At 62.9% G+C, this 55,246-nt stretch carries 41 protein-coding genes and 1 pseudogene; 22 read left to right on the top strand and 20 right to left on the bottom strand.

The genetic code is table 11. The features are described 5' to 3' along the window. Window positions 1-14 precede the first annotated feature (14 nt). Complete coding sequence (locus tag BBD46_RS03335) at window positions 15-341, bottom strand: hypothetical protein (protein WP_071400348.1); 327 nt, start codon at window positions 339-341, stop codon at window positions 15-17. A gap of 203 nt (window positions 342-544) precedes the next feature. Here BBD46_RS03335 and BBD46_RS03340 point away from each other — a divergent pair, with 203 nt between their 5' ends. From BBD46_RS03340 to BBD46_RS03390, 11 genes are all read left to right on the top strand, one after another. Further along, window positions 545-1,363 (top strand): ABC transporter ATP-binding protein, encoded by an 819-nt coding sequence (locus BBD46_RS03340; protein WP_071400349.1) that lies wholly within the window; start codon window positions 545-547, stop codon window positions 1,361-1,363. Between the two features lie 101 nt (window positions 1,364-1,464). Beyond that, a complete protein-coding gene (locus BBD46_RS03345; RefSeq protein WP_071400350.1) occupies window positions 1,465-2,301 on the top strand; it encodes a hypothetical protein in 837 nt (278 codons plus the stop codon). Between the two features lie 87 nt (window positions 2,302-2,388). Next, window positions 2,389-4,911, top strand: coding sequence for a dihydropteroate synthase (gene folP / locus BBD46_RS03350; protein WP_071400351.1), 2,523 nt, complete (start codon window positions 2,389-2,391; stop codon window positions 4,909-4,911). A gap of 252 nt (window positions 4,912-5,163) precedes the next feature. Further along, entirely contained in the window at window positions 5,164-5,883 is a 720-nt protein-coding gene (locus tag BBD46_RS03355; RefSeq protein ID WP_071400352.1) for a hypothetical protein, read from the top strand. Between the two features lie 2 nt (window positions 5,884-5,885). Further along, window positions 5,886-6,965, top strand: a complete 1,080-nt coding sequence (locus BBD46_RS03360) for a hypothetical protein (protein WP_071400353.1) — start codon at window positions 5,886-5,888, stop codon at window positions 6,963-6,965. Between the two features lie 145 nt (window positions 6,966-7,110). Continuing rightward, complete coding sequence (locus BBD46_RS22525; RefSeq protein WP_171908146.1) at window positions 7,111-7,257, top strand: hypothetical protein; 147 nt, start codon at window positions 7,111-7,113, stop codon at window positions 7,255-7,257. An 8-nt stretch (window positions 7,258-7,265) separates the two neighbouring features. Then, on the top strand, window positions 7,266-8,249 hold the full coding sequence (locus BBD46_RS03370) for a YeiH family protein (RefSeq protein WP_071400355.1): 984 nt from the start codon (window positions 7,266-7,268) through the stop codon (window positions 8,247-8,249). A gap of 339 nt (window positions 8,250-8,588) precedes the next feature. Beyond that, window positions 8,589-9,563, top strand: a complete 975-nt coding sequence (locus BBD46_RS03375) for a PstS family phosphate ABC transporter substrate-binding protein (RefSeq protein ID WP_071400356.1) — start codon at window positions 8,589-8,591, stop codon at window positions 9,561-9,563. 8 nt (window positions 9,564-9,571) lie between these two features. Next, on the top strand, window positions 9,572-10,513 hold the full coding sequence (pstC, locus tag BBD46_RS03380) for a phosphate ABC transporter permease subunit PstC (protein ID WP_071400357.1): 942 nt from the start codon (window positions 9,572-9,574) through the stop codon (window positions 10,511-10,513). Continuing rightward, window positions 10,513-11,373, top strand: coding sequence for a PstA family ABC transporter permease (locus BBD46_RS03385; protein WP_071400358.1), 861 nt, complete (start codon window positions 10,513-10,515; stop codon window positions 11,371-11,373). The genes pstC and BBD46_RS03385 overlap by 1 nt, the downstream gene beginning before the upstream one ends. Further along, window positions 11,370-12,242 carry a phosphate ABC transporter ATP-binding protein gene (locus BBD46_RS03390; protein ID WP_071400359.1) on the top strand — a complete coding sequence of 291 codons (873 nt, stop codon included), beginning with the start codon at window positions 11,370-11,372 and terminating at the stop codon, window positions 12,240-12,242. The genes BBD46_RS03385 and BBD46_RS03390 overlap by 4 nt, the downstream gene beginning before the upstream one ends. A 63-nt stretch (window positions 12,243-12,305) precedes the next feature. Here BBD46_RS03390 and BBD46_RS03395 read toward each other — a convergent pair whose 3' ends face one another. Continuing rightward, a complete protein-coding gene (locus tag BBD46_RS03395; RefSeq protein ID WP_071400360.1) occupies window positions 12,306-13,730 on the bottom strand; it encodes a hypothetical protein in 1,425 nt (474 codons plus the stop codon). Between the two features lie 265 nt (window positions 13,731-13,995). Between BBD46_RS03395 and trpB the strand changes: the two genes are divergently transcribed. After that, window positions 13,996-15,165 carry a tryptophan synthase subunit beta gene (trpB, locus tag BBD46_RS03400; protein ID WP_071400361.1) on the top strand — a complete coding sequence of 390 codons (1,170 nt, stop codon included), beginning with the start codon at window positions 13,996-13,998 and terminating at the stop codon, window positions 15,163-15,165. A gap of 588 nt (window positions 15,166-15,753) precedes the next feature. Here the strand turns inward: trpB and BBD46_RS03405 are convergent. Beyond that, window positions 15,754-16,512, bottom strand: coding sequence for a GNAT family N-acetyltransferase (locus BBD46_RS03405; RefSeq protein WP_071400362.1), 759 nt, complete (start codon window positions 16,510-16,512; stop codon window positions 15,754-15,756). 174 nt (window positions 16,513-16,686) lie between these two features. Continuing rightward, window positions 16,687-17,187, bottom strand: a complete 501-nt coding sequence (locus tag BBD46_RS03410; protein ID WP_071400363.1) for an NUDIX domain-containing protein — start codon at window positions 17,185-17,187, stop codon at window positions 16,687-16,689. A gap of 283 nt (window positions 17,188-17,470) precedes the next feature. Between BBD46_RS03410 and BBD46_RS03415 the strand changes: the two genes are divergently transcribed. Next, complete coding sequence (locus tag BBD46_RS03415) at window positions 17,471-18,229, top strand: class I SAM-dependent methyltransferase (RefSeq protein WP_071400364.1); 759 nt, start codon at window positions 17,471-17,473, stop codon at window positions 18,227-18,229. A gap of 122 nt (window positions 18,230-18,351) precedes the next feature. Here the strand turns inward: BBD46_RS03415 and BBD46_RS03420 are convergent, their stop codons facing one another. From BBD46_RS03420 to BBD46_RS03435, 4 genes are all read right to left on the bottom strand, one after another. Beyond that, window positions 18,352-18,879: an HIT family protein gene (locus BBD46_RS03420; RefSeq protein WP_084777673.1), complete on the bottom strand. Its 528-nt coding sequence runs from the start codon at window positions 18,877-18,879 to the stop codon at window positions 18,352-18,354. Between the two features lie 104 nt (window positions 18,880-18,983). Then, the gene (locus tag BBD46_RS03425; protein ID WP_071400365.1) at window positions 18,984-20,045 is read right to left on the bottom strand and encodes a glycosyltransferase; all 1,062 of its coding nucleotides are present in this window, start codon (window positions 20,043-20,045) and stop codon (window positions 18,984-18,986) included. A 177-nt stretch (window positions 20,046-20,222) separates the two neighbouring features. Next, window positions 20,223-21,971: an AAA family ATPase gene (locus tag BBD46_RS03430; protein ID WP_071400366.1), complete on the bottom strand. Its 1,749-nt coding sequence runs from the start codon at window positions 21,969-21,971 to the stop codon at window positions 20,223-20,225. A gap of 376 nt (window positions 21,972-22,347) precedes the next feature. Beyond that, on the bottom strand, window positions 22,348-23,118 hold the full coding sequence (locus BBD46_RS03435; RefSeq protein WP_071400367.1) for a hypothetical protein: 771 nt from the start codon (window positions 23,116-23,118) through the stop codon (window positions 22,348-22,350). A 326-nt stretch (window positions 23,119-23,444) separates the two neighbouring features. Between BBD46_RS03435 and BBD46_RS03440 the strand changes: the two genes are divergently transcribed. Then, complete coding sequence (locus tag BBD46_RS03440; RefSeq protein ID WP_071400368.1) at window positions 23,445-25,280, top strand: alpha/beta hydrolase family protein; 1,836 nt, start codon at window positions 23,445-23,447, stop codon at window positions 25,278-25,280. A gap of 133 nt (window positions 25,281-25,413) precedes the next feature. Next, window positions 25,414-26,439 carry a lysylphosphatidylglycerol synthase transmembrane domain-containing protein gene (locus tag BBD46_RS03445; protein ID WP_071400369.1) on the top strand — a complete coding sequence of 342 codons (1,026 nt, stop codon included), beginning with the start codon at window positions 25,414-25,416 and terminating at the stop codon, window positions 26,437-26,439. Between the two features lie 30 nt (window positions 26,440-26,469). Here the strand turns inward: BBD46_RS03445 and BBD46_RS03450 are convergent, their stop codons facing one another. Next, window positions 26,470-27,531, bottom strand: coding sequence for an NAD(P)-dependent glycerol-1-phosphate dehydrogenase (locus BBD46_RS03450; protein ID WP_071400370.1), 1,062 nt, complete (start codon window positions 27,529-27,531; stop codon window positions 26,470-26,472). Between the two features lie 161 nt (window positions 27,532-27,692). After that, window positions 27,693-28,682 carry an NAD-dependent epimerase/dehydratase family protein gene (locus tag BBD46_RS03455; RefSeq protein ID WP_071400371.1) on the bottom strand — a complete coding sequence of 330 codons (990 nt, stop codon included), beginning with the start codon at window positions 28,680-28,682 and terminating at the stop codon, window positions 27,693-27,695. A gap of 271 nt (window positions 28,683-28,953) precedes the next feature. Between BBD46_RS03455 and BBD46_RS03460 the strand changes: the two genes are divergently transcribed. After that, a complete protein-coding gene (locus tag BBD46_RS03460) occupies window positions 28,954-30,741 on the top strand; it encodes a hypothetical protein (protein WP_071400372.1) in 1,788 nt (595 codons plus the stop codon). 185 nt (window positions 30,742-30,926) lie between these two features. Further along, the gene (locus BBD46_RS03465) at window positions 30,927-31,577 is read left to right on the top strand and encodes a peroxidase-related enzyme (protein WP_071400373.1); all 651 of its coding nucleotides are present in this window, start codon (window positions 30,927-30,929) and stop codon (window positions 31,575-31,577) included. Between the two features lie 570 nt (window positions 31,578-32,147). Here the strand turns inward: BBD46_RS03465 and gltB are convergent. Together gltB and proS are read right to left on the bottom strand one after the other, a co-directional pair. Beyond that, window positions 32,148-36,719 carry a glutamate synthase large subunit gene (gene gltB, locus BBD46_RS03470; RefSeq protein WP_071400374.1) on the bottom strand — a complete coding sequence of 1,524 codons (4,572 nt, stop codon included), beginning with the start codon at window positions 36,717-36,719 and terminating at the stop codon, window positions 32,148-32,150. Window positions 36,720-37,240: 521 nt separating this feature from the next. Further along, window positions 37,241-38,722, bottom strand: coding sequence for a proline--tRNA ligase (gene proS, locus BBD46_RS03475; RefSeq protein WP_071400375.1), 1,482 nt, complete (start codon window positions 38,720-38,722; stop codon window positions 37,241-37,243). 234 nt (window positions 38,723-38,956) lie between these two features. Between proS and BBD46_RS03480 the strand changes: the two genes are divergently transcribed. Next, window positions 38,957-40,648: an alpha-amylase domain-containing protein gene (locus tag BBD46_RS03480; RefSeq protein ID WP_253184497.1), complete on the top strand. Its 1,692-nt coding sequence runs from the start codon at window positions 38,957-38,959 to the stop codon at window positions 40,646-40,648. A gap of 114 nt (window positions 40,649-40,762) precedes the next feature. Then, a complete protein-coding gene (locus BBD46_RS03485; protein ID WP_071400377.1) occupies window positions 40,763-41,734 on the top strand; it encodes a quinone oxidoreductase family protein in 972 nt (323 codons plus the stop codon). A gap of 197 nt (window positions 41,735-41,931) precedes the next feature. Here the strand turns inward: BBD46_RS03485 and BBD46_RS03490 are convergent, their stop codons facing one another. Beyond that, the gene (locus BBD46_RS03490; protein ID WP_253184498.1) at window positions 41,932-43,020 is read right to left on the bottom strand and encodes a hypothetical protein; all 1,089 of its coding nucleotides are present in this window, start codon (window positions 43,018-43,020) and stop codon (window positions 41,932-41,934) included. 199 nt (window positions 43,021-43,219) lie between these two features. On the opposite strand from BBD46_RS03490, the gene BBD46_RS03495 reads away from it, so the two are divergent. Then, window positions 43,220-43,660: a hypothetical protein gene (locus BBD46_RS03495; RefSeq protein ID WP_253184500.1), complete on the top strand. Its 441-nt coding sequence runs from the start codon at window positions 43,220-43,222 to the stop codon at window positions 43,658-43,660. A gap of 185 nt (window positions 43,661-43,845) precedes the next feature. On the opposite strand, the gene BBD46_RS03500 is transcribed toward BBD46_RS03495, so the two are convergent. The 3 genes from BBD46_RS03500 to BBD46_RS03510 form a co-directional block, all read right to left on the bottom strand. Beyond that, window positions 43,846-44,388: an 8-oxo-dGTP diphosphatase gene (locus BBD46_RS03500; protein ID WP_071400379.1), complete on the bottom strand. Its 543-nt coding sequence runs from the start codon at window positions 44,386-44,388 to the stop codon at window positions 43,846-43,848. 74 nt (window positions 44,389-44,462) lie between these two features. Next, window positions 44,463-45,794 carry an aspartate aminotransferase family protein gene (locus BBD46_RS03505; RefSeq protein WP_071400380.1) on the bottom strand — a complete coding sequence of 444 codons (1,332 nt, stop codon included), beginning with the start codon at window positions 45,792-45,794 and terminating at the stop codon, window positions 44,463-44,465. A gap of 408 nt (window positions 45,795-46,202) precedes the next feature. Beyond that, window positions 46,203-46,634 carry a CBS domain-containing protein gene (locus tag BBD46_RS03510; RefSeq protein ID WP_071400381.1) on the bottom strand — a complete coding sequence of 144 codons (432 nt, stop codon included), beginning with the start codon at window positions 46,632-46,634 and terminating at the stop codon, window positions 46,203-46,205. A gap of 165 nt (window positions 46,635-46,799) precedes the next feature. On the opposite strand from BBD46_RS03510, the gene BBD46_RS03515 reads away from it, so the two are divergent. Both BBD46_RS03515 and BBD46_RS03520 read left to right on the top strand, forming a co-directional pair. After that, on the top strand, window positions 46,800-48,443 hold the full coding sequence (locus BBD46_RS03515; protein WP_071400382.1) for a thiamine pyrophosphate-binding protein: 1,644 nt from the start codon (window positions 46,800-46,802) through the stop codon (window positions 48,441-48,443). Between the two features lie 85 nt (window positions 48,444-48,528). Beyond that, a complete protein-coding gene (locus tag BBD46_RS03520) occupies window positions 48,529-49,872 on the top strand; it encodes an MFS transporter (protein WP_071400383.1) in 1,344 nt (447 codons plus the stop codon). A 227-nt stretch (window positions 49,873-50,099) separates the two neighbouring features. Here the strand turns inward: BBD46_RS03520 and BBD46_RS03525 are convergent, their stop codons facing one another. The 4 genes and pseudogenes from BBD46_RS03525 to BBD46_RS03540 all read right to left on the bottom strand — a co-directional run. Then, window positions 50,100-51,596, bottom strand: a complete 1,497-nt coding sequence (locus BBD46_RS03525; RefSeq protein ID WP_071400384.1) for an APC family permease — start codon at window positions 51,594-51,596, stop codon at window positions 50,100-50,102. Window positions 51,597-51,663: 67 nt separating this feature from the next. Continuing rightward, entirely contained in the window at window positions 51,664-52,839 is a 1,176-nt protein-coding gene (locus tag BBD46_RS03530) for a hypothetical protein (RefSeq protein WP_071400385.1), read from the bottom strand. Between the two features lie 93 nt (window positions 52,840-52,932). Next, on the bottom strand, window positions 52,933-54,861 hold the full coding sequence (locus tag BBD46_RS03535) for a CocE/NonD family hydrolase (RefSeq protein ID WP_071400386.1): 1,929 nt from the start codon (window positions 54,859-54,861) through the stop codon (window positions 52,933-52,935). 87 nt (window positions 54,862-54,948) lie between these two features. Then, window positions 54,949-55,246: pseudogene (locus BBD46_RS03540) on the bottom strand (hypothetical protein); the annotation flags it as partial.

Genomic DNA, 55,246 nt, shown 5'->3' on the forward strand with positions numbered 1-55,246 from the left:
CCAGAGAATATCAATCAGTTGGTGGTTTGTAGCTGCGAGCATGCCGAATCTCTGAGGTTCGCGGCGGCGGTAAACGTTCGAATCCCCGCCATCAGGATGAGAAAGAGCCAGACGAGTGCGGTGACACCCGAGACGATCTCGAGTGCGATCGGCGCGTCGACTGCACCAGTCGCGACCTCCTCGCCAAAGGTGGGGAGGATCAACAACCCGACTGCGGTGACGGGACCGAGCGCAAGGAGGGCGATACCGGCCATCATGAGCAGTTTCATACGATCGCCGACGACCGTCCGAATCGTCCGTCGGACCTGCGTTCGCGCGATGACGGTTGCGGGCGAACTCATCGGGGATCACCGGGATGCGGTCTGTAATCCGCCGGTGAACCGACGGAAGCGAGGAGTGGAAGGGCCATACTGACCGTTGAACGATAACCGGTATAAACACTTTGGAGCGTTGTCATTCCTTGGCTGCACGAATCATCAGCCGAGACTGCGCGATCCTGATAAGTATGTCACAAATTTAACTCCCTGCACGCGAAACGGCCAGTATGGCCCCCAACGCGTCCCCCGAGTCGGCGACGACGTCCGAAACAGCGCCCGCTATCGCCACGGACGACCTCACGAAGCAGTACGGCGACACCACTGCCGTCTCCGGACTGACGATCGAAGTCGAACGCGGCACCGTCTACGGTTTTCTCGGCCCCAACGGTGCCGGCAAAACGACGACGATGCGGATGCTGACGACGCTGACACAACCCACGTCGGGCACCGCCCACGTCGCCGGCCACCCGATCACCGACCGCGAGTCCGTCACGCCACACATTGGCTACCTCCCCGAGGAGCCGCCCATCTACGACGAACTCTCGGGCCGCGAGCAACTCGAGTACGCCGCCGGTCTGCGAGATCTGCCGGACGAGCAAGCGAGCGAGCGAATCGAGAGCCTCCTCGAACGGTTTGACCTCACCGACGACGCGGACAAGCGCATTGCAGATTACTCGAAGGGAATGCGCCAGAAGGTCGGCGTCATTCAGGCGGTGCTCCACGAGCCTGCAGTCGCCTTCCTCGACGAGCCGACGAGTGGGCTGGATCCGCGTGCGGCCCGGACGATGCGCGAGACGATCGCGGATCTGGCCGACCAGGAGATGACCATCTTCCTCTCGACGCACATCCTCTCGGTCGTCGACGACCTGGCCGACCGGATCGGGGTGCTCCACGACGGCGAACTCGTTGCGCAGGACGACCCCGAGACGCTGAAATCCCGGGCTGAGACCGCAGAGACGCGCAGTCTGGAGGATGCGTTCCTCGAAATCACGAAGGACTCGGCCGACGACTCGGCAGGGCTGGCTGCAGAGACTGGACTCGAGTAGCCTCGGTTCGGCTTCGGTTCGATTTCGGCACGGTCCCCATCGGCCCCGTTCCAGACGGCTCCGGCTTCGACGCACATGCGTGAACCCACGAGAGATTGAGTATGACAGCAGCCGACTCACCACGCCGACCATCACTGCGCTCGCTCGCCGTCGGTGCCATCGGTGGTCTGCTGAACGTCACCTGCGTACTGGCGTTGTTCGTCCGCGGGAGCTATCCGATACTTGACTCTCCCACGCAGCTCGCAGTGCTCGCATTGGCAGGATTCGCACTGGGGTTCGTTGCACTGTTCATCACGTCCTATACACGATTGCTGACTCCTGCCGTCGGCTTTCTTGCCGTTCTTGTGGGGACAGTGTACCTCGAACTTACGACACCGCTGCCCGAGTGGGAAGAACTGGGTGACTACGTAATCGTCGACGGACCGACGCACGTCTCGAGTTACGCGCACACGTGGTACGTCTGGCTCTCGCTGGTCGTCGTCGCCGGGCTCGTCGAGTTCGGACTTCGACGGGGGTACGGCGTCGGCGACGGACGACTTCGAAACCTGCCATCGCTTCCGTTCTCGCGACGTGGTCTCGGTCGGACTGTCGGCACCGCTGCCGGACTCGTCGGTCTCGCGACAGCGCTACTCGTGCTCCGGGCGGGGATTCAGCCGTCGGCGTCGGTAGTTGTCGTCTTCGTCGTCGCGACTGCTGTCACCGCGATTCCGCTGGCGGCGTTGCTTTCGCGCGGGTTGGTCGTCCCGATTGCGCTGTTCGCACTGGTCCCGTACGCGCTCGCGGTCGAGGTGTTCGTCACCACAGACAGCCCCGTCCACATCCTTCTGTTCGGGCCGTACGCACTCGTGTTGCTCGTCGCCGCGGCGGTCGAGTACTGGTTGCGCGCGAAGCTCGGTGGCTGGGACGGTGGTCGGTTCGCAAATCGCCAGTCGGCATGAGGGAAACGAGTGGAGAGACCGGCATCCAGTCGGTCGAATCGGGGCCGAGTCCGACACCCTAAAGCGGACTGGCTCTGTGGTTCGGATATGGAGTATCACGAGGCGGCGGACGTTCTCTTCGGCTTGCGGCGCTTTCGACCGAAGCCGGGGACGGCGTCGACGGCGCAGCTACTTGCAACCCTCGACGATCCACACGAGGACGTCGCGTTCGTGCAGGTCGCCGGCTCGAACGGGAAGGGCAGTACGGCGCGGATGGTCGAACAGACGCTTCGCGAGGCGGGACTCTCGGTCGGACTCTACACCTCTCCCCACCTGGAGGACCTCCGCGAGCGCGTCCGGGTCGACGGCCGGAAGATTCCCCGCTCGGCAGTCTGTGCGTACGTCGAATCGGTCCACGACTACCTGACGGAGCAGGCCGCCGACGGAAACTCGCCGACGTTCTTCGAGGCGATGACCGCGATGGCGATCTGGCAGTTCGGCCGCGAGAACGTCGACGTGGCCGTCCTCGAGGTCGGCATCGGCGGCCGGTACGACGCAACCAGCGTCGTCGATCCCGTCGCGAGCGCGGTCACGAGCGTGACGCTTGAACACACCGGCATTCTGGGCGAGACGGAAGCCGAAATCGCCCGCGACAAGGCTCACGTCGCGCCCGCGGACGCACCGCTCGTTACGGGCGTCACCGGGCCGGTACTCGAGTCCATTCGCGAAGTTGCAGGCGAGGTCGTTACAGTTGGAACGAGGGGTGGGGGGCAGGGAGCGGGCGGTGACGACGAGGCGACGACACCGGATGTGCGCGTCGAGTACGGCGGGCGTGCGAACCACACTGAAGCCGCCGTCTCCATTGACGCCGACGACTGGTCCGTCTCGACGCAGATCCCGCTGCCAGGTACCCATCAGGCCGAAAACGCCGGCATCGCCGCCGCGCTCGCACGCCAGGTCGCCGACGTGTCGACCGACGAACTCGCACGCGGGCTGCGAAACGCTCACTGGCCGGGTCGCTTCGAGGTGATGGGGACCGAACCGCTCGTCGTCCTCGACGGCGCGCACAATCCCGGTGCCTGCGAGCAACTCGCCGCCACGCTCGGAACGTACGAGTTCGACGAGCTCCACCTCGTCTTCGGTGCGATGCACGACAAGGACCACCGCGAGATGGCCGCGGCGCTACCGACACCCGACGCCGTACGTACGGCGGAGCCGGGACTCGACCGTGCCGAGGACCGCGACGTGCTCGCGACTGTCTTCGACGACGCCGGCACAGCCCGCGTGAAGACGACGCGGAGCGTTCAGGACGCGCTCTCGCAGGCGCTCGCCGACGCCGGCCCCGACGACTGCATTCTCGTCACGGGCTCGCTGTTCGCCGTCGCCGAGGCCCGCTCGCGGTGGACGACGACCGGGATCACCAAGCGAATCCGCGACCGGTCGGACGCACGGGATGCACTCGAGTCCGCACAGGTTTCCGACGCCGAGGTCGACCGGTTCGACGGTGAGGCGCTCCACCGCGTAGTCAAGACGAATCTGCAGTCCTCGCAGGCGAGCCGACTACAGACCGAACTGGTGCGTCTCGGCGGCGAGTGTGTCGTCTCTGGGGCGGACGACGATCACGGTGAGCGCGTCGATGTCGTGTTGATGGGAACACTCGCGCAGTTCGAGCAACTGGTGTCGACCGTCGATCGCGAGGACGGGCTCGAGACGGTTGCGCGTGAGATTAGTGAGACCGTGGGTATCGAATCGACCTCCAATGCGGCTCCAGCGTCGGAGACCGCTACTCCCACAGCCACCAGCACTGAGACACCACCCTGGGCCGACCGCACCGCCGTTATGGGCATCCTCAATGTCACCCCCGACAGCTTCCACGATGGCGGCGAGTTCGACGCACTCGCGGACGCCGTCGAGCGCGCGGAGGCGATGGTCGCGGCCGACGTGGACGTGATCGACATCGGCGGGGAGTCTACCCGCCCCGGCGCAGAGCCGGTGCCAGTCGAGGAGGAAATCGAACGCGTCGTTCCCGTTATCGAGCGTATCGCGGACCTCGATGTTGCTATCTCGATCGATACGCGAAAGGCGGTCGTCGCCGAGGCCGCACTCGAGGCCGGCGCAGACATCATCAACGACGTGTCGGGACTCGAGGATCCAGAAATGCGCTTCGTCGCGGCCGAGCACGACGCGGGGCTGATCGTGATGCACAGCATCGATTCGATCGTCGACCCGGACCGTGAGGTGACCTACGACGATGTCGTCGAGGACGTGATCGATCAGCTGTCAGAGCGGCTGTTGCTCGCCGAGAAGGCGGGCGTCGACCCGGAGAAAATCGTCGTCGATCCGGGAATCGGCTTCGGAAAGTCGGCGGCGGAGTCGTTCGAGATTCTGGACCGACTCGAGGAGTTCCGCGCGCTCGGCTATCCGGTGCTCGTCGGCCACTCGCACAAGTCGATGTTCGCGCACGTTGGCCAGGGGCCGGACGAGCGGCGTGACGCAACGGTTGCGGCGAGCGCGCTTGCGGCGGATCGGGGTGCGGATCTCATCCGGGTCCACGATGTGCTGGAGAACGTCGCTGCGGTCCGGACGGCGCTTGCAGCGCGGGATCCGGAGCGGTTCGACTGGGAGTCATAGCGGGTCGCGGGAGCAGCTTTGGCGGTCTGGTGGTGCTTGAGTCGTCCATCCGGTGTCACTTCGCTGTTGTCGTGCTGCCGTCCTGTCACTATTTTATCCTGTGACTCTTTCGTCCTGTCACTATGTTGTCTTGAAATCCTGTTGTTCCGGCATCGAATCGAGTCACGATCCGCTGGATTCGTTGCCGACGGTCGCGAGTGTAGTCATCTGCCGGTCCAACCTTCAACCGTCCGGGACGGGTACATCGTATCGATGACAGCACACACTCCCTCCGATCACGGTCGAGATCAGAATCGGGACGACGACTCGAGCGGGTACGGACACGGAACCGCCGGAGCGATGACGCCCGACGCGAGTTCCAAACCGGGAACACTCCCGCTGGTCGGTGGCGGGGTTCTGGTTCTTTCCGCCGTTCGCGCGCTCCTTCGCGGCCAACTTCGATCGATTCCGATCGGTGCCGCCGGCGTCGGCCTGCTCAAGTACGGCCTCTCGAAGCGCCAGGAGGGCGCTTCGGAACAGACGGATCTCGAATCGTTCGCCGACGAGAGCGATCCAGGAGACAGTTCCGCTGCATCCTCTCCGATCGAGTTCGTCACCGACGACTCGGAACCGCGATCGAAACCGAGCCTCGACGGTGAAGACGGCGATCCACGGCGTTCCGAAACGGAGAACGAGGGAGTCGAAATCGACGTCTCCGAATCGGCGACGATGAGCGAAGCCTCAGAGGCAACGGGCCCGGATCCGACGCAGGCAGAGCCCGCCCAGACCGAAGGGACAGAGCCGGAGACAACGCCGAGTGAGGATCTGTCGGACGACCAGGTGGGTAACACTGACGAGGGTGACGAAGGCGGAATCGGTGCCGACTCCGGGGCGGACGACGACGAGAGCGACACTGCAAGCGAAAGCGAGGGTGAAGACGGGGGCGAGAGTGAGGCTGACGACGAAGACGAGAGCAACCACTCGAGTGCCTGAACATGGGAACACTCTCGGCGACGCGATACTACAGCCGCGAGCTCCGGCGTCGTCTCGCACACTACGCCCGCGTTCGCCGACACGGCTACGCCGACCACGGCTCACTCGAGCAGGCCGCCGAAACGATCCTCGCAGAACGGGCCACAGGTGGCGTCGAATCCGGCGGCCACTTTCACGGCATCTGGCCGCGAGACCTCTGTTTTGCCGCTCGCGGGCTGGTCGCCGCCGGCTACCGCGACACCGCCGCCAAAACCGGTGACTGGCTCGTCTCTCAGCTCTCGGACGTCTTCTACACCGACTTTCACACTGGCACCGACTCCCACGCCGCGACGCCCGCCGAAGGCGTCGACACGTTCCCCGCACTCGTGCTCTTGCTCGCCACAGCAGACCGACTCGAGTACCATGCTGAATCGATCGCCACACTGGCCGCCCTCCACGACCGGAAATTCGTCGATTCGGAGCTCGGTCTCGTCACCGGTGCTGGCAGTTCGTGGTGGGATTCGGCCGCCGCGCCGCGGGAAGCCTACAACACCGCGATGTTGCTCGCAGCGACAGCGGTACTGGAGTCCCGCGGGATCGAGACGGTGTTCACCGGGCATTCGGCGGCGTTCCGCGAGGGGCTCGGACGGCTGTGGAACGGCTCGTACTTCGACGAACGCCGGGGGTCGTCGGTGCTCGCTTGTGACGCGAACGTGCCCGCGCTCTACTTCGGGCTCGTCGAGCCGTCGGTGGCGGAGACGATTGCGGATTCGCTGGGGGTACTCGAGACGCCGAACGGGCTCCGGTTGCGCGAGGCGTCGTTTTCACCGCGGGAGGTACATCCGTTTTTTCTGCTGCATCGGGACTACCACACCCAGATCTGGCCCTGGAACAGCTTCGCCTACGCGGTTGGCCTGCGTCGGTACGGTTTCGAGGACCGCGCAGTGCAAGAGGTCGAGCGGGTCGAGCGCTGTCTCGCGCCGGTCGGGACGTTTCTCGAACTCTACAGGGAGACGGGAGAGCCGTACGTCAAGCGCGGGTACGCAGCAGTCAGTGACTTTACGGTTGCAGCGGCGCTCTGGCGCGAGTTTCAGTCGGTGTGAGCCAGAGTGGCGGGAGTCACGAAATTCGATGCGTGCATGCAGGTCCGCATCCCGCAACCGGTCTCGTCACAGATTGTGGCAACTATCTCCGATATCAATGACGGAATCGGCAAGCGTTAAGTGTGCCAGCGAACCGAACCGAAGTATGAACGAAGAGTCTCGGCTGGCATCGCTCGCCGGGGTGCGCTCGCGCTGGAGTGCACTCGAGCGGGACTGGCAGAGCGTCGTGGTCGGCGCGACGGTTGTCGCGCTCGTGTCGCTGCTCGACGTGCACATTCCCTGGAGCTGGTAGCGGACGGGATGGCTGGCGCTTCACGACTGTTTGGGATCGCTGCACTCTGCCTCGGCGCGGTACTTGCCCGGCTGTTCGCCGATACGATCGGCGGCAATCATCTGCTGCTCGCGATCGCGCTCGGATTTCTGCTCGCAAATACGGTCGGCGTTCCGTCGCGCCTCGAGCCCGGAATCGCGACCCACAAGCTGTGGCTCGGTGCCGGAATCGTCCTCATGGGCGCGTCAATCTCGCTCGAAACCGTCCTCGAGGTCGGCGGCTACGTCCTTCTACTCGTGGTCGGCGTGGCCGCGACGACGCTGCTCGCCGTCGAACTCCTCGCGCGCAACGTGTTCGGGCTGACCGATCGAATGGGATCGCTGCTCGCGGCCGGAGCCAGTATCTGTGGCGTCTCGGCGGTCGTCGCGGTCGCTGGTTCGATTCGGGCCCGCGAGGAACAGATCGCCTACGCGGCCGCGACGGTGTTGCTGTTCGACGCGGTCACCATCGTCGTCTATCCGATCGTCGGCGACCTGCTGAACCTTTCCGGGATGGTGTTTGGCACGTGGGCCGGCGTCAGTATGTTCTCAACTGGCCCTGTTGTCGCTGTTGGATTCGCCCACTCCGAGGTCGCCGGCCAGTGGGCGACGATGGCGAAGCTCTCGCGAAACGCTCTGATCGGCGCCGTCGTCCTCGCGTACGCGAGCTACTACGCCCGGGGATCCGGAGGCGAACGACCCGCTCTCCGCACGCTCTGGGACGAGTTCCCGAAGTTCGTGCTCGGCTTCCTCGCGCTCGCCCTCGTCGCGAGTACGGGCACCCTTTCCGCAGCCCAGCTCACTTCGATCGAGAACGCCTACAGCTGGCTGTTCGTCCTGGCGTTCGTCGGCCTCGGAGCCGAGATCCGGCTCAGCGACCTCCGTACCGCCGGCTTGACACCCGCCATCGTCGTTCTGGTCGCGTTCACCGTCAGCAGCGTCCTCTCGCTCGCGACGCTGCTCCTGTTGTTCTGAGCGGAGCGAACGGAGCACGACCCCTCAGTTGGAGTCGCGTTCGAGAATCCGGCAAGATACATGTCGGCAGATCGCCTCCGTGAGGGGCAGCACTGGCCCCCGAAACGAGCGTTCGGGACCGGCGGTCGGCAGCGCTCACGAACCGGGGATGGAGCGCACGTGCCATCGTTGTCTCCTGTCGCCATCGACTACCCCTGGTCACCGGACGAAATGTGGCCCCGATCGGAGGGAGAGAGTGACAATCATGCTGTCGCAAGTATTGCACCCATCGGGTTCTATGGCGGAGAATTGCTGGGTGGAGAGCTCCTACAAGGGACGGGCTCATACAAAGGGCAACGAATGGAACGAGACTATTCGCGACGCTCTGTACTGGGGCTTTTCGGAAGTGGATCGGTTGCTGCGGTGGCTGGCTGTCTCTCCGGTTCTAGCACTGATGTCAATATTTCGGGCGGCGTCGGACCGCGAATGGCGGTCGAAAACTGGGCGGATATCTACGGCGACGAACACGACGTGACGTTCGACGTCAGCGGCGGCGGAACCGGCGTCGGCGTCTCCGAGCTCCTCGAGGATCAGGTCGACATCGCGATGATGGGCCGCGATCCCTTCGAGGAGGAGATCGATCGCGGACTGTTCGCCGTCCCGATGCTCATCGACACGGTCGTCGGCACCATCAACGAGGACAACCCCATCTTCGACGAAATCCAGGAACGCGGGCTCACCCGCGAGGACATGGCGGCGATCTTCACGAAGGAGGTCGAGAACTGGGGCGACGTCTACGACGATGTCGACGTCGACGAGGAGATCACCGTCTACGGTCGGTCCGACGCCTCGGCGGCATACAAGCAGTGGGGCGACTTCCTCGGCGGCGAGGACGACGCCTACTCCGAGAACGAACTCGAGAACCTCTCGGACGGCAACCACGACGGCGACTCGGCGGTCGCGGATGCGATCGCCAGCGGCGAGAACGCGATCTCGCTGAACAACATCAACTACGTCTACGACCTCGACAGCGGCCAACTTGAGGGACCCGTCCGGCCCATCCCCCTCGACCAGGACGGCGACGGGCTCTCCGACGAGGAGGACTTCTACGACAACCGCGACGAGATGCTCACGGCCGTCGAGGAGGGGAACTACCCGATGCCGCCGGCTCGGGAGATGTGGCTCGCCTCGAACGGCCAGTTCGAGGACGAGGCCTACGACTTCGTCGAGTGGGTCCTGACCGACGGACAGGAGTACGTTAGCGAGAGCGGCTACGTCCCGCTCGAAGACGACCGCCTCGAGGAGGCCCAGCAGAACCTCGAAGAGGGGCCCTGAGCTGAACGATGGCGGAATCGACGGAATCGACCGAGTCCAGTCGGACGCGAGGTCGCCTCTCTACGCGGCTGCGACGCGAACGGATCAGCAGCGTCTGGTTTACGGTCGCCGGTTGCTTCGCGATCGGAATCTTCGTGCTGATCGTTGTGACGATGGTCTACCAGTCCCTGCCGCTGTTGCAGGAGTTCTCGGTCGCGCAGATGGTAACGTCGTCGAACTGGAACCCCGGAGAGAACCAGTTCGGGTTCCTCCCTGCAATCGTCGGGACGGTGTACGTGAGTATTCTCACCATGGCGATGGGGACGCCGATCGCGATCCTCACGGCGATCTACCTCGCCGAGTACGCCGAGGGACGGATGAAGACGCTCGTCGGGACGTTCATCGACGTGCTCGCGGCCATTCCCAGCGTTATCTTCGGGCTGGTCGCCCTGCTCGTCGTGGTCCCGTTCGTCGGTAACTACCTGGCACCGGCCTTCGGCTCGAGCGCCACCGGCCAGGGTATCTTCACCGTGAGCCTGGTGATGTCGATCATCGTCACGCCGTTTATGATCTCGCTGTCCGTCGAGTCGCTCGAGGCACTGCCAGACGAACTGCGCGAAACTTCCCTCGGCGTCGGCGCGACCAAGTGGGAAACGATCCGGACGGTGTTGCTCCGGGCTGCGGGACCGGGCATCTTCTCGGCCGTGCTGCTCGGTTTCGGCCGCGTCTTCGGTGCCACGATCGTGCCCGCGATGCTCATCGGGAGCCAGACGCAGATCCCGGACTCGCCGTTCGCGACGGGCCAGACCCTGCCGACGCTGATCGTCAACGACTTCGGTGAGCTGATGAGCCTGCCGTTGACCCAGTCGGCGCTGATCTTCGTCGGCGTAATGTTGCTCGTCGTCGTCTGGCTGTTCAACTTCAGCGCCATGTTGATCCGCCGCCGCCTCAAACGGAGGTGGCAGTACTGATGGACCGCTACGCCAAACAGCGCCTTGTCGGCTACCTCGCACGGGGTGCGACCGCGCTCGTGGTGAGCGTCATGCTGTTCGTCGTCGGCGTGACGATCTTCAGGGGGGCGCGCATTCTGCTCACCAACCCGTCGATCGTCGTTACACCGCCCGGAACCCAGTACATGCTCCGGGCTGAAGGTGGGTTCCTCCACGCGATCGTCGGGAGCATCTTCATCGTGATCCCGGCGACGATCGTCTCCATGACGCTCGCCGTTTCGACGGCGGTCTACCTCCAGAGCGACTACTCGAGCGAACGGTTCTCCGACCTGACGAACATGTTCCTCAACGTGCTCTGGGGGACGCCGCCGATCGTCTACGGCGTCTTCGTACTGACCATCATCTTCGCCACGGGTGCCCGACAGAGCCTGCTGTTCGGGATCATCGCGATCGCGATCTTCCAGTATCCGATCATGACCCGCTACACCGACGAGGCGTTGCGGTCCGCGCCGGATACGGTAAAGGAAGCCTCTTACGGCCTCGGATCGACCAGATTCGAAACCGCACAGATGACCGTGCGCTCGGCGCTTCCGGGCGTCATCGCCGGCGTCATCATGGGCTTCGCCCGCGGGATCGGCGACGCGGCGACCGTGCTGTTCACCGCCGGACGGAGCACGAACATGCCGGCCGGCCCGATGGACGGCGCCACGACGCTGCCGATTCTCATCTACGAGAACGCGACGTCGCCGAACGACGAACTGGTAGCGCAGGCGTACGCGGCGTCGTTCCTGCTCATCGTCGCCGTGCTCGCGCTGATCGGCATCTCGAAGGTACTTGCGGGACGGTTCGCCCGATACGCACCGGGAGGGAGACACTCATGACATCGAACGTAGCACTCACCACGGACGAACTCAGCGTAACGTACACCGGGAACGAGGACGTCAAGGCGTTGAACAGCGTCTCCCTCGAGTTCCCGTCGAACCAGTTGACGGCCATCATCGGCCCCTCGGGCTGTGGGAAGTCGACGCTCTTGAAGTCGCTCAACCGGCTCCACGAGATCCAGCCAAACGTCGAAATCGAGGGCGACGTCTCCCTCGGCGACCAGCCGATCTACAACACCGACGAGCCGGCCCCGGAGATCCGCCGGCGGATCGGCTACGTGCCACAGACGCCGACCGCGCTCCCGCTGTCGATCTATGAGAACGTCGCCTACGGCGTGAAGATCCACGGCGACTACGAGGACAGTGCTGAACTCGACGAGATCGTCGAGAGCTACCTGCGGAAGGTGAACCTCTGGGACGAGGTGAAAGACCGGTTGGATACGCCCGGCGCAGAGCTGTCGACGGGCCAGATCCAGCGGCTCTGTCTCGCCCGTTCGCTGGCCGTCGAACCGGAGGTGTTGCTCTGTGACGAGGTCACCTCCGCGCTCGACCCCATCTCGGCCGAACAGGTCGAGGAGACGCTCAAGTCCCTCAAGGAGGAGTACACGATCATCATGGTCACCCACAGTATGGATCAGGCGCGGCGACTCGCCGACGACGTGGTCTTTCTCTACCTCGGCGAACTCGTCGAGGCCAACGACGCACGGACGTTCTTCGAGAACCCGCAGGCCGAACGAACGAAGGAGTTTATCTCGGGCCACGGTGCGTCGACGTATCTCGAGGAGTCGTCCGACGAGTCTGATTCCGAGGTCCAACCCGATGAGCAGGCCGACGGATCGAGGGACAGACCGGCTGCGGTTGAACAGTAACCGGGCCGCTGTTTTTGTGTCGGAATCGCTGCCGCTACGTCTTCCTCGAGGCTCTGAAAGCGTTCACCGCTTGGTCCACTCGAGTCCAGCCGCAGACGCAGCGTCGTCGGCAATCGAATCGAACCGGTCGAACGTCATCGGCGCGGGGTGGGCGTAGCGGGCGCGAATCGTCTCCGGAAGGTCCTCATGGTACCGGACGTGCGTTTCGATGTCGTACGGGAACTCGGTCTCGTCGACGCCGACGAAGCCGTACTGGTCGCGTGCCCGGCTGAGGACGGAGCGCCAGCGATCGATCGAGCCCAGGCCAGCGGAGTCGACGCCGTGGGCGAACAGCGTCGCCCAGATTTCGTCGTACGGCTCGACGCCGTCCAGATACGAGTCTAACTGGGCGGCGTCGGGTGCGGTGTTGAACGGCGTCCAGTAGGGGATCGAGCCGGTTCGAAGGGTCCACCACGGCTCGACCAGCGCGAACGACTGGACGAACAGCCGGTCGACCGGTCGGTCGAGTTCGGCGTAGCGCTCGCGGTACCGGTCGGCGACGAAGGGGCTCAGCTCGTGTGGTTCATCGAACTGTAACCGTCGAACGTCGTATCCGTTTTCGCCCGCAAAGCGGTCGATATCCTCGCCCAGTGCTGGGTCGAAGCCCCACTCCGCCTCCGGAACGCGCTCGTCCGGTTCCGGCGTATACCACCGGTCGCGGTTCGCTCCCTGCTGTTCGAGGAACTCCGCAATCGCCTCGTCGCCCTCGTAGTACGTCTCGGGGTCGAGCCCGCCGAGACCGCCGACCTGGTACGTGTGGCGGTCGTCGATCCGGACCGCCGGCCAATCGTACTCGCACTCGAGTGTGATGATCGTCCCGTCGGACGCTAGCACCGTCTCGATAAACTCCTCGTAGGCGTCGCCGAGGCGGCGGGATTTCGTCCGGAAGTAGGCCAGTTTGCTGACCATCAGGCGGTCCTGGTTCGGATCGTGCATCTGGTGGAGGGAGACGTCCGGGTTGGCCGCGAGGAACGGCTCGGCGTGCTCGGCACCCCACTCGAGATCCGCGTGGATTGCGTCGGGTGGGAGCGAGCGCGAGACGGGGACGAGGAATGTCTGTGGAAGCCAGGGAACGCCAAGCAGCGCGGCGAGGTGGACGGCTGCGCCGTTGCTCGAGCCGACGATGACGGCGGGATAGCCGCGGTCTGGGTACTGGTCGACAACCCACTGGCGGAACCGCTCGACGTCGACGTTGCCCAGTTCGACCGGCGAGACGCCCTCGTTCGCGCCCCCGGTGGTGTAGATCCCGGTTCGAGCCCGCCGCGGCAGTGAATTGAGCCGGGCTGCAACGGGGAGCAGCCACGAGGGAAACATCCCCAGTGCGGGAAACTCCTCACCGCGAAGCGCACTTGCCGCCGCGCGGACGAACACCGTTGTCGAGTCGAAGTTCGGCAGGCCCGGCGGCGTCGAGCCTTCGCCCGCCAGCAGCCGGGAGAGTCTCAGGGACACGGTCGGCTCACCCCGGGCTGGACGACGATATCGGGACGAGTGGCAACCTGTCTGCGTGGTTCGAGTCGGTGCGTTGTCGAGCGCCGGGCGGCAGTGGCAGCCGTCATCGGAGACGGCTATCGTACCACAGCGGCCCGGATAATACACCGGCCGGCAGGCGACACGCAACACGCGACACGCGACGCCGGCGGCGGTGGCGACGCTCTCGACCCCACCACTGCAGCCGCGGAACTTACTTGCCACTGAAGGGCGTCTCACCGGATATATGACCGACCGAGAGTCTCCAGGCGAGTTCGAGGGTTACGGCGGGCGCTACGTCCCCGAGCCGCTGCAGGAACCGCTCGACCAGCTCGCAGCCGCCTACGACGAGGTCGCATCGACCGACGAGTTTCAGGCCGACTTTCGCGACCATCTCGAGTCGTTCGCCGGACGGCCGACGCCGCTGTATCACGCGAAGAACCTGAGCGAACGCTACGGCGCTGCGATCTACCTCAAGCGCGAGGACCTGCTCCACGGCGGCGCACACAAGATCAACAACTGTCTCGGGCAGGCGCTGCTCGCGAAACGCGCCGGTCGCGACCGACTCATCGCCGAGACCGGCGCGGGCCAGCACGGCGTCGCAACCGCGATGGTCGGCGCGCTGCTCGGCCTCGAGACGGAGATCTACATGGGCAAGAAGGACGCCAAGCGTCAGGCGATGAACGTCTTCCGGATGCGCCTGATGGGTGCCGAGGTCAACGAGGTCACCCGTGGTGGAGAGGGGCTCGCCGACGCCGTCGACGCCGCACTCGAGGACTTCGCCGCGAACGTCGACGACACACACTATCTCGTCGGCAGCGTCGTCGGTCCGGACCCGTTCCCGCGAATGGTTCGGGACTTCCAGTCCGTCATCGGCGAGGAAGCCCGCGAGCAGTTCCAGGAGCTGGCACGAACCGGCGACTTCCCGGACGCCGCAGTCGCCTGCGTCGGTGGCGGCTCGAACGCCATCGGGCTCTTTCACGCCTTCCGCGACGATTCTGTCGACTTCTACGGCGCAGAGGGTGGCGGCGAGGGGGCGGACTCGAGTCGCCACGCCGCGCCGCTGGCGAAGGGGCAAGACGACACCATCCACGGCATGAAAACGCGCGTACTCGACGACGATGTCGAGGTCCACTCGGTTTCTGCCGGCCTCGACTACCCCGGCGTCGGCCCCGAACACGCCATGCTCAACGCCGTCGGCCGCTGTGAGTACACCGGAATCACGGACGAGGAGGCGCTCGCAGCCTTCCGCGAACTGAGCGAGACCGAGGGAATCATCCCGGCACTCGAGTCCAGCCACGCCGTCGCCCGCGCGATTCAACTCGCGGAGGACGGCGAGCACGAGACGATTCTGGTGAACCTCTCGGGTCGCGGGGATAAGGACATGGAGACGGCTGCGGAGAAGTTCGAGCTCTGAGCTGGTTCTGCGTGGATTCTGGGCTTGGGTGAAGCTGCTGGCTCTGTTGAAATGCTCGGCGGCTAATACAAACGGTTTGCTGAATACAGAGCATTAATACAGCACGGCGACTCCGCTTGTTTCACACTGAAAGCGTTGAACCATCCACTCACTACACGTAAGCGATCAGTGGCGGATGGGGGTCGCTGAAGTTGCAGTGTACAGGGAACAGATCGGTCACAATGTAGTTGTCTGTGGGTTGGGTAGTTGAGTGACGCAATTCACGCCCGCCGTTCACGGCGGGATTCTCTCGCTGTTTAAAGATAGAGGAGCACTTCCTAAGGAGTTAAAGGACGCCTGTAACACCTCTCCGGGGGATCTCTTGTACCGTACCAATGTATCATCGAGATCGAACAGAATTGTTTCGATCCGTCCCATATAGTTGTCTAATTGAATAGTACTAGCTAAGACCATATAGCCATACTCCTCTGATGGACAGTCGGCCGTTCAATGATAATGGTACGCAGGTGACGGTCAGTTGCTGAATGTCTCGTCTATACCCAACGACGGAGCCAGCAGAATTCCGTGACCGATCCACACTCTGTACGATTAGCCGGTTAGTTCGAACTGGTGGTAGGTAACGACAGTCTCGAACCCCATCCGCTTGTAGATTGGATAGCCCATCTCGGACGATTGTAACACTCCGACCTGGCAGCCAGCCTCGCGTCCAGCACGGAGCACCTTCCGAGTCATTGCTTCCCCGATCCCCCGTCGGCGGAACTCCTCGACCACGCTTATCGAGTAGACGCCGGCCACGTCCCCACTCCGTATCAAGAGCCCACTAGCAGCGGGGTGTCCGTCCACTCTACCGAGAAACAAGCGCATATCGTCGGCCGCCAGCGCAGCCCGATCGATCCGCTCTGCGGCGTCCAGCGGCCACTCGAAGGCCGACGCCGTAACTCTGCTGAACTCGTCACGTTCGTCCGGGTCGGTCACCTCAACGATATCGGCGACCGAGCTGGGAGGTGGTATCTCGTCAAGCGATTCCATCGCCATCCCAGGTTGCTCGATGGCTTTTACGAGATCGAGGTCGGCACGATAGGGTCTGACTTCCTCAACCGCGGGTTCGACTACAGTGACCCAGAACGGTACGTCCAGTTCGGACATCCATGCGACTGCCGCCGAAAGATCACCATTTGACGGGGAGTCGAAGACGAACACTCGATTGAAAAGTGGTGCTGAAACCACGGCACAGGCCGCTGTAAGTGGCCCGAACTGTCGAATTTTTCCGAATTGGACTTCGTCTGCCAGTGTGCCAAAAGCACACCGCAGGTTTTCGTTCGCATCAGTGACGAGGTCACGCGTCACGAGTACAGTTTCTTCGCATATTGCAATAAAAAGATAGTGTCATACTTTTCAAGAATTGACGTTCGAGATACACGCTATGTAGTCAGCAATCCGTCGCTGTTCGTTTCGCACCTGTGGTTGTATAACAGCCGTTCGGTGGGCAGTAAAAGTACGGCCTTGTCGATCAAACCACCGCTACAACCGTTGTAGTACTCGTTCTACGAGCGGTTCCTCAAAGACATCTGCGGGGAGGTCATCGAACCAGTCTGCCTCTTCGATGGGCTCTCCGGGTTCCCCTAACTCGTCCCCAACTTCGGTGGATTCCGCCCATGCCGAGAACATCACGAACCGAAATGAGAGTGATTTTCCATTGTGTCGTACGATATTCTCCACGATGGCATGGGGGCGGTCGGGTGTGATTGAAACCTCTGTTTCTTCATGAACTTCTCGAATAACGGCTTCACGGAGTGACTCGCTGGGCTGCACACTCCCGCCGGGAGCGAGCCACGCACTGTCACCACCGTGGTAGGTCAGAAGAACTCGTCCCGTCTCGTCTAATACGACCGCCGAGACCACCCACCCAGCACTGAACGCTTCGTTTTCTTCGAGCGCTGCGAAGGCCTCCGCATCGACCTCTTTCTCTACACGTCTTTCGATAAGGTCTTCGTAGCAGTCACGAGGGTCAATAACGTCCATAACGACAGTTTTCTATCTTTACGGCTTAATCTTTAGTTCCTACTTGAAGTGATGACGCTGAAGCGTTCTTGTGACCGATACACGTCCTGAGTTCAACACATACTAAACGAACTGCCTAATTCTTGTCATAAACAACGCGACCGACTCGGAGGAGACTACATCTATATCGTGTACGCATTCTATCCAGTTGTGAAGAGAGTCTGAAAACGTATCAGGAACCGGTCGGAGATATGTTGACCCGGTGAAAGTATATCAACTGATATGTCGTTAAGGTACGTGAAGAATGAGTGATGATAAACCGAAGGCGAATCCAACTGTTGAAGGCTATAACCTATTAGCAGAAAATAAAGACAGGGTTGGAACGAGTCCTTGGGGAGAGAGCGACTACCAGCGACACTACGTTTGGCCAGGGGTTCGGCCGTTGTTGCCGGATGTCGCAAGAAAGCGGGTTTTCGATGCCGGTTGTGGAATCGGCGATTACACCGAATGGTTCCTCGAACACGGTGCCGAAGTTGTCGGTGTTGATGCGAGTTCTCGAGCGATCGCAATCGCCAAAAGTAGATTAGGCCATCGAGCAGATTTTCACTGTACAGACCTCACCAACCCGTTAGAGTTCACAGCCCAATCTGAATTCGACCTCGTGTTTTCTAACCTTGTCTTGGGTCATATCGAACACTGGAGACCGGTGTTTGAAGAGTTCCGGAGAATTCTCACTACCGACGGCACCTTCGTATTCACGGCTATTCACCCGGTACGCCGGTACCGACGGCACCGAGATGAGTTGGCGAGTTACTACGACATCGATTCGTACACGCTCGAATGGGGTGATACAGGCGCCACCGTCGAACAGTATCACAGACCGATAAGTGAGATTGTCAACTCCCTCTCGGAGAGCGGATTTCGGCTCGATGAGTTTCGAGAGATAACTCCGCAGGAAGACTACCGAGAGTGTAACCCAGACCGGTACGAGAGAGCGCTGAAGGAACCAGATACACTCTGTGTCCGAGCACGACCATTTGATGCGGAACAAGAGCGATTGTAAAGTGAGTTCCACTCTTCGCCCATTGGCCACTGAACTGTGATACATTCGTGCTGTGTATTCAGCACGGCTACTGAAACATGCCAGCGTCAAAAGGTTTCAATAGAGCCAAACTGCACAACCGATTACAGTTTTTCTCGAACCGCCGCGACGATCGCTTCTGCGTCCGCCGACTCGAGTTCCCGGCGAGCTAGCGAGAGGCCCACGCTGTCGTCCTCGAACCGCGGCACCAGATGAACGTGCGCGTGATCGACCGTTCCGACCAGCGGGCCGCTCGTGTGGAAGACGCTGAAGCCGTCCGGCTCCAGGGTGGACTCGAGTGCCGTCGCGACGGTGTGGACCGTGTCGAAGACGGCGGCGGTTTCCGTCTCGTCCATGAGCAGCAGTTCTTCGTCGTGCGTGCGCGGTGCGATTACTGTGTGTCCGCGGACTGCGGGTCGCCGGTCGAGAAATGCGATTGTTCGGTCGTCTTCGTAGAGGATTGCCGCGGGTTCAGCACCGTCGCTTATCTGGCAGAAGTCACAGTTCGGCTGTGAGTTGGTGGTCGTGTCGGTGTCGGTGTTGCTGTCGGTATCGGTCGTCTCACTGTCAGTGGTAGAATCAGTATCCGCCTGGCCGCCCTCACTGCCATCTGCGCTCCCAGCATCGTCCATACCGAGGGCACTCAGTAGACGATTAAATACCTGTTTGCCTGGGCGTCTGTTCAGTCGCTGGCTACTTCGTCCCGGGCTGCCCTCCAAAGAGTGCGCTCAGACCGCTACAACAGTCCCGACGCATCCTGCAGCGCCCGATACGTCGTCAGATACCGGTCCCGAATCTCCGCCCGATCGTACTCGTCGAACTCGTCATCGAGATCGCGGTACTCGAGTCCCCCCGCCTCGATAATCGTGTCGCTGAGTTCATCTTCGCTCGTCGTCCGGAAGCCCCGATCCCAGCCCTCGACGAGTTCGTGGGCACTCGAGTCGGCGTGGTACTCGACGACGCCGACGCAGCCGGCGGCGAGCGCCCAGAGCATCTCGGTCGGGAAAACGCAGTATTCGGCAGTCTGTGCGAAGACGTGTGCGCCGCGGTAGGCGGCGATTCGCTCCTCGAGTGAGCGGTCGCCGGCGAACGTGACACGGTCTTCGATACGGAGGTCGCTCGCGAGTCGTTCGTACGCCTCGCGCTCGGGGCCGTCGCCGATGACGGTTGCCTGCCAGTCGCGGTCACGATGTTCGGCGAGCGCGAGCAACAGGCTCTCGAGGTTCGCCCCCTCGTCGAGGCGGCGGGCGTAGATAACATCGGCCCGTTCGCCAGGCTGGACTTCACGTATCTGTTCGACATTGATCGGATTCGCGATCGGATCGACCGCCTGCTCGCTGACGCCGAGTTCGCGAACCCAGGTCGCGACGAGTTCGGAGGGGACGAGGTTTCGGTCGACGGATCGGGCGGCGAGTTTGCGCCATCGATCAGTTGGGACGCCGTCCATGCCGTACCACTCGGCGACCACGGGCGCTCTGGCCAGCGTCGCACCGAGACTGGCCGCGATGACCTGTCCCGGTCGCTGTGCGCTGACGTGGACGATATCGGGACGCGCACGGGCGAGGACGTACGGCAACCGGACGAGAAACGAGGCGGTGGCCTCGAGTTCGACGGAAACGCCGTGGTACGTGATTCCCTCGCGTTCGAACGTTGCGTGTTCGCCGTCCCAGAACTGCGTACAGTAGACGTGGACGTCGTGGCCGGCGTCGTCGAGTAGTTCGAGAACGCTCTGCAATCGTCGGTTCGTCTCGGTATCGCGGTGGAAACCCGTTTCAGCGGAGACGAACGCGACTCGCATATGGCATCGCCACGCAGGGATGGGATAAAAAGTCACTTCTTTCGTGCGGTGAGTTCCGAGTAAGTCGCCCGCAGTAGAGCCTGTCTCCTGTTGGCTCCATCGAGAAGAACCGCATAATGACCGGCGAGTTGGCGCTCACCGGTTGCGGACGGTTGCCGTCAGTTGGCCATCACTGCGTCAGTCGAACAGTTCGTTCGCGAGTTCGATCTCGTCTGAGAACTGGTCAACCATCGACGACGGACCGCTGGCCTGGTGTCCCGCGTCAGCCTTCTTTTTGTCGTCGGTTTCGAACGCTGCGGCGTCATCCGTTGGTTCGTCTCGGTCTTTCTTGTCCTTCCTGTCGTCGTGCTTCTTGTCCTTCTCGTCGTCTTCTTCAACGTCGAGGGCGTCACCCTCGTCCTTGTCGTCTTTCTCGTACTTTTTGTCCTTCGTGTCTTTCTTGTCCTTCTCCTCGTCTTCTTTGACATCGAGTACGTCAGCTTCCTCTTCGTCCTCTTTCTTGTCTTTCTTGTCCTCCTCGTCTTTCTTATCTTTCTTCTCGTGGTGCTTGTCGTCCTTTCTGTCGTCTTTCTTGTCCTTCTCGTCTTTCTCGTCCGGTTCCTCTAGCTCCGCTGCCTCAGGCTCGTCCTTGTCGGCTTTCCTCTCGTCTTTCTTGTCGTCGTGTTTCTTGTCATCCGCTTTCTCTGCCTTTTCGTCCTTCTCGTCTTCGTCTTCAACGTCGAGAGGTTCGGTGTCCTTCTTGTCTGCTTTCTCGTCCTTCTTGTCGTCCTTGTCGTCCCTGTCGTCCTTCTCTGCCTTGTCCGCCTTCTCTGCCTCTTTGTCCTGCTCGTCAACACGGTCCTCATCTGTTGGCTTCTCGTCCGTCTCTTCAACCGGTTCAGCCGCCTTCACCTTCTTCGGTTCATCCACCGGCTCTTCTTTCTCAGGTTTGTCGACCTTGTCGACCTGCTTCTCGTCGTCTGTTACGGGCTTCTCATCGTCTATGACTGGCTTCTCGTCTTTCTCATCTTTCTTGTCCTCGTCAGGCTTCTCAACCGGTGCATCGTCATCCTTCTCGTCAACTGGCACCTCATCCTTCACCGGTTCATCATCTTTCGCCGGTGCGTCGTCATCCTTCTCGTCCTTTTCAGGCTCTTCAACCGGTGCGTCGTCATCTTTCACCGGTTCCTCATCCACTGGCTCCTCATCCTTTTCCGGTGCATCTACCGGCTCATCGTCTTTCTCCGGTGCATCGTCATCCTTCTCGTCCTTTTCAGGCTCCTCAACCGGTTCATCATCGTCTTTCTCCGGCTCATCGATCGGGTCGTCATCGACCGGCGTCTCGTCAACATCGTCCATCACGAACGACACCAGCACGACGTTCGGTCCGTACCGGTCCACGAGCTCATCGAGTGACAGCTCTGCCGTGTCCACGTCACTGTCGCACTCGAGTTCGACTTCGTCTTCATCGAGGGCGACATCCTCGCCATCCGCGGTGGCGACGAACTCGTAGGTGTCGTCGGCGAGGCCGACGAACGTGACGTTGTCGGTCGCTGGCACCGTCACGGTCAGTGAGTGGGTGGTCTCCTGACCGTCGTCGGTAGCGGTACTTTCAGTCTGGAGGTTCGTCAGGAGCTGTCCCTGTGTCTGGACCTGGAACTGATCGTACTCGGCAGTCCAGGTCATCGTCAACTCAGTATCGCTCTCCGTCGGATTCTCGACGGTGATGTGTGGTTCGTCCTCACAGTCTTCTGTGACGAGGAGTTCGTCACCGGGAGCAGTGTCTACCGGTTCGTCGTCTTGTGCCCCGACTGCTGCTGCCCCACCGACGCTTGCGACGGTGAGGCCGACAACCACGACGATCGTGAGCAATCCCGCCAAGAGGCGTTTCCGCGTGTCTGTTCGCCCTATGCGTCCATCTGCTTTCTGAGTGTCTGTGTCTCTCATCAACGCGGCCCTCGACGGTAGCACTTGACAGAGGTGTTCTTTGTTATGCTCACCAGACACGATCGTAATGGCCGTCAGGAAAACAGGGCTGTCTGCACACTATATTCCCAGATTCCATTCAGAAATAAAGATCTGGGAAAATCGTGATTTCGTTCGGTGTAACCGTTTCTCCGTGGGTGTTGAACCGTTTCAGCGCCACTAGCGGGAACGAAACACTAGACTGGAAGCCGGCCGCGCGGACGCAACTCCAGTTTCACAGTGGAGACACTCGTTCTCCCGGGCGCTATCCATCATTACTCCAGGCTCAATCGATACTACCTGGTGTCGGGAGCGACGGTCGAACAGCGGGTTCGTTGGTCAGTCGATCGTTACTCCGCTACTCGTCTGTTCCGTTCGTTTCGATCGGTTCACCGTCGCCATCATCGCCATCATCGTCATCACCACCAATACCGCCAAACCGTTCCTCGAAGAACGAGTCGAGACCGTCGAAGATGCTGCCGTCGTCATCGTCGATCTCGTTGTCCTCGCTCTGTTCGTCCGCTGGACCGCTCTCTGGTTCGGTGTCCGTGTCCGGTGCAGTCTCAGTTTGATTCGCGCCGCTGTCGCTCTCGCTTTCGTTGCCGCTAGCACCAGCGGCGTCCTCATCTCCTTCCTCTCCGTCGGCACCGTCAGTCGCCGTCTCGTTCTCACTCGTCTGTGCGCCAGTGTCTGTTTCCGAACCCGGGTCCGAATCAGCCTCAGACGCTGGCTCCGACGGTGTGTCTGACTCGGACTCTGATTCCGACTCTGTCTCCGATTCCGATTCGTTGACCACCGCGCTCCCGTCATCGGCACTGTCGGTGGACTCGAGGAGGTCGCCGCCAGTGTCTGCGGTGGCGTCAGTGTCAGTGTCAGTGTCGGTGTCGCCGCCCACCAGTTCGGGGCCGACGATAGCGACGGTGGTGCCGAAGGCGGCGAGGACGATAATGATTGTGACGAAGACGATGGCGGTGCCGCCGTTGCGAGCGTCCGGTGGGTTCGAGGCTGCGGTGGCAGTAGAGGGAGCGGGAGAGTCCGAAGGTGCAGCGGGTGTTTCGGAGGATGTGTCGCTCTCAGCGCGATCCGCGCGGTCCGCGCGGTCCGAGCCATCCGTACCGTCGGCTGTCATCGGGAGGACGAACGGGCCGAGTGGCCTTTGTTAAGCGCAGCAATTGCCGCTACGGTGGCCAGAATCAAGCCGAGTTTTGCCCCTGAGAAAGATCGTTGTCGGTTTCCCATGATCGCCGCTCCGACGGAGCGATCGCTGGTAACGAACTCCAACGCCGTCTGAGTGGAATCAAGCCGAATTTCGTCACAATCGTGGACCGACAGCCAGCGCGACCAGCAAACGAGACGGCCGACAGGACGGTACCCGAACAAGTAGTCCCGGACTACTGGCTGGCGGCCTCGCCGCAACCCAAACGACTACCGGGCCACCACGCCACAGCGTCTGGTATGGCAGCGTACGAAATCGAACGCTATCTCAACGTTCGCAGCGCCTACGGGGCCTCGTTCGGCCCGGACGGCGACGAACTCTCGTTCCTGATGGACACGACTGGGACACCGCAGGTCTGGACGCTTACCGGACCCCGCGAGTGGCCCGAGCAACGGACGTTCGCCGACGAACGGGTGACGTTCGCCTCCTGGTCGCCCGAGCGTCGGGAACTGATGTTCGGCATGGACGAGGGCGGCAACGAGCGCGCCCAGCTATTCCGACTCGACGCAGAGACCGGGACAATCGAGAACGTGACGGCGATGCCCGACGCCAAACACCGCTGGGGCGGCTGGAGCCACGACGGTGAGCGGTTCGCGTTCACCTCGAACCGCCGCGACGAGGCCGTCTTCGACGTCTACGTACAGGACCGGGATGAGACGGGCGACGAGGCGGAACTCGTCTACGAGGGCGACGGCTGGCTCTCGCTGTCCGGGTGGAGCCCCGACGACTCCCGCCTGCTCGTCTCCCAGGCCTACTCCAACTTCGATCAGGATCTGTACGTACTCGACCTCGAATCCGAGGAGCCAACACTCGAGCACCTCACCCCTCACGAGGGCGATGTCCGCTACCAGAGCGCCAGCTGGGCACCCGACGGCGAGGGCATCTACCTCGTCACCGATCAGGGCGACACCGACACCCTCGATCTGGCCTACCTCGATCTGGAGACGGGGGGACTCGAGTCCGTCGTCGCTGACGAGTGGAACGTCGACGGCATTGCGCTGGACGACGAGACGGGGCGGTTCGTCTACTCGCAGAACGTGGAGGGCTACACCGAGTTGACTGTCGGCGAGTTCGATTCGGATGAGCCCACAGAATTCGAGGAGTTCCCCGAACCAGATCTGCCGGGAGGGGTTTCCGGCGGCGTAAGCTTCGACGACGATGCGGAGCGCTTTGCGCTGTCAACCACCGGCGACACAGTCAACACGAACGTCTTTGTGGTCGATATCGAGGCCGGCGAGGCCGAGCGCTGGACCAGCGCGCCGACGGCTGGGATTCCTCGGGAGACGTTCGACGAGTCCGAGCTGGTCCACATCGAGAGCTTCGACGGGCTGGAGATTCCCGGGTTCCTCACGCTACCGGACGGGAAGAGGGAAGCCGAGGCTGGCAGCGACGACGGCGCGCCGGTCATCGTCGACATCCACGGCGGCCCCGAGAGCCAGCGCCGCCCCTCTTTCTCCAGCGTTAAGCAGTACTTCCTCGACCGGGGCTACGGCTACTTCGAACCGAACGTCCGCGGCTCGGCAGGCTACGGCGCAGACTACGCCGCACTCGACGACGTCGAAAAGCGGATGGACTCCGTCGCGGATATCGAAGCCTGCGTGGAGTGGCTCCAGGACCACCCGGCCGTCGACCCCGACCGCATCGTCGCGAAGGGCGGCTCCTACGGCGGCTTCATGGTGCTCGCCTCGCTGACCGAGTACCCAGAGCTCTGGGCGGCCGGCATCGATATCGTCGGCATCGCCAACTTCGTCACCTTCCTCGAGAACACCGGCGACTGGCGACGCGAACTGCGCGAGGCAGAGTACGGCTCGCTCGCGGAGGACCGGGAGTTCCTGGAGGAAATCTCACCGATCAATAACGTCGAGCAGATCGAGGCGCCGCTGTTCGTCCTCCACGGCGAGAACGACCCGCGCGTGCCGGTCGGTGAGGCAGAACAGATCGCCGACGAGGCTGGCGAACAGGGCGTACCGGTCCGCAAGCTTATCTTCGACGACGAGGGCCACGGCTTCTCGAAGCTCGAGAACCGTATCGAGGCCTACTCGGAAATTGCGGACTTCCTCGACGAGCACGTTTGAGCGCCAGCCCGTTCGCAGTCGAGGACGTATCTGAGGCGCCAGCCCGTACAGCTGAGAACACGTCTGCACACTAACAAACGGCCAGCGTTTCCGATTCACTGGCGTTAACCCGCTGCAGGCGCGTACCGATGGTATGCACTGGCGGCGGGCGGTCGGCGGGCTTACAGTGGCCGTTGTAGTCATCGGGCTCTTCGTCTACGGCGTCGGCTGGGACGCCGTCCTCGACAACGTCCGAGCGGCCCACCCCGCCGCGCTCACCGCTGCCCTTCTCACCGGCCTCGGCATGCTCGCACTCCGAGGACTGCTCGTCAAACGACTCCTCGCACCCGTCGAGGGCGCGGCCCGCGGCACTGCCTTCGCAACTGCCTACCTCTCGGGCTACTTCGCTCGCAGCGCGCTCCCCTGGGGCCGCTCGACCGGCACCCCCGTCACCGCCTACCTGCTCGCGAACAACTCCGACTCCGAGTTCGAGGACAACCTGGCCGCCGTCGCCGCCGCGGAAGGGTTCAACGTCATCGGCAGCCTCGTCATCGCTGGCCTCGGCGCAGCCATCTTCGTCCTCACCGGCGACGGCTCGCTCGACTCCATCGGTGCCAGCCTCGCCGTCCTCGGTGGCGGTGGACTCCTCACGGCAGGCGTCGTCGTCATCGTCTTCCACCGCGGGGTCGCGAGACAGGTGGCACTCGAGTTGGCCGCCCACGCGGAAACCCTCGTCGGGAAGCTCCCGTTCTCGCGGCTGACGCAGTTGGAGGGGGCGCTGACGAGCCGGATTGACGGCTTTTTCGGGACGCTAGAAGCGATTCAGGCGTCACCGCGGACGCTCGTCGCGGCGTTCGGAATCGCGGTCGTGAGCTGGGTGTTCAACGCGGTGCCGCTGTATTTCGGGCTGGTCGCGCTGGGCGTCGACGTGCCGCTGGCGCTGGTGTTCGTCTGTGCGCCGCTGGCGTCGTTCGGCGGCGTCGTGCCGTTGCCCGGCGGGAGTGGCGGCATCGAGGTCGTGCTGGCGAGTTTGCTCGTCGCCACGGCTGGCGTTCCGGCTGACGTCGCGACGGCAGGAGCGATCCTCTACCGGCTGACGACGTACTGGGCGCATCTGGCGATCGGTGGCATCGTCGCGCTCGCGATGTCGCTGCTCGGGACGCAGCGGTTTCAGCGCTAGTGCGGGCTAAAACCTCGAGAAGGGAACCAATCAGTTGATGACGCCCGTCTTCGTCGCAACCTCGCGAGCCGCCTGCTCGTCCATTCCGTCACCCAGAATCGTATAGCGGTCGCGAATCTCGTGGCAGGTCGTCAACGCCTCGATCACCGTCTCGTCGTCGATATCGAGTTCCGCTGCGGTCGTCGGTGCGTCGATGCTCGCGAGCGCGTCGCGGATGTCCCGCCAGATCCCGCGCTCGCCGCCGTGCAGGTAGGCCGTCATGATCGAGCCGACGCCGACCTGGTGACCGTGCAGCGCCTCGCCGGGCGCGATCCGGTCGAGCTGGTGGGAAAAGAGGTGCTCCGCGCCGCTTGCCGGTCGCGAGGAGTCGGCGATACTCATCGCGACGCCCGAGGACATGAGCGCCTTCGTGACGACCCAGGCGGACTCCTCGAGTCCCGGCCGGATGAGGTCGGCGTTGTCCACGAGAATTTCGGCCGTCATTTCCGAGAGCGCGGCGGCGTACTCGGAGTACTCGACGTTCTTGAGCCGGTTTGCGAGCCGCCAGTCCATCACGGCGGTGTAGTTCGAAATGATGTCCGCACAGCCGGCGGTCGTCAGCTCCCAGGGAGCCTCGGCCAGGATTTCGGTGTCGGCGACGACCGCGAGCGGCGGCTCGGCTGCCACGCTGTGGCGGGTGTCACCGTCAGGGACGGAGCCGCGATTGCTGATGACGCCGTCGTGGCTCGCCGCCGTCGGCACCGAGAGAAAGCCCATCTCGAGGTGGTCGCTCGCCATCTTCGCGATGTCGATGGCCTTGCCGCCGCCGACGCCGATGAGGTAGGAGACCTCCTCCGCCTCGGCGGTTTCGATGACGGTTTCGACCGAGTCGAACGTCGCGGATTCGATCGTGACGATCGCGGGGTCGATGCCGGCCGCCTCGAAATCGGCGGCGACCGGTTCCGCGGCGACCTGTCGCGGCGTCGGACTCGTCACCAGCAACGGCCGTCCCTGAAGGTGCAGGTCGTCGACGACCTCGACGACCGACGACCGGACGCCGTGACCGACGACGACGTTTCGGGGGAGCCGAATCCACGTCGACTTCTCGAACATAGGTGGACTGAGTCACCCCCGGGATATACGTGTTTTTCCTCGACACTGTCTCGCTGTCAGGGGAACGGGGCGGTACTCACAACTGTGGCTGCTCACCCGCGAACGCTTGCGCTGGCTTTTTCATCGAAAATCCGTCAAAACCAGCCGAATAGAACTGGAGATCAGAGCGTCTCGAGTATCCCCAGCACGCGCTCCTCCGCCTCCCGATCCGGCCCCTGCTCCCGTCCGTCACGGTCACTCTCGAGATGGTCTTCGACCGACTGTTCCATGGCCGACTCGAGTGGTGTCGACTCCCAGCCGAGGGCAGCGAGTTTCGCCGTCGACAGTACGTGGGGATACTCGCGGTAGAGCGGGTAGTCGGTGGGGCCGATCTCACCGGCGGCGAGTTCGCGCGGGCCGGCGTGGACGACGTCCACGGTGGTCCCCAGTGCATCGGCGATCAAATCGACCATTTCGTCGAGCGTCACGAGCTGCCGGTCGCCGACGTTGTACGCCTCGCCGGCCTCGCCGCGCTCGGCGACGATACGGAGCGCGCTCGCGACGTCCTCGACGTAGGCGCGGTGCCAGACGTTGGTGCCGTCGCCCGGTACCACGACGCGGTCGTGCTGGTTCACCCGGTCGATCCAGAAATCGAGCCGTTCGGTGTAGTCGTCGGGCCCGTAGACGATACACGGGCGGACAGACATGGCGTTCACGCCGCGGTTCGCGGCTGCCTCGATGGCGCGGTCGCCCGCCGCCTTGCGCTTGCCGTAAGTCGCGTCCGAGTCGTCGGTCGCCTCTTCAGGCGAGCAGGACTCGAGTGGTGTCTCGTTCTCGCGCTTGGGAATCTCCTCGCGGCCGTAGGCTGCGCCGCTGGAAATGTAGACGTAGGCTTCGCAGTCGGCGAAGATGCGGGTGGCTGCCTGCACGTCCTTCGGATAGTAGGCGACGCAGTCGAAGACAGCATCGGGGTCGGTGGTTGCGGCGGCGGCCTCGAGTGCGGAGTCGTTGGTGCGGTCGCCCTCGATGTGGTCGACGCGGTCGTCGTCCGCGAACGGGTTCTCGCGGGTGCCGCGGTTGAGAAGGGTGACGTTGTAGTCGTGCTCCAGCAGGTCCGAGACAAGGTGACGGCCGATGAATCGCGTGCCGCCGATGACGAGTGCGGTGTCCATACGGGCACATCGCAGACGTGTGGGAAAACGGTAGCGGATGTGTCGAACCAGCGGTGGACGCGTAAACGGCGGCTTCAGCGGCTGGTGACGGCGCTCAACGACGGTGCACGCTTACGCACGCTCAGGATTTATCCGCATAATCTGCATAGCACGCCCGTCGGACGCACGCACTGCAGTCGGCGACTAGCTCGTCGCGTCGCGAGCGCTCCTCGCGGCGCGCACACCAACACTCGGTTCAGACGGAGAACGACAGCTGTCTGAAATCAGAACCATGAACGACCGATACGACCGACACGACCGTCGACGACCGGACGACCGACAGGTACCGAACGAATCGGAAAGACGGAACGCGGGCGAGCGAGATCAGGGCTACCGCGACGACCGACGATCACAACCGCGCGGCGAACGCGAGCAGTGGCCACAGGACGAGGGCCGGCGCGAACCGCAGGGCCGACGAGCGCGCGACGACACCCGACGAGGCAGACGTGATAGCGGGCAGCAACACGGACGTGGCCGCGAAGGCGGCCGACAGCGTGGTCGAGACGACCAGCAACAGCAACAGCGACAGCGGCAACGACAGGGATTCGAGACCGACCTGGGCGAGGCCGACTCACTCGAGTACGGTGGGCAGGCACGCCACGACCGTGGTGGTTCCCGATACGACGAGCGCGGGCACGAAGCAGTCGATGTCGACGAGCAACAGCGCCGGCGCGGCCGGCAGGGGCAGTCACAGGACCGTGGGCAACAGCCGCGACAGGAGCGTGGGCAGCAACCGCGACAAGACCGGAGACAGCAGCCACGACAAGACCGTGGTCAACAGGCCCGGCAGGAGCGAAGTGGACAGCCACGGCAGGACTACGGCTACGACGAACAGCGACGCGGTGACTCGCGAGGACAGAGCCGACAGCAACCGCAGGACCGCGACACGCACCGCCACCAGCACGAACCTGGCCAATCGTCTTTCGACTCCGGTGCCCACTCTCGATCGGCACAGTCGGGTCGGACTGAACGGCGTCCCCGAGACACCGAGGGTCGCCACGCACAGGACGACCGGCGACAGCGACAGGGGTTCGAAACCGACGTGCAGAACGCGGATGCACTCGAGTACGGCGGCCAGGCGCGGCGACCGGAACGTACCGGCGAGATGCCGCGACCCGAGGGCCAACAGGACCGTCACGAGCGACGCGGTGCGGATCGACAGGGTGAGTCGACTGATCGTCGGTCTGACCGACCACCTGAGATGGCGGCTTCCGGCCGGTCGGGCGACAGGGGCAGGGGTGGAGCGCAACGAACACAGGACGACCGGCGGCGAGAGCAGGGGCCGCGGCAGGGGCAGTCGACGGCGGGTCGCCATCAGCGCAGCCAGGGCTTCTCGGGCCAGCAGCCACCACAGAGCGATGAATCGATGGGTGGCCGTGGCGGCGGATACGACGACGGACGACAGCAGCGAGAGCCCGAGCGTCGATCCCGACAGGAGCGCGGCCAGTCTCAGTCCCAGCCCCGACGGATGCCGGAGGGGCGGCCGGACCGGCGACGAGATACCGGGTCGGGCGATGAGCGGCAAACCGAGACGCGTGAGCCGCCGACGGAGCAGCGCTCGCAGCGGTCGTCTTCGTCTGCATCGTCCACAGATCGATCCTCGTCTCGACCGACGGATGCACAACCGGGTCCGCACAGCCAGGGTGGCGGGTCGGACTACCGGAGCAGGCAGCGAGATGCCCGATCCCACGGGTCCGAGGGCCGGTCGAGGGAGGCGCAGGACGAAGACCGGCGCACAGCGCGGGAGCCAGAGCGGCGAGACGACCGCGGTCGCGGTGACCGGACGGGCGGCGGACTCCAGTATCGCCAGACCGGTCGCCGGTCCGAGCAGGGAAGTTGGACGGAAGACCGGGCGGACGCCCAACAGTCGAACGAAGCGTACGATGACGACGACCGGCGGATGGACGAGGAGCCGAATAATCGTCGTACAGACGACGATATGGACAACCGGCGTCACGTCCACGAGCGCGACCCGGTCGGCGATCGGGACAGAGACCGTGACGATCCGCGGTCCGAATAGCCCTGAACCAGCAGTTGGCTGCCGAGCAGACGGCTCACTACGCAGTCGACCTCCCGTGATGGGGTAATTCCGCACCAACCGTACTTTTTGACGCGCTCGCCGGCGCTACTTGCGCAGACGCTCAGTCATCCAGTATCCGCGAGCGAGGACCGTGAGTTATTACGCTGACGTGTGAACCAGCGTGCATGAGCGATCAGGACGACACAGCCGGCACGGACTCAGACACAGCCGACGATACAACTGCAGAATCGAGCACCACACCGTCCCTTGCAGACGATGCCATGGCGAATTTCCCAGTCCCGGACTTTGAGAACCTCCCCGAGGACCTCCAGGAACGCATCACCGAAGAAACCGAGCGCGCTGGCTTCACGCCGAACGTCTTCTCCGCGTTCGCGTACAAGCCCTCGCACTTCCGAGCGTTCTTCCAGTACCACGACGCGCTCGTCGAGGACACCGCACTCGAACGTGAGGAGATCGAGATGATCGTCGTCGCGGTCTCCGGTGTTAACCACTGTTACTACTGTAACGTCGCACACGGGGCACTCGTGCGGATCTACGCCCAGGACCCGAAGTTGGCAGACCAGTTGGTCGCGAACTACCGAACCGCGGATATCAACGAGACCCATCGTACGATGCTCGACGTTGCGGTGACACTCACCGAGCGACCGATGGAGGTCGAGCAATCGGATCTTGACCGGCTCCGCGAAGCCGGGTTCAGTGAAGAAGCACTCTGGGACATCGCCGCCGTAACGGCGTTTTACAACCTGAGTAACCGGATGGCGATGTTCGCCGAGATGCGGCCGAACGACGAATTCCACACGCTCGGCCGAAACTGACGATCGTTGTCATCAATGATTAGACAGTGCTAAAGATTAAGTTAGTCGAGGTGAATGATCTGGCTGTAATGGAGGTGAAAACCTGAACTCAGTGAGCCAACAGCCGACCGACTCTTGCCGCGACTACCATGACTGGATCAGATCGTGCCAGGATCAGCCGACACCCGCCAGGTAGGCCGCGGTACTCGACACTGCGGTGACGCGACGCCAGTATCACGTGGTCAGTCTCGGCGATCGCGTCAGATCGACGACTGAGCTCCTGTATTTGTTCGTCGATTCGATTTTTTGTACGGACGGTCCCGCGGAGTTACTCGGCGGTATGAGCGTACTCGTTATATTCGTGGGTTTCGGGCGTGCTCTCATCGAACTATTCAGACGTGATATCTACCCCGTCTCGTACGCCCGGCAGTCGGAGAGAGGTGGACCGAACTGTGTGCTGACCCCTGCTGGCGTGTGGCCAACTCCATGTGTCGGTTGCAGAATCGACTATACAGCAGCCGAACTCGAGTACGGCCATCCAGTGCACAGTCGCTTGTCGCTGTCAGCCGAGAAATGAGGATGGGCGACCGTTCAGTCGTCGCTCGCGGCGAATCCGGCGGACTCCGCGTCTGCCTCGGTCTCGGGCACGCCGGGCAGCTCGCCGCGAACGTCGTCCGATCCCTGTTCAGTGATCGCCTTATGGTAGGCGTCGGGCATGACCTTCACGAAGGCGTCGAGCGCACGCTCCCAGTTCTCGAGCAGTTCGGTACCGCGCTCGGAGCCCGTGTAGGCGACGTGGTTCTCGACGAGACGGCGGAGCATCTCCTCGTCTTCGTCCTCGAGGTCGTCGTGCAGCGAGACCATTCCGGTGTTTGCCTTTCGGTCGAATTCGCTGTCCGGGTCGTAGACGTAGGCGACACCGCCGGACATGCCGGCTGCGAAGTTCGTGCCGGTCTCGCCGAGAACGGCGACGACGCCGCCGGTCATGTACTCACAGCCGTGGTCGCCGACGCCCTCGACGACGGCCTTCGCGCCGGAGTTGCGGACGGCGAAGCGCTCGCCCGCGACCCCGTTGACGTACAGCTGGCCGTCCGTCGCGCCGTAGAGCGCGACGTTGCCGATGGCGACGTTCTGGCTCGGATCGTAGGCCGCGCTCTCCGGTGTTCGGACGGTGATTTTTCCACCCGAGAGACCCTTCCCGACGTAGTCGTTCGCGGCTCCGGTCAGGTGCATCGAGACGCCGCTCGCGAGGAACGCACCGAAGCTCTGGCCGGCGGTCCCCTCGAGATCGGCCGTGATCGTGTCCGCCGGGAGGCCGGCCTCGCCGTAGCGGCTGGTGATCCGGTTCGAGAGCATCGCGCCGACTGCGCGGTCGACGTTCGCTACGTCCGTGGAGAGAGCGACCGGTTCCCCGCCGTCGATCGCGTCCGCCGCGCTCTCGATGAACTCGTGGTCGAGCTGGTCGTCGAGACCGTGGTCCTGCTCGCGGACCTTTCGGCGCACGTCACCGGCGGGCTCGGCAAGCACGGCCGAGAGGTCGACTGTGCGGGCCTTCGGGTGCTCGACATCGTCGCGCTGAGCGAGGGCGTCGACCTGTCCGATCATCTCGTCGACGGTCCTGAACCCTAACTCGGCCATGATCTCGCGCAGTTCCTCGGCGATGAACGTCATGTAGTTGATGACGTGCTCGGGCTCGCCGGGGAAGCGTTTGCGCAGATCCTCGCGCTGGGTCGCGACGCCGACCGGACAGGTGTTCTTGTGACACTGGCGGGCCATCACGCAGCCCGAGGTGACGAGCGAGGCGGTGCCGAAGACGTACTCCTCCGCACCCAGCAGGGCGGCGACGGCCACGTCTCGGCCGGTCTTCATGCCGCCGTCGGCGGAGACACGGATGCGGTCGCGCAGGCCGGTTTCACAGAGCATCTGGTTCGCCTCTGCCAGTCCGAGTTCCCACGGGAGCCCCGCGTTCTTGATCGACGTGCGCGGCGAGGCACCCGTGCCGCCTGAATGGCCCGAGATGTGGACCACGTCGGCGTTGGCCTTCGCGACGCCGGCGGCAACCGTACCGATACCGGCTTCGGAGACGAGCTTGACGTTGATATCCGCATCCTCGTTCGCCGCCTTCAGGTCGAAAATCAGCTGCTTCAGGTCCTCGATGGAGTAGATGTCGTGCAGCGGCGGCGGCGAGATGAGCCCCACACCGGGAGTCGACTTGCGAACGTGTGCGATCATCTCGTTGACCTTCTCGCCGGGAAGCTGGCCGCCCTCGCCGGGCTTCGAGCCCTGGGCCATCTTGATCTGCAGTTCGTCGGCCGAAGAGAGGTACGTCGAGGTGACCCCGAACCGGCCGGAGGCCACCTGCTTGACGTTGCACTCCTTCTCCGTGCCGAAGCGTTCGGGCGGCTCGCCGCCCTCGCCCGAGTTGCTCTTCCCGCCGATGCGGTTCATCGCAATGGAGTTGTTCTCGTGGGCTTCCGGCGAGAGCGAACCCAGACTCATCGCGGCCGTCGAGAATCGCTCGACGATGTCCGTGACGGGTTCGACCTCCTCGATCGGGATCGAGTCGCGATCGGAGTCGAACTCGAGTAACCCCCGAAGCGTCTGCAGATTCTGGTTCTGGTCGTTGATCAGGTCGGCGAACTCCTGGTAGCGCTCGTAGTCGTTCGAGCGGACGGCCTGCTGGAGCGTCCCCACGGTTTCTGGATTCCACTGGTGGGTGAGGCCGTCGGAGCGGTGTTCGAACTCGCCGTAGCGGTCGAGGTCGGGCTCGTCTGCGTCGGCTGCGAAGACAGTCGCGTGACGTTCGCGAAGGTCCGCCTCGATTTCGGCGAGGCCGATGCCCTCGGTACGGTTTTCGGTCCCCTCGAAGTACTCTTCGACGAGATCTGAGTCGAGGCCCACTGCTTCGAAAATCTGGGCTCCCTGGTAGCTTTCGACCGTCGAGATGCCCATCTTGGCCATCGTCTTCAGGAGGCCGTCCTCGAGTGCGCCGATGTAGGCGTCGATGGCGGCCCCGGTGTCCGCGCCGTCGGGACCGGCGGTGAGGTCGGCGATGGTCTGATAGGCCAGGTACGGGTTGACCGCGCCAGCGCCGTAGCCGACGAGCGTCGCGAGCTGGTGGACGGTGCGCGGTTCGCCGGACTCGACGACGAGGCCGACGTGGTTGCGCAGCCCGTTCCGCACGAGATGGTGGTGGACGCCACCTGTCGCGAGCAGGCTCGGAATCGCAACCCGCTCCTCGTCGACGGCGCGGTCCGAGAGGACGAGTACGTCGTGGCCCGCTTCGATCGCTGCGACGGCGTCTTTGCGGACGCGCTCGATGGCGTTCTGGAGTTCTGTACCGGCTGAATCGGACTCAACGTCTGCTGGCTCGTACGTGATATCGATCGTCGCCGCCGTGATCCCGTTCGTCGAGCAGTCACGGATCGACGCGAGGTCGGCATCGGTCAGTACGGGTGAGTCGACGACGAGTTGGCGGGCGTGGGCCGGCGACTCGTCGAGCAGGTTGCGCTGGTAGCCAAGCCGGCTCTCGAGGCTCGTGACGAGTTCCTCGCGGATGTAGTCGAGCGGCGGGTTGGTCACCTGCGCGAACAGTTGCTTGAAGTAGGAGAACAGCGGCCGGTTGTACTCGGTGAGCACCGAGAGCGGCGTGTCGTCACCCATCGAGCCGACCGGGTCCTTCCCCTTGGTCGTCATCGGCTCGAGGAGGTTCTCGAGTTCGTCGTGCGTGTAGCCGAACGCGGCCTGCTGGTCGCGGAGGTTCGAGACGTCGTCACGGGGAGCGCTGTCGTCCGTCGTCCGGATGTCGGCGAGCTGGACCTGTTCCTGGGCGACCCACTCGCCGTAGCGGTCGTCGGTGAGGTCCGCGAAGATTTCGTCGTCGGGGATGACCCGACCCGCCTCGGGATCGGCGAGGAAGAGCTGTCCCGGCTGGAGGCGGCCGCGCTCGGAAATTTCGGCGGGATCGGTGTCGAGCGCGCCGGCCTCACTCGCCATGATGAGGCGGTTGTCCGTCGTCACGTCGTACCGGCAGGGACGGAGGCCGTTGCGGTCGAGAACAGCTCCGACGCGGTCACCGTCGGTCGCCGCGACGAGCGCGGGGCCGTCCCACGGCTCGACCAGCGAGGCGTGGAAGTCGTACCAATCTCTGCGCTCTCGTGGCATCGATTCGTCACCGCGCCAGGCCTCTGGAACGAGCATCCGCAGGGCGTGGGCCAGATCGCGCCCGTCCTGCAGCAGCAGTTCGAGCGCGTTGTCGACGCTCGCGGTGTCTGACTGCTCGGGGTCGTCGATGATCGGTGTGACGGCCTCAAGATCTGAGAGGACGTCGCTCTCGAGATCCGTCTCGCGCGCACGCATCCAGTTGATGTTCCCCTGAATCGTGTTGAACTCGCCGTTGTGGATGACGTTCCGGTGTGGATGGGCCAGCTGCCACGCCCCCAGCGTGTTCGTCGAGAAGCGCTCGTGAACCATCGCGAACGTCGATTTCAGGCGCTCGTCGGTGAGATCCGGGTAGTAGGACGGAACCTGTTCGCCCTTGAGCAGCCCCTTGTACACGACCGTCTGTGAGTCGAGCGAGCAGACGTAGAAGCGCTCGCTCCCGTCGATATCGGCCGCCGAAACCGCGTTCTCGAGTGCCCGGCGCGCGACGTACAGTCGCCGGTCGAACTCGTCGCCGCTCACGTCGTCGGTCGCTGTGACGACGACCTGCCGGATGTCCGGTTCGGACTCGAGTGCGGTCGCGCCGAGGCCGTCGTTTTCGGTGGGAACGTCGCGCCACGCGAGTACGTCGAGGTCGTAGGTCGCGAACGTGTCCTCGAGAAGAGAGACGAGATTCGTCCGGGCAGCGTCGTCGGTCGGGAAGAAGAGCGAGCCGACGGCGTAGCTGCCCGGTTCGGGGAGATCGGTTTCGAGTTCCTGGTCGAAGAAGCTGTGGGGCGTCTGCAGCATGATTCCGGCCCCATCGCCGGTGTTCGATTCAGCGCCGGTGGTGCCCCGGTGTTCGAGGTTCCGGAGCAGGTCGAGACTCTCTGCGATGATGTCGTGGCTCGACCCACCATCGAGGTCCATAACGACGCCGACACCGCAGTTCGACCGTTCGTCCGTGGGGTCTGCGAGCCCCTGTGAACGGCCGGTGGATGGTGCTCTGTGTGGCTGTGGCATACCACCTGCTTCCGAAAGCGGATATAAGAGGATAACCCATAATGGCTAAGTGTATTCTAGACACATATGCATGGATATAAGGTGTATACTTCGACAGTATCTGAGCGGGACGACTCGATTTGTGTATCCGTACTCGAGTACTGTCCGCCGCACTAGAGCTATTGCTCGGGTCGAGAAGGGATCGATACAGCACAGGAAAGTGTCAGAGGCACGTAGTGCTCACCCACCAGAGTGAACACCACACCGGTTGTTCCGACGCCAGTGGTAAGCACTCTTGGGTTAAACCATTAGGTGTTGCTGAGTGACTCGTTAGCCGACAGGTGATGATTCCGCTGCTTCCGCCGTCAGCGTCCAGTATTGCGATCCGTGTTGGCTTGATTGTTGACTTGCTGATAGATGGGCGATCACGTCGGTGAGCACGCACACGACACGCACCGCTGCCGTGTCGTGATGTGAGAAAACCCGCATGTGGTCAGTCGAACCCGAAGGCGTGATCGCGAGGTGACTGACTCACTGACGCGTCAGTACGACTTCGCGAAGTACGCGATTTCGTCGGCCGCGTCACCGCAGACACCACACTCGTCGTGCTCGGGGTCGGGAACCTCGCCCGCCGTCGTGCCGCCCTCGTCCTCGAGTGGCTGCATGACGATTTCGGCGGCGATCTTCTCCTTGATGACCTCCTCACAGGCCTCGTCGCCACACCACGGCGTCTTCACGTAGCCGCCGTGCTTGCCGAGCGTCCCGAGGATGTCTTCGGGGCTGTGGGCCTCGCGAACGTTCTCCTCGAGATTCTCGGCTGCCGTGTCGTAGAGTTTGTCGAAGATCGTCTCCAGATGGTCGTCGACGGCATCGACGATCCCGTCACGATCCTCAACGGCCTCCTCGTTGTCGGGCCGGTGGACGAGGGTAACTTCCTCGTCTTCGACCTCGTACGGGCCGATTTCGAGTCGGAGCGGGACGCCGTTAAGTTCGTGTTCGTTGAACTTGAAGCCGGGATTGCGCTCGTCACGGTCGTCGAGTTCGACGCTGAAGCCGGCCTCCTCGAGTTCGTCCGCGATGTTCTGGGAGTACTCGAGTACGTCCTCCTTGGTGTCCTCCTGCCAGATGGGGACGATGGCGACCTGCGTGGGCGCGATGGTGGGTGGGAGTACGAGCCCCTGGTCGTCGGAGTGGGTCATGATGAGCGCACCGAGTGCGCGCCAGGAGAGGCCCCACGAGGTGGTGTAAGCGGTTTGCTCCGCCTCGTCCTCGTCGACGAACGAGATGTCGAACGCCTCGGCGAAGCTCTGCCCGAGGTTGTGGCTGGTCGCACCCTGGACGGACTTGCCGTCGGGCATCAACGCCTCTACCGTGGTCGTGGTGTCCGCACCGGGGAACTTGTCGTGTTCGGGCTTCTTGCCGCGCAGGACGGGGATTGCGAGGACTTCCTCGTAGACCTTCTCGTACTGGTCGAGGCGGGTCCAGACCTCCTCCCAGGCGCTCTCGTCGGTCGCGTGGGCGGTGTGGCCCTCCTGCCACATGAACTCCTTCGTGCGGAAGAACGGCTTCGTCTCCGTGGCTTCCCAGCGGACGACCGAACACCACTGATTCAGTCGCAGCGGCAGGTCGCGGTGGCTGCGGGTCCAGTCTGCCATGAACGGCGCGATGATCGACTCGCTGGTCGGGCGCACGGCGAGGCGCTCCTCGAGTTCGTCGTGGCCGCCGTGGGTGACCCAGGCGACCTCGGGGTCGAAGCCTTCGACGATGTCCTTCTCCCGCTCCAGAAAGCTCTCGGGGATGAACATCGGGAAGTAGACGTTGTCGACGCCGGTCTCCTTGAACCAGCCGTCGAGGGCGTCCTGAATGCCTTCCCAGAGGGCGTAGCCGCGGGGCTTCGTGACGATGAACCCGCCCATCGGTGCGTAGTCCGCGAGGTTCGCCTTCTGGACGACCTCGGCGTACCACTCACCGGGTTTGTGTGATTTCGACTCGGTGATGCCGAGTTCCTGACTCTCGTTGCTCATACCACGACATGCAGTCAGCGCGGTCTTAAACGATGCGAAGGTGGGTCGGGGAGTGTCACACTCACTCGCGAACGCGGCGTCGATCCGCCGTGTCAGTTCATCGAATGATACTGTTTCGAACTGTTGTTAAAACCATTATGTATTATTACTTCCTACGTGATCGGGAGAATTGCCATGAGAGATAACCACAGCCACAGTAAACGGCGATCGTCCGAGATCCACCGACGGAACCTCATGAAAGCCAGTGCAGCCCTTGGAACGCTCGCAGTTTCCGGTGCAACGCTCGGCGCGACGAGCGCGCAGTCGCTACCCGACCAGCCTGACGCCGCGGACGGAACGGTCGCGTACCAGTACTTTCACGCGACGTGGACCGACATCGAGGCCGATGTACCCCGCCTCGACGACGCCGGTATCGATACGATCTGGGTCCAACAGCCTGCGCGAGGCAAACTGGACTGGGACGACCTCTCCTACGACGGCGAGTACGGCTTCTACGACGAGACTTCACCGTACGGCTTTCGGGACCCACACCCGCCGGTCGGCTACCAGCCAGTCGACCTGCAGGACCTCGATTCGACCCTCGGCACCGAGAGCGAACTCGAGTCACTGATCGAGACCTGCCACGACCACGGTATCGAGGTCATCGTCGACGTCGTGTTGAACCACATGGCAGCCGCGGATGGGCCCGACGGCTACGTCGAACTCCCGCAGTTCGACCGCGACGAGCACTTCCACGACAACGGAACGCTGGGCGAGGACTGCCAACTGGACGGAGAGGCAGCGGAGTACGAGTGCGACCTCCTCGGACTCCCGTCGTCCGATGTCGAACTCGCGACTGTGCAGCAGGCGCACGAGGACTACCTCCAGCAGATCGCCGCCCTCGGTGCCGACGGCCTCCGGTACGACGCCGCTGGTCACGTCTGGCCCTGGTACTTCGAGTCCGAGATCAACGCACTCGCGGACGACCTCGATCTCTGGCGCGTTGGTGAAGTCTGGGACTACGATATCGATCGGCTACTCGAGTTCGCTGACACCGGGATGACCGTGTTCGACTTCCCGCTGTACGACGCCATCGTCGACGCGTTCGAGGGCGGCAGCATGGAGGGGCTCTCCCAGGACGCGGCGAACGGCGTCGTACACCACGAGCCGAGCGTTGCAGTCACCTTCGCGCAGAATCACGATACCGTTGGCCCAGGTGTAACTGAGGGTGAGGCAGAAGGCCGTGCGGTCGAACTCGCAGAGGCGTTCGTTCTCGCGTACGCTGGCATGCCGATGGTGTACCGTTCCGGGCCCGAAAATCGGTCGGAACTCGACGACGAGACGTTCCGTGATCTCGTCACCGTCTCCCAGGAGTTCGCCCACGGCGAGGTGATCGACCGCCACGTCGAGCACGACACGTACGTTTTCGAACGCAGCGGAAATCTGCTGGCAGGCATCAACACACACGAGTCGAGCGAGTGGACTGACTGGGTCGAAACGTCCTGGTCGAACGAGACGCTCGTCGATCACGCCGGCGGACAGCAACCAGTTACCACTACCGACGAGGGGTGGGTCGAGATCACGGTTCCGGCTGCGGGGTGGGTCATGTATGCGCCTGATGGGGACGATGACGGGGACAATGGAGACGACGATGACGATGATGACAACGGCGACAGCGACGAAGTCACGATCCAGATGACGGTCGGCGTCGACTACGGCGAGTCCGTCTACGTCACCGGGAGTACGGACGAACTCACGAACTGGGGCGGTGGAATCGAGGCCACCTGGACGACGGGCAACGTCTGGGAAGTCACCATTGCGGACCCCGGCGAGTTCGAGTGGAAGACCCGTCGCGGTCCGAGCGGTGAAAGCGGCGACGTCTGGGAACAAGGAGCCAACCACGACGAAACCGACCTTCATCCCGCCCATCAGGGCTGGGAGGAGTAGTCGCGTCGTTCGGTTTCCGTCTCACCCATCACTGGCGACGCACCCGTCGACAACGATTGACACGTTCTTCCACGTTCGCTGACTTTTATGCGAGTGTGTTACAAATGGAAACGTATGCAGGCTATCGAGGTAACAGCGTACGGAGACAACTCGCAACTCGAGGTCACCGACGCCGATCTCCCCGAACCGGACGCGGGCGAGGTCCGGATCGAGGTCGAGGCCGCCGGGATCAACTTCGCGGACATCATGCAGCGCCGCGGCGTCTACCCCAGCGGCCCAGAGCCAACCTACGTTCCCGGCATGGAGGCTGCAGGCACGATCGACGCCACCGGAGAGGGCGTCGGCCTGGACGAGGGCGACCGCGTGGTCGCGATGCTCAACACCGGCGGCTACGCCGAGTACGCCACCGCGAACGCCCAGATGCTCTTTCCGATTCCAGAGGGGATGAGCTTCGCGGAGGCCGCCGGCTTCCCCGTCCAGTTCCTCACCGCTCACTCCTGTCTGTTCGAGTGGGGCGGACTCGAGGAAGGTGAAACCGTACTCATCCAGGCTGCCGCCGGCGGCGTCGGCACCGCCGCCGTCCAGCTAGCCTCGAACGCGGGCGCGGAGGTCTTCGGCACCGCGAGCACGCAGGAGAAACTCGACCTCGCAGCCGAGCTCGGCTGTGACCACCCGATCAACTACACGGAGACCGATTTCCGAGCGGTCATCGACGAGGAAACCGACGGCGAGGGTGTCGATTTGGTCCTCGAAAGCGTCGGCGACGACATCTTCGAGCGCAGTCTCGACGCGATGGCGCACTTCGGCCGCATGGTCACCTACGGCGTCGCAAGCGGCGTGCCAGCCGAAGCTGAGAACCGCCGGCTTCTCTTCGAGAACAAGAGCGTCTCCGGCTTCCACCTCGGCCAGGCCTCCTACCACGACCCGAGCAAGATCATGAAGGCCGTCCCCGACCTCACACAGGGGCTCACCAGCGGCGACCTCGAGGTCGTCCTCGGCGAGGCGTTCGCACTCGAGGACGCGGCCGATGCACACCAGTATATCGAGGATCGGAAGAGTTCAGGAAAGGTCGTGTTGCGGCCCTGAGCTGCCAGCTATCGGGCGGGTTCTACTCTGAATTGCCCGTCCCACCGTCGGCTACTTTTGTTCGCCGGTCTCGTCGATTTCGCCGCTAATCAACAACCGTTCGTACTCCGTACTGTGCGCACCACTACGGAGGGTGACGCGAAACCGAGGAACCCAACGGTTGCGTAACCGCGTGTTGCCGTTACTCGGCGACCCTGTCACTCGGTGTCGACTTCTTCGTTCGGCTCGCGATCCGCTTCGATGGGCTCGATAGTGTCGTTGTACGCGACTGTAGTAATCTCGGAGACACCCGCTTCCTCGGCTTTTCGCCTGACGTATGGATCGGTGATGTCGTCTACCGAGACCGTGCTCTCTGCCGTGACGTCACCCGATGCCGAAATGTCGTACCCGATATACGTATTGTCCTCTTCGCTAATGATTTCGACTTTCGGGTGATCCCACTCGACATCCGTTCGAACGGTGATGTCGTATCCATCACTCGGTTCGTTCGCTTCGACGTAGAAACGACACGCGGCACCCAATTCATCTCGCGGATCTGCTCCGCCTGTCCATGTTCTGTACTTCCACCAGTAATCTGCGTGTTGCCCGTCTCCGAACTCCTCTCCGTCGTACCGGAAGGCATCGTAGATGTTGTACGAACTGATGGCAACGTTCGCGACGAGATTCAGTTCCGTGACGGCGACCTCGATTGACTCCTGGATGCCGCTTCGCCAGTCGATGCTTGGGTCGCCGTCATCCTGTGTCGCGCCAACCATCCGTTCATCACCCTGATCTGGTGCCAGGATCGAGGACGTGTGACTGCTCTGATCGTTTTCTATTTCGAGGTAGATGCCACTGAGGTTCTCTGTCTGCTCCCAGTTTCCGTCGGGCTCGCTATCGAGTTCACTGCTCGCGGACGCTCCCAGAACGAACTGATGGAGGACCTGATCACCGATCTGATTGGATTCGATTCGGGAAACGGTCAATCCCTGGTTCGACGCGAGGTAAAATCCGCTAGAGGGGTTATTTGGGTCGCCAGTCCCGTCGAAGCTCTCCACTCGCCTCTCCCGAGAGACCGTGAATTCCGGATCGAAGTCGGACGAAACGCTCGCCTCATCGGCTCGCGCGGTCGGTAACCGTTGCCCGACAATGGGTACGGTTGCCCCGCCTGCAAGCCCCTTGAGCGCCGTTCGACGGTTGATTCGTCCGGACTGCGTTTCCGTTTTTTCACTGCTCTTTTGTGGCTGCTCCTCTCCGGATTCTTGATTGTCTTTTCCACCTTTGGATTCGTCATTTGAATTTGGCATGGTAATAACCCAACATAATGGCTATTAAATCTTTTTACAGGTTAGGGATCTATCACTCTTCGGATCCAGACCTCCTTTTGCAGATGGAACGTCCACGTCAACAGGTTGTCTCAGCCTCTCTGAGCATCGGATGGAGTCCGTCACTGGTGGCAATCCCGAAGACAACGGTTATGTATTTTCAATCTCCAATGGTAATATTATGTATCGACGGCGGCTGCTCGGTTCTCTCGCGGTCTGTAGTGCAGGAGCGCTCGCTGGCTGCATGGACGCATTCGGCCGTAACGACGAGAACGACTACGCGACGCTACAGCGACTCACCCTTGCGAATATCCGAGACGTGCCAATCGTCGCCGAGCTCAGAATCGAGCAGGCCGAGACAGACGATCTCGTTCACACCGACACGTACGAACTGCCGGCGGCCGAGAACGGATTCGAGGCAGTCTCCGTCGACTGTGTCTGGCCGGACGACCCACTACGCGTCATGACGCGAGACGCCGATGACGAGAACTGGGAGCCACTCACGACGGCAGACCGGTCGGATTGCCTGAGCCTCCTCGCCGAACTTCACGGCGGTGGTGTCTCCTACTACAGCTCTACCGACGAGTGTCCGATCCGGTCGCTGGAGTGCCACGGTGAGTGACTGCAGGCTGGTGCTTTCCCGTTCCATCCCATCTCACCCCATCCTACCTCCCCCGGGGTTACAACCCAGTGACCAGCAACGTTCCTGCTAGTACGTCAGTTTCTGCCATCACACCACAGCTACTCCGCTTCGGAGGTTGTGCCCACCTAATTCTGTTCTGGCACAGCAACACAACTCTGGCCATTCTATCGTGACTCGAACGAAACGCCCCACTCGAGTTCGTGGTCCACGAACGCCGCCTCGTCGAGCGGCGGCCCGCCCGCGAAGTGGAACTCGCCGGCGACGGTGTCGCCATCGAGAACGCCCGGCAGCCAGAGGCGGTCGTCCTCCCACATCTGGTCGTAGGGAACGTCGTCGACTGGCATCCATTCCGGCCGCGCCTCGTCCGAAGGGCGCGGTTCGCCGGCGAATTCGGTCGTCCGGAAGACGTGACAGACGGTGTGGATCTCCTCGTCGAGCAAGAAGGTGAGTTCGCCGGCGTACTCGAGTACGCCTGGCGCAATCTCGAGGCCGACTTCCTCGCGGGTTTCGCGGACGGCGCATTCGCGCGGCGTTTCTCCGTGTTCGAGTTTGCCGCCGGGGCCGTTGTACCAGCCCTCACCGAGGCCGCGGCGCTTTTCGATGAGGAGGACATCGGTGTCCGAGTCAGTCTCGTCGGTGCCGTCAGTTTCGTTGATGCTGTCGGTCTCGGACTCGCGAAGGACAAAACAGAGCGTTGCCTCGATCATATGCCTCTGGCTGTTCGTTTGTCGCGCGCGAAATAAAGACGGCTGTTCACTGATTGCCGATTGCGGCCGCGACCTCAGAACGCGTCCGCGATCGCCGCGTCCAGCGCGTCGAGAACCGTCTCGATCTCCTCGGCCGTCGTACACAGCGGCGGCGAGAGCAGGATCTGGGTCGCCGGGCGACCGGTGCCGACGAGTACGCCGCGGTCTTCGAGCCCCGAGACGACGTCCGAGACCGGGTTCTCTACGTCGTCACCGTCCACACGCGGGTCGTAGAACGGCTCGCCCGTTGCCGGATCTTCGAAGGCCACACCCCAGAGGTAGCCACGGCCTCTCGCGTCCGCGACCACGTCGTACTGGGACTCGAGTTCAGCCAGTCCGTCCTCGAACAGCGAGGCGTTCTCGCGGACGTTGTCGATCTGGCCGTTTTCGTAGACGTCGATCGCGGCGAGGCCGGCCGCACAGCCGACGGGGTGACCGCCGAACGTCTGCCCGAGGTCGAAGCCGTCCTCCTGAACACCCGAGACGAGCTCGGGGCGGGCGAGCACGCCAGCGAGCGGCGCGTAGGAGCTCGTCAGCCCCTTCGCGAACGTGATCATGTCCGGTTCGACGTCCTCAGTTTCGATGCCGAACCACTCACCACAGCGGCCGAAGCCGGTGATGACTTCGTCTGCGATCAGCAGGATGTCGTACTTGTCACAGAGTTCGCGGACGCGAGCGAAGTAGCCCGGCGGGGCTGGGTAGCCGCCGCTCGAGCCCGCAACTGGCTCTAGCATGATCGCAGCGATGGAGTCAGGATCCTCGTTGCGAATCACGAACTCGAGATGGTCGGCCGCCAGTTCGGCGAGTTCTTCGGGACTGTCGGCGTTGAACGGCGACGGGTGTGACATCGCCGGGAGGAACTTCGCTGACCCGGTCGTCGCGGCGTGGCTCTCGACGAGCGCGCGCGTTTCGGGGTCGCCGGTGAGGCTGCCGGCACCGTAGGTCGAACCGTGGTAGGAGCGCCAGCGGGTCAGAATCTTCGAGCCACCGGTGTGATTGCGCGCGAGCTGGACGGCGAGTTCGTTCGCTTCGCTGCCGGTGACCGAGAACATGACGTTCGAGAGGTCGCCGGGCGCAATCTCGACCAGTCGATCGCCGAGTTCGGATCGTACTGGGGAGTGCTTCGAGGAAGAGACGTACTGGATCTGTGCTAGCTGCTCGGTCATCGCGTCGATAATCTGCTGGTTGCCGTGCCCAGCGTTGACGCAGTACAGCTGCGAGGCGAAGTCGAGGTACTCCCCGCCGTCGTCGTCGACGACCGTCGCACCGTCACCCGACTCGAGTGTGAGGGGGCTCCCGTCTGGATCGTACCAGTGTGGGATCGTGGTGGGAATTTCTTCCTGATTGCCAGTGGGTTCTTCTAGCATACACTGTCCATCGGCGCACGGGTAGTTAATTGTTGTCCTGCAACAAGCATTGTGTTGGCCCGAGGGACAAATTTGGTGGAAAGTAGTTGAACAGCACACAACTGGTTTGGACAGTACTCGAGTGTCGGCTGGTGATGGATGCTGTCCATTCGGGTGTGATATGGACCAGAGACGAGTGAGCTGTCGACTGGGGCCGGCTGACCGAGTCGAGGGGGTTACTGATGCTTGGGGATAGAACAGTAGACCCGCCTGTAGGTAGGTTCAACCGGGCGCGGATTCGTCTGTACCATAGGTTCAGGCAGGCAGGTCGCCTGTGGACGAGTTCAGCTAAAATTCCAACGTTGACGTGCGGCTGAGCGAGGGTGGTACTCGAGTAGACAGACGAACCCTCACGGTCGGCGACTGCGCCTAGCGACACGTGGCTGTTCCGATAGACGGACCGCTGTGTGGCGTTCGACCGTGGGACAGGTAGGATGCGAGGTCAGTCGTCGTGACGATACCAATGACGCCCTCGTCCTCGTCGACGACCGGGAGGTGATGACAGCCATGTTCGAGCATGGTGGCTGCTGCGTCGCGGACGCTGTCCTGTGCGGAGACGGTGACGACGTCCTCGGTCATGTACCGCTCGACGGTCGTTTCGGCCTTCGGTTGGCTCTGAGCGACGATATCGACGAAGTCAGTCGTCGTCAGGATGCCCGCGAGATGGTTCTCCGAGTCGACGACGATGACGGACCCGATATCGTTCTCGCGCATGACCTGTCCGGCAGGTTCGACCAGCGTGTCCCGTCGTACCGTGTGGAGTGACGTGGACATAATGCGGCCGACGAAGATGTCTTCCATAGTACTGCCTTGTCCTATAGGAACATAATACTTTGCTATGAGTTACCTACTAGCACGCACACTGAGTATGTGTATCAATTATCAGCCATCTTCAGCCTACAATTCACGTGCTGGCCTATGATCCAGTGGTGAACCTTTACGCTTCCGTGAGTCACACCCATCGGTATGCGAATTAACGAGGCCGTCATCGATCGACTGGTTGCGAACGGGGTCGACACCCTGTTCGGCATTCCCGGTAAACAGACCCTGCCGCTGAACGAAGCGATCAGCGAGCGCACGGACATCGACTTCGTCATGGCTCGCCACGAGACCGCCGTCTCCCACCAGGCGTGGGGATACGCCGAAACGAGCGGCGGCCTGGCCGCGACCGTCGTCATCCCCGGCCCCGGCGACATGAACGCTATGAACGGGCTGAAGAACGCGCTCAACGACTGCACGCCGCTCGTCCACATGGCGGTCGAAACCGAACCCGAGATCCGCGGCGGCGACGGCATCCACGAAACGCCACCGGACACCTACGACAACGTCGTCAAGGAGAACGTCACCGTCGAAACCCCCGAGAGCACGATCGCCGAACTCCAGCGCGCGATCGACATCGCGCTCACCGCGCCGATGGGACCCGTCCGCGTCGGGATCCCAAAGAACTTCCTCCCGATGGACGTTCCGCTCGCCGAACCCGGCGAAACCGAAACCCGCACCGTCGGCACCCCTGCCGACGAGCGGATCGCCGAAGCAGCTGACCTCCTGGCCGAGTCCGAACACCCGATCATCATTGCCGGCGGCGGCGTCCGCGCCTCCGACGCGAGCGAGGAACTCGCGTCCCTCGCTGAAACACTCGATGCTCCAGTCTTCCCGACCTACAAGGGCAAGGCAGTCCTGCCGGACGACCACGACCTCTTCGCGGGCGTGCTCTGTGGTGGCACCGGCAGCGCGGTCAAAAACCAGATCGCCGCCGCAGATGCAGCCCTCGGCGTCGGCACCGACCTCGACGCCGTTACGATGAAACACTGGGAGATCGACGTTCCAGACGACCTCGTCCACGTCACCCTCGACGCCGACGACATCGGCGTCGGCTACGACCCCGCGGTCGGCATCGTCGCAGACGCCGGCCGAACGATGGGGGCACTCGAGTCCGCCCTCGAAACTCGCTCGCTCGCTTCATCGAATGGACACGAGCGCGCGCGAGAAACGCGCCAGGCCGTCGAAGACCGACTCGCGGAACTGGTCGCGGTCGACGAATCGCCGCTGCCGTCCCCGAGTGCGCTGTCGGCGATTCGCGATGCGGTACCTCGAGAGGCAGTCGTCGCGGCCGACGCGGGCGGGTTCCGCCTCTGGTCGCTCGTGATGTTCGAGGCGTACGAGCCCCGTGACTACGTCAATCCGGGCTCGTGGGCGACGATGGGGTCGGGCGTGCCCTCTGCGATCGGCGCGAAGGCGGCGAATCCGGACCAGGACGTCGTTGCACTCACGGGCGACGGCGGACTGATGATGTGCGTTCACGAACTGCACACGCTGGCCGACGAGGACATCGATGTGACCGTGATCGTCCTCAATAACAGTGATTACGCAATCATCAGCGAAGAGGCCGAACGCAGCTACCGGATGGAGGCGAGTGAGTACGGCTGGCAGGGAACGCCACTGGACTTCGACGCCATCGCGTCGGGGATGGGACTCGAGACGATGCGTGCGGACACGCCGGACGAGATTCGCGAGACGGTTGCAGCGGCGATCGAGAGTGAGGGGCCGACGCTGGTCGAAATTCCGACGGATCCACACGAGCCGCAGGCGAGCGTCTGGATGGCGAAGTAAGGCGGTAGCGGTCCCCCTCCCCGGTCGGCCAGTTTCTCTGGCTTGCTAACCGTTATACTACGGGCAGACAGTGGTGTGTCTAGAGATGAGTACTGCGCAGACGGATCGGATGAGCGACAACGACCGCTCGATCACGGGCTTCGTGATGATCTCGCACGCGGTCGTTCACACGTACGAGCTCTCGATCCCGATTCTGATGGTAATCTGGCTCACGGAGTTCAGCGTGAGCACGGCGATTCTCGGCACTGCGGTCGCGGTCGGCTACGGCCTGTTCGGGATCGGTGCGCTACCGGCCGGCATTCTGGTCGATCGGTTCGGCTCGCGCGAACTCGTGTTGGTCTGTCTGGCCGGGATGGGCGGTTCGTTCCTCCTGTTGAGCGCCGCACAGGGTATCGTATCGATCACGCTGGCGCTCTGTGTCTGGGGAATTGCAGCGAGTATCTACCACCCGGCGGGCCTGTCGCTGATCTCGACCGGCGTCGAACAGCGCGGCACCGGCTTCGCCTATCATGGAATGGCCGGCAACTTCGGCATCGCCTTCGGCCCCTTGTTGACGGCGATTCTGCTGTTGTTCTTCGACTGGCGTCTCGTCACTGCAATTCTCGTCGTCCCGGCGGGCCTCGCGATTCTCTACGCGGTGACGGCGAGTTTCGACGAGAAGGCTGCGGTCGAGACGCAGCCCGACGGTGGTCGAGAGTCCGGTGTAGACGACGATACTGACAGCGATGTCGATACTGACACCGGCGGGACGACCGACGAGCAGGCCGACGGGCAGATGTCGCTCTCGCGATTCCTCTCGGACAGTCGCGCGCTGTTTACCCTCGGTTTCACCGTCGCGATGGTCGTCGTCATGATGAACGGACTGTTCTACCGCGGGACGCTGACCTTCCTGCCGGACGTGCTGAGCGACTTTATGCCCGACGTTGCCGAACAGCTCCAGCTGTTCGACCCCGATAGCCCGATGGCCGAGGAGTTCGACCCGGCCTCCTACCTCTACGCCGGGCTCCTGATGGTCGGCATGGCCGGCCAGTACGTCGGCGGGAAACTCACCGACCGGATCCGGACAGAGACCGGACTCGCCATCATCTTCGGCTCGCTCGCCGTCGTCGCCGTGCTGTTCGTCCCCGTCGCAGAGGCCGGCCTCGTTCCGCTGCTCATCATCGGGTCGGTGCTTGGCTTCCTGCTGTTCTCCCTGCAGCCGATGTACCAGGCCACTATTGCGGAGTACAGCCCGCCAGGAGAGCGCGGCCTCTCCTACGGCTACACGTATCTCGGCGTCTTCGGCGTCGGTGCTGCCGGCGCGGCGATTGCCGGCTTTCTCCTCTCGATCGGCACTGTCTGGCAAACGTTCGCGGCGCTCGCTGTCTTCCCCCTGCTGGGTGCAACCCTCGCGATCGTGCTTCGCCGCACTGGTGATCGGCGCGGCTGAATCCGGCCGCCACGACCGATACTGATCTTGACGCAACCGAGATTGATTTCGACGACACCGTCTCGTTCAGGGGTGCCTGGTTCCCAAGACCGATCCAATGGGAACGAGCAACAGCCACACTGGGTGCGCCGAACGAGAGGGTCTCACTCGAGTGATACACCCGCAGACGGTCTGTTCTGCTTCGTTACCGTGGTCATTTCTGGTCGAGCAAACACCAAGGATCGGTCTCAGTCGTCGGTGTTCGCTCCGCTCTCGGCACTCCCATCACCGTCACCACCGCCGATCGACTCGTGTTTGTGCAAGAGCGACATCCGTGCACGAAGATCGACATCTCGCCGTGCCGACGAGCGAATGCGATAGACGTAGCCGGCTGACGTGAGGACGATCCAGACGAAGACGAACGCGAGCGCAGAGGGCGCGCTGGCGGCAACGAGCAGCATGAACACAAACGAGACGACGACGTTCCCCACTGCGACGACCTTGAGAACCGGCATCGGCAGCGTGTAAATCGAGTACTCGTACCGTTTCGGGAACTCCTGGGGGAGCTTCCACAGCGCGACGCCACCAACCATGAACGAGATGAAGATGCCCGTCACGGTGACGACGACGAGCCAGTCGAGTACGTCGACGGCGATGATCGAATCGAACCAGCCCATGAACGGGGCCGCAAGGAGCGGCGGAATGCCGAGCAGCACGACTGCCCGGTAGGGCGTTTCGAATCGCTCGTGAACCGCCGCAAAGAACGATGGGACGACATCGTCGCGTGCCGCCCGCATCACCGTTCGAGAGTAGGACGTAAACAGCGTGTTCACCGTCGTTGCGGCCGCAAACAGCGCTGCGATCCCGATGACTAGGACTGCCCAGCCGGGAAGGAACGCAGTTCCAACGGCGGCGATCCCGCCGTCGACCGCTTCGCCAGTCGCTGGATCGATCGCGCTCTCCCAGGATGCGGCCCCGACCAGCGCCACGACGACACCCACCGAGAGCAACGCAACGAGCGACATGCCGACGGCCAGCACGCGCGGAATGTTCTTGACCGGCTCGCGCAACTCCTCGCCGATTTCGATAATCATCGCGAACCCCTGGAACGGGATGTAGAGCAACACGATCACGAGGAAGAAGGGTGCGTAGCTATCCGCCAGTGGCTCGCCCGACCCGGTCGGGAACACGGGCGTCAGGTTTCCAGGATCGAACGCCATCGCCCCACCGGCGATGAAGACGAGCATCCCCGTGATAAGCACCGCGACGAGACCGATCTGGACTCGCGCAGCGAACTGGATCCCGACGTAGTTGAGCACCAGAAACGCTGCGAGCAGGAGCCAGACCGCAGGCAGTGTCGGCACGTCGCCAACCGGCAACGCTCCGGTGATGACCGGGAGATACTGTGCAAATCCGAGTGCGGCGAACAGCAGATACGCCCACACGGCAAGCACCGGCACAACGATGCTCAAAAACCCCCAGTAGGGCCCGACCAGCCGCGAACCGTAGACGTAGATCCCGCCCGCGACTGGAATTGCCCCTCCCAACTGCAGCAGTAACAACACTCCCAGCACCATCGGCACGACCGACAACACGATCGCAATCGCGATACTCGGCCCGGCTACCGCTGCCATCTGCGTCGGCACGATAAAAATGCTCATCCCCAGCGCCGTCCCGATTAGCAACGCGATCGCCGCCAACGGCCCGATCTGTTCGCTAATCAGCTTGAACTCTCCTTCTGACATATGCCAACACCCCACAATCAATTTACCATCTAATATAACTACTGTCTGATGCGACCACGGCAGTCGCCTACGGCGACGACTGCGGCACGAACGGACCGAAGTCCGCAGTGCGTGCCGCAATAGTCGCAATCCGCAGCGCGTAGCTCAACAGGACCATGAACGGCAGGAAGACGAGCACCACACCACCCGCAGCAACCGCGAGCAAGACTGCCGGCGTCGAGATCAGTGTCACCAGCGTCGGATACGAGACGAGCAACAGCCCCCCGCCAACCAGCGTCGGAAACCCGACGTACAGCAACAGCCGCGACAGAATCGCCAGTTCGTGTTGGACGTACAGCGTCTTGAACGTCTGGCGCGCAATCGCGAGTAACTCGAGTAGCTCGATCAGTTCCTCGAGCGGCTTCGTTTCTGCGAAGGCGTCGTTCCACTCCTCGTGAAACAGCCGCGTCGCGTGATAGTAGTTTCCCTGATGGTGGCCGAGCACGGCGGAGAGCGCCTCGAAGGTACCAAACTCCGCATCAGCCAGTGCATCAGAGACTGTTTCGCCATCGGACTCGAGTGTCTCGACGAAGTGAGCGATTTCCTCGCGCTGGTGAGCCGTCGCGTCGTCGGAGAGCGAGTTGGGAAGACGATGGCCGCGCTCGATCGTGGCGTCGACGACGAGTCGGAGGAACGCTGCTGGAGAGGATGGGCTAACAGAGACGCCGGTTACAGCCTCCACGCGGTGCTGGAAGTCGGTCATCTTCTCGAAGCGTTCGGTGAGTTCGTTCGGCCAGCCCAGTTCCTGTGAGAGGACGAGCTGGTTGATCGCCAGAACGATCGTGATGAACGGAAGCGTGCCGCCGACGAGAGCACTGTAGAGCGAGACGACTGTGTCCGCGTTCGTCACATCGATGAGCCCCGCGACTTGCAGCACGATCACGGCGGCGTAGAGCCCGGCCGCGAGGAGCCCGGCGATCAGGAGTCGATTCCCATCGAGCAAGAGCCAGCGCTTGAGTGGCGACTCCGCAACCGTTTCGTAGGTGAGTTCGGTCTCCGCGTCGACATCGAAGGCTGTTCGGGTGTGTGTCGGCGCTCGGTCTCCCTCGCTGTCGGATCCTGTACCGCGATTGTCGTTGGCTTCGCTTTCGCCCTCTGGTTCCTGATCGCGGTCATCCTCACGATCATGGTTACGGTCACGATCACCGTTACCGTCACGACCACGACCACGACCACAATCGGAATCCGCCCGTCGATCATCCATACACCCAGACACCACATCCCGCGTGGAAAATCCACGTGACGAGTCGTCGAGGTGATCGAAACAAGAGTCTGATCGAAATGACGACCAGGCCGGTCACTCCGAGAGCGCCGCCGACACTGCGTCCTCGCCACCAACGATCGGCAGACGGACCGTACTCTTCGAGAGATCGAGCGAGATTTCGACGCGCGTCTCCGGTGGCTGGAGCATTCCGTGACCGGGATCGGTCGATAACAACACAATCCCAAGCCGGGAGCCCGCATCGAAGACTCGATCGGCCGCCTGCAGGTTGAACTCGACGTGATACGGCCGCCCCGGCGGGTGCAACGCGAACGTCTCGCTTACCGACTTCCGATTCTGTGGGTTCATCCAGCCCCGATTGACGATCTCAGCCTCGCCAGCTGCGTCGTACTCAACCAGCAACGCCGTCACGTTCGCGGCCGGTTCGTCGAACGACAGCGTCAGGTCCGGAATCACAGTCCCGCTGAGTCGCACGTCTTCAGACAGCGGTTCGGTCGTGTAGACGAGCCGATTGTCGGACTCGTCAGCGTTTGCGTGCGTCTCGATGAAGATATCGGGGTCGTCGACCAGCGACTCCGTTACCGGCGGCCCGGTGGGGGACTCGAGTGTCAGTCCGCCCTGGGTTTGGCCGCCGGGTGCGAACGAGAGGTCGACGTGCTCGGTATCGGGGTGTGGCCAGTCGGCTTCGGCGGCCAGCGAGCCGTCCTCTCGTTCGACCGTGATCGGCGGCTCGTCCATCACGTCGTTTTCGACGTCGAACAGCCAGTAGGTGTACCAGCGGTTGAGGAGGTCGACCCAGGCATCTTCGTCGACACCGCGGCTGAGTGGGTCGGAGTGGCCACCCTGGTGAAGCCACATTCGGTAGGGCTTGTCGTGCTCTCTGAGCTGGTCGACCAGTTTCGAGGCGTTCGAGGTTTCGACGTTGAAGTCGTAGAGCCCGTGACAGATGAGCACGCCGCAATCGACGTTCTCGACATCCGGGAGGTAGTTGCGTTCGTGCCACCAGTCGTTGTAGTTGCCTGTTGTCCGATCTTGCCCGCTCTCGACGAGATCTCTGGCGGGCTCACAGAGTTCGCCGTTCTCGCGGCTCATAATGTAGTCGAACAGGCCGCCCATGTCCAGACTCGACGCAACGTGGCCGTTCGCTCGATAGTAGTCGTACCAGTTCGAAATCGCGACGATGGGGACGATCGCCTCCAGACCGTCGACGCCGGTCGAGGCGACACCGTTTGCGAGCGTGCCGTTGTACGAGATGCCCATCATTCCGGCGCTACCGGTCGTCCAGTCCGCCTCGACCGTCTGGCCGCCCTCTCGTGCGTCGTAGGCGTCCGCCCGCCCGTTGAGCCAGTCGACGACGGTTCTGATCCCCTCGATTTCGGTGTCACCGCCGACGTCGGGACAGCCAGTCGACTGTTCCGTGCCGATGGAGGCTGGATAGGCCCAGATGAAGCCACACTGGAGCAGTTCGTCTTCGAAGGCCGACGGACCGATCTGGGGCGTCTCACCGCCGGTGAATTCGGCGAGATCCGAGTAGTCGTCGTACACCTCCCGTGACCGATCTTCCGGGCCGCCGTCGAGGTCGCGTCCCGGTTTGTCGGGCTCGTACAGTTCCTCGTTCGGAGAGTATCCCCAGGCCGGCTGGTCCGGCCCGTAGTACGGACTCGGTTGGATAACGACTGGCAGCTGGAGAGCAGTATTCACCGTCGACGCTGGCCGCGCGATTTCGACGTGTACGCGGTCCGGCTCGCCGGTCCCGTCAGTGTCGAGCGATGTTTCGACCCAGTAATCCTCGCGGATCACGTCATCGTCGGCGAAGACCGGTTGTGCGCGTCCATCCTCGAACGTCGGTTCGGCATCGATGGAGTCGGCGTCGGCAGCGGCTGGTATCGTCGCACCCGCTATCGCACCAGCCGCGACGGCCGTCTGCAGTACTCGCCGTCGCGTCGTTCCCCGCCCTCGCGTCTGCGATTCTTCGTCACCGTTTCCATCACGTGTTGCTGACATACACAATCACAAACATGATCGTGCGTGTTAACAATTACCTTCAGAAACTACTGGCGGTGTGGAGCTCGTGCCCGAGGACGGCTATCTCAACGCGTCGATTACGCGGGAACGGTGGTCGCGATGTAGCAGTGCGACGATGGTGCGGACGTCTCGGTTGCAATCGAACCGCCAGAAAAGACGTTCGCGACGAGTGTGTTCAGCGCGAGAAAGGCATCGTCGCGGTAGGTTGCATCAAGCCAGCCCAGCTCGCGAGCGGTTTCGATTCCGCGAGCGGTGTCTGGCATCCCACTATCGTCGACCCATCCGCGAACGCGCCCACGTGGAATCTCTTGCGCGTTCGAGATCGCGTACGAGCCCTTGTCCGGGTGCTGACTCGCGTAGCGCA

Source organism: Natrialba sp. SSL1 (assembly GCF_001861355.1).
In the GTDB taxonomy this organism is placed as follows: domain Archaea; phylum Halobacteriota; class Halobacteria; order Halobacteriales; family Natrialbaceae; genus Natrialba.

Bases quoted from the DNA above. Each gene is read 5' to 3' on its own strand.
- BBD46_RS03335 (WP_071400348.1), bottom strand. From the start codon at position 341: ATGAGTTCGCCCGCAACCGTCATCGCGCGAACGCAGGTCCGACGGACG.
- BBD46_RS03340 (WP_071400349.1), top strand. From the start codon at position 545: ATGGCCCCCAACGCGTCCCCCGAGTCGGCGACGACGTCCGAAACAGCG.
- BBD46_RS03345 (WP_071400350.1), top strand. From the start codon at position 1,465: ATGACAGCAGCCGACTCACCACGCCGACCATCACTGCGCTCGCTCGCC.
- folP (WP_071400351.1), top strand. From the start codon at position 2,389: ATGGAGTATCACGAGGCGGCGGACGTTCTCTTCGGCTTGCGGCGCTTT.
- BBD46_RS03355 (WP_071400352.1), top strand. From the start codon at position 5,164: ATGACAGCACACACTCCCTCCGATCACGGTCGAGATCAGAATCGGGAC.
- BBD46_RS03360 (WP_071400353.1), top strand. From the start codon at position 5,886: ATGGGAACACTCTCGGCGACGCGATACTACAGCCGCGAGCTCCGGCGT.
- BBD46_RS22525 (WP_171908146.1), top strand. From the start codon at position 7,111: ATGAACGAAGAGTCTCGGCTGGCATCGCTCGCCGGGGTGCGCTCGCGC.
- BBD46_RS03370 (WP_071400355.1), top strand. From the start codon at position 7,266: ATGGCTGGCGCTTCACGACTGTTTGGGATCGCTGCACTCTGCCTCGGC.
- BBD46_RS03375 (WP_071400356.1), top strand. From the start codon at position 8,589: ATGGAACGAGACTATTCGCGACGCTCTGTACTGGGGCTTTTCGGAAGT.
- pstC (WP_071400357.1), top strand. From the start codon at position 9,572: ATGGCGGAATCGACGGAATCGACCGAGTCCAGTCGGACGCGAGGTCGC.
- BBD46_RS03385 (WP_071400358.1), top strand. From the start codon at position 10,513: ATGGACCGCTACGCCAAACAGCGCCTTGTCGGCTACCTCGCACGGGGT.
- BBD46_RS03390 (WP_071400359.1), top strand. From the start codon at position 11,370: ATGACATCGAACGTAGCACTCACCACGGACGAACTCAGCGTAACGTAC.
- trpB (WP_071400361.1), top strand. From the start codon at position 13,996: ATGACCGACCGAGAGTCTCCAGGCGAGTTCGAGGGTTACGGCGGGCGC.
- BBD46_RS03410 (WP_071400363.1), bottom strand. From the start codon at position 17,187: ATGGACGTTATTGACCCTCGTGACTGCTACGAAGACCTTATCGAAAGA.
- BBD46_RS03415 (WP_071400364.1), top strand. From the start codon at position 17,471: ATGAGTGATGATAAACCGAAGGCGAATCCAACTGTTGAAGGCTATAAC.
- BBD46_RS03420 (WP_084777673.1), bottom strand. From the start codon at position 18,879: ATGGACGATGCTGGGAGCGCAGATGGCAGTGAGGGCGGCCAGGCGGAT.
- BBD46_RS03425 (WP_071400365.1), bottom strand. From the start codon at position 20,045: ATGCGAGTCGCGTTCGTCTCCGCTGAAACGGGTTTCCACCGCGATACC.
- BBD46_RS03430 (WP_071400366.1), bottom strand. From the start codon at position 21,971: ATGAGAGACACAGACACTCAGAAAGCAGATGGACGCATAGGGCGAACA.
- BBD46_RS03435 (WP_071400367.1), bottom strand. From the start codon at position 23,118: ATGACAGCCGACGGTACGGATGGCTCGGACCGCGCGGACCGCGCGGAT.
- BBD46_RS03440 (WP_071400368.1), top strand. From the start codon at position 23,445: ATGGCAGCGTACGAAATCGAACGCTATCTCAACGTTCGCAGCGCCTAC.
- BBD46_RS03445 (WP_071400369.1), top strand. From the start codon at position 25,414: ATGCACTGGCGGCGGGCGGTCGGCGGGCTTACAGTGGCCGTTGTAGTC.
- BBD46_RS03450 (WP_071400370.1), bottom strand. From the start codon at position 27,531: ATGTTCGAGAAGTCGACGTGGATTCGGCTCCCCCGAAACGTCGTCGTC.
- BBD46_RS03455 (WP_071400371.1), bottom strand. From the start codon at position 28,682: ATGGACACCGCACTCGTCATCGGCGGCACGCGATTCATCGGCCGTCAC.
- BBD46_RS03460 (WP_071400372.1), top strand. From the start codon at position 28,954: ATGAACGACCGATACGACCGACACGACCGTCGACGACCGGACGACCGA.
- BBD46_RS03465 (WP_071400373.1), top strand. From the start codon at position 30,927: ATGAGCGATCAGGACGACACAGCCGGCACGGACTCAGACACAGCCGAC.
- gltB (WP_071400374.1), bottom strand. From the start codon at position 36,719: ATGCCACAGCCACACAGAGCACCATCCACCGGCCGTTCACAGGGGCTC.
- proS (WP_071400375.1), bottom strand. From the start codon at position 38,722: ATGAGCAACGAGAGTCAGGAACTCGGCATCACCGAGTCGAAATCACAC.
- BBD46_RS03480 (WP_253184497.1), top strand. From the start codon at position 38,957: ATGAAAGCCAGTGCAGCCCTTGGAACGCTCGCAGTTTCCGGTGCAACG.
- BBD46_RS03485 (WP_071400377.1), top strand. From the start codon at position 40,763: ATGCAGGCTATCGAGGTAACAGCGTACGGAGACAACTCGCAACTCGAG.
- BBD46_RS03490 (WP_253184498.1), bottom strand. From the start codon at position 43,020: ATGCCAAATTCAAATGACGAATCCAAAGGTGGAAAAGACAATCAAGAA.
- BBD46_RS03495 (WP_253184500.1), top strand. From the start codon at position 43,220: ATGTATCGACGGCGGCTGCTCGGTTCTCTCGCGGTCTGTAGTGCAGGA.
- BBD46_RS03500 (WP_071400379.1), bottom strand. From the start codon at position 44,388: ATGATCGAGGCAACGCTCTGTTTTGTCCTTCGCGAGTCCGAGACCGAC.
- BBD46_RS03505 (WP_071400380.1), bottom strand. From the start codon at position 45,794: ATGCTAGAAGAACCCACTGGCAATCAGGAAGAAATTCCCACCACGATC.
- BBD46_RS03510 (WP_071400381.1), bottom strand. From the start codon at position 46,634: ATGGAAGACATCTTCGTCGGCCGCATTATGTCCACGTCACTCCACACG.
- BBD46_RS03515 (WP_071400382.1), top strand. From the start codon at position 46,800: ATGCGAATTAACGAGGCCGTCATCGATCGACTGGTTGCGAACGGGGTC.
- BBD46_RS03520 (WP_071400383.1), top strand. From the start codon at position 48,529: ATGAGTACTGCGCAGACGGATCGGATGAGCGACAACGACCGCTCGATC.
- BBD46_RS03525 (WP_071400384.1), bottom strand. From the start codon at position 51,596: ATGTCAGAAGGAGAGTTCAAGCTGATTAGCGAACAGATCGGGCCGTTG.
- BBD46_RS03530 (WP_071400385.1), bottom strand. From the start codon at position 52,839: ATGGATGATCGACGGGCGGATTCCGATTGTGGTCGTGGTCGTGGTCGT.
- BBD46_RS03535 (WP_071400386.1), bottom strand. From the start codon at position 54,861: ATGTCAGCAACACGTGATGGAAACGGTGACGAAGAATCGCAGACGCGA.